This window comes from Enterococcus sp. 7E2_DIV0204, from assembly GCF_002140855.1.
Lineage (GTDB): Bacteria > Bacillota > Bacilli > Lactobacillales > Enterococcaceae > Enterococcus_L > Enterococcus_L lemimoniae.
Window position 1 is genome coordinate 2754307 of record NZ_NGKY01000001.1, and the last position, 57671, is coordinate 2811977.

Below are 57671 nucleotides of genomic sequence, written 5' to 3' on the forward strand. Positions count from 1 at the left end.
AAGAGAATTTTGAAATAGTTGATAATGGCGGAATTGAATGATACAACAAATGAGCTTGTGATGTTTGACAATTGATTTGGTGGTAAAAGCTAGTCTTTCAGAAAAAACGAAGTAATAACGTTGGAAAACCTTGTTTAGATCTTGTTGTGATAAAGCAATTCTCCTGAATTTTTAGTTTAAAATAGAGTGAAACCGATAAGTCTATGTTATATTGAAAAGGAAAAACCAACCAAACAATGTAATCCATATGAGGAGGTAATACCATCAATAACAAAAAGATGATTGTCAGTGCAATACTAGTTTTACTAACGATTTTGGGTATTAGTTTAGCGATAATTTTATTTGTTAATCAAGATAAAAATACAGAGACTGCTAAAAGTAATGATAATGAAGCGATATCAACTAGCAAAGAGACAAAGGATTCAACGAAAGAAACAAGGGGGAATAACATAAAAGATCCAGAGAAAATAATCAATGAAATGATCGCTAATATGAGTGTGGAAGAAAAAGTTGGACAATTATTCTTGGCACGAGTACCAATTGATCAGCAGTTAGAAAGTATCAAAAATTATCATTTAGGCGGCTATCTTCTTTTTGGGCGTGATGTTGAATCTGAGACACCAGATTCACTGAAGGATAAAATAAAATCCTATCAATCTGCAAGTAAAGTACCATTGTTTATTGCCTCAGATGAAGAAGGTGGTGATGTTTCTCGTTTAAGCAGAGGAACAGGCTTGGTTTCGGAAGTTTTTAAATCACCACAAGAAGTCTATCAGGAATCAGGGTGGCCGGGGATTCGTTCGGATATTCAAAAAAAAGCAGCAATACTCCATTCGTATGGGATCCAAGGGGGCTTATTTCCTGATGCAGATGTTGCGACTGATCCACAAGCCTTTATTTATGATCGAACCTTAGGTCTTGATGCACAAAAAACAAGTGAGTTTATTAAAATCAGTGTTGAAGAATTAAAAAAACAAAAGATAACGTCTACGTTAAAACATTTTCCCGGCTACGGCAATAATCGTGACTCTCATGTGGAAATCGTTTATGACACGCGCAGTATCGATGAACTAAGAAGCAACGACTTTTTACCTTTTAAAGCAGGGATCGATGCTGGTGCAGATAGTGTTTTAGTTTCTCACAATATTATTACAAGTATTGATGGAACGATGCCAGCTTCAATTTCTCGCCCCGTCCATGATGTTTTAAGGAATGAATTAGGTTTTGAAAAAGTTATTATGACAGATGATATGGATATGGCGGGTCTTGCCGATTTCATTTCTCAAGAAGAAGCAGGGCTAGCCGCATTAAAAGCAGGGAATGATTTGATTTTATCTTCCTCTTTTCAAGAACAGATTCCTTATGTTCTACAGGGGATCGAAGCAGGAACATATACAGAGGAAGCTTTGAATCAATCAGTTTATCGAGTATTAAAAATGAAAAATGATGTAGGGTTAATAAATTGGTAGAGGTGTAAAAATGAAGTATTGTATTCAATGTGGTAAAGAACTGAAGACTGGGGCAAAATTTTGCTCTGCTTGTGGTAAAAGGCAAAATCAAGAGCAAACAGAAGCGACCACAGTAGAGACTGTTTTAGAAAAAGAAGCACAAATCCAATCCATAATAAATGAGCAACTGAAAAGCAATCAAACGGTTCAGCAGCTAACGAAAGAAAGCAAAAATTATTTTAGTTGGCTTAATAGTCAAATTAAAGGAAACAATACTAATACAGAACAAGCGAGTTCCATTTTTGGTGTTATCAACTTTTTAATTTTAATCGTTGTGAACAGCCTAGCAATTAGTCGGAGTATGTTAAGGATGGATGGTTACGGGGCTGAAACGGCACTATCATTATTTATTGAAAATTTATTAGTGATCGGCATTTACTTTGCACTTTTTGGCTCGGTCTATTTTGAGGCAATTACCAAAATATCAAAGAAAAAGAGCTCATTCATGGTTGATTTTTCAGCATTGTTTCGTTCAACAAGCTTAGCGGTTTATATTAGTCTAGGTGCTTTCGTCTGTTCTTTTTTGACAAGAGATTTTTATATGATCGTGATGGGCTTGCTGTGTCTAGTAGCTTTGATGGTTAGTTTCTCATTTACGGATCATTTGTGGAAAAGAGAAGACATCTTAAGTCGTTTTGGGCTAACCTTACTGGTATTGTTAGTATCATTTGTAGTTATATTCTTACTATTTAATCTTGTAGGCGGTTCGAAATTACTTGAACTCTTTTTGGAAAACCTTAAGTAATGCAGATAAAAACAGCTCATACTTTATTGGATGAGCTGTTTTTTTTAATTAACTAAATCAAATTTGGATTCATCTTTTGATAGTTTTCTAGTTTATAAGCTAGATTTTTTTCATAATCTTGATTAAAGAAACTAAGATATAAACGATCGAAGAGATACATCAAGGACATCCGTGTTGAGAAAGATGAAATCTTGTTATAGTGGTTTTCCATTGAGGAAAATAGTAAAATACCAGCGACTTTTTCTTTTAGAAGTGGGCTGTTTTGTGAGGTAATCAATAGAATCTGACTGTTATTTTTCTGTAAAATGTCTAAGATTTTTTTTACGCTGGAGCCGCGTCCTTCGTAAGAGACAACAATCGCAAGATGATCAGGCGTGCTATTGGCAGCGGATAAATTTTGTGTGTAGTCATCAATCGGAACGTTGATTCTTTTTCCGATTTCTAGCATTTGAAATTGAAAGTTTTGGGCAAAATAAATGTTCGCAGATGAAGCGTAAACATCGATAAACTTTGCCTTTTTAAGGAGTAAGTTAGTAGAAGCAATCATTTCAACATTATTGATATCAATCGTTGACTGGAGCGTTTGTTCATAGACTGTCTTTAGTTTCTTAGTCATGGCATAATGATTATCTTCTGCTGAAATGGGGTAATCAATATCAATAATTTGATCTGTCATGTGCTCATTTAGATCATTGACTAAAGCTAGTTTAAGATCGTTCAGTCCATCAAGATCAAGTTTATTGATCAGGCGGTATATCGTTGAAATAGAGACAAAAGAATGTTCTGCCAATTCCTTTGGTGAAAAATGAATCACTTTGCCTGGATAATTGAGAATGTAGTCAACAAGTGCTTGTTCACTTGTGGTAAGTCGCTCTAGTTTTTTCAATTTTACGATTAAATTCATTAGATAAACACCTTTCAGTTAGGTTTGTATATATGCATTATAACTGATTATTGTTCAGGTGTGGGAAATAAAAAAGATCAGGATGATTGTCTCCTGATCTTTTTTATTTATAATAAGTCAGCTAAGGCTTTCGCGATGCCATCTTCATTATTAGATAATGTGATTTTATCTGCAGCATTCTTCAACTCATCAACCGCATTCCCCATGGCTATCCCCATTCCAGCATATTGGATCAAGGACAAATCATTATGTCCGTCACCAAATGAAATGATATGTTCTTTATGGATGCCTAAAGGTTTTAATGTTTGCTCTAAAGCATTGGCCTTATCAATACCCTGATCCGTAAATTCAAAATACATTGGTGCTGAAAACATCCCGCTAACGGTTTGATTAAACGGTGCAAGAATTTTTTGCCAGTGTTCTTGTAAATACTCAGGTTGAGCAGCAACCAAAATTTTGTGTAAAGGAAAATCAACAAAAGCTGCTAAATCATCTTTTTCACATAATTGAAAATTACCGCCACGCGATTCGTATTCGATAATGTTAAACAGCCCATCCGCCGAGCCTAGATCCAACATCCCATCAAAGACATTATTGACATACATATAGTCATCTTTAGCGATCATTGGTTTTACATCAAATTGTTTAAGATGCTCTAATATATTTTTACTACTTTCAATCGAAAGGGGTTGGCTGAATAGTTCTTTTTGAGTGCTCACATCCAGGACATGGGCCCCATTATAAGAAACAAGCAGGCCATTATAGCGATCCATCTCTAATTCTTCAACATATTTCAGCATACCAGGAGTTGGTCTGCCAGAGGCAAGAATGACTTTAATGCCATTTTTTTGCGCATCGATCAACGCCGTTCTAGTTTGGCTAGTTAGTTTTTTTTCATCATTCAAAAGTGTTCCATCAATATCTAAAACAATCGCTTTTACATCCATAGTATTTCCTCCGTCTATCCTTGATTTTAAACAGTTAATTCTAAGCGATTTCCTTCTAGATCCGCAATAACAGACTCGTAATAACCATCTCCAGTAGTCCGAACTGGACTTAATAGCTTATAGCCTTCCATCACTAATATGTTCGTGAGATTATCAACGTTATCTTTGGTGCCTAAAGAAATCGCTAAATGAGCAAAACCAAGCATTTCGTTCTCTAAATTACGATCTATAACATCATCTCGTTGCATGATTTCAAGTCTTGCGCCATCCGCAAACGTTAAAAAATAAGAATGGAAACTTGTTTTTGTGTTGTGATAAAGCTCAGAAGCTGTTGCATTAAAATAGGTTTCATAAAACGTACGCATATTTTCTAAGTCTTTGACCCATAAACCAATGTGTTCAATTTTCATAGTAAAATCTCCTTTTCTATCAAATACAGTAACTATTTTATTGTTCCGATTCACTATAGTATAAAGCATAATGAAGCAAGAAAGAGTGATGCCAGAGAGATTGACAGATTTTTTTCAAAAATAGTAACGATCAATAGATAAAAGTGAAAATTTTTATTCAATAACGACTAATTATAGTTAAACATTTTTGAGCTTCGTTTCTAAAGCATGTAGGCTCATAAATACGAAAGGAACAAGAATAATTAGCTGTTATTTTGAGAGGAGCGACATGAAACAGTGGGTTAAGTAATATCACTTGGGTCCGTTACTTTTTTCTTTTTACTAGTCTCCTGATGCAGTGCGCTAAATGGTTGTTGACAAGACTAAAATCAGCATGATATAGTGGATGCAATAAAAGACGAAGTGAGGGATCCGTGCGTTGAAAAATTAAGTCCATTTGTTGAAGCTGCATTCAGACTGTAACTTGAAGAATCATCAAGGGAGCAGTGTGCAGATTTTCAGGATTGGCTTTGATTTTTCAGCGTATGGTTCTTTTTGTGTACGCCTAAATAGATAGCCAGTTCTGAGAAAAACTGAAGGAAGTAGTCCTTCTGCTTTTCTTAACGAGGTGATAGTATGTCAAAAATTGAAATAAAAAATCTTACCTTTGGGTATGACACTCAAGGTACATTATTATTTGAACAAGCTAATTTAAACTTTGATACACAATGGAAATTAGGCTTGATTGGTAGAAATGGTCGCGGTAAAACAACCTTACTTAATATCTTACAGAATCGGTTAGCTTACAGTGGTCAAATCTTGCATCAATTAGAGTTTTTGTATTTCCCGCAACCAATCAAAGAAAAAAAGCAATTAACCTATTATGTATTACAGGAAATCAGTGATTTTGAGCAATGGAAAATCGAAAGAGAGCTAAATCTTCTGCAAGTCGATCCAGAGATTTTGTGGCGTGATTTTGAGACTCTTTCTGGCGGCGAACAAACAAAAGTTTTATTGGCGCTATTGTTTATTGATGATCATCATTTTCCACTGATTGACGAGCCGACTAACCATTTGGATATTGTTGGGCGCAAACAAGTAGCAGACTATTTAAAAAAGAAACGTCAAGGCTTTATCGTAGTCAGTCATGATCGTTCATTTGTGGATGAGGTTGTTGATCATGTCTTATCGATTGAAAAAAGTCAGTTAGAGCTTTATCAAGGCAATTTTTCAGTTTATGAAGAACAAAAGAAAATAAAAGATGAATTTGAACTAGCACAAAATGAAAAATTAAAAAAAGAAGTCAGTCGTCTGAAAAAAACAGCTGCTGAAAAAGCTGAATGGTCTCGTTCTAAGGAGCAAGATAAATATGGTAAAGCATCTGAAAAAGGCAGTGGTGCGATTTATGATACAGGCTTTATCGGCGCAAGAGCAGCTCGAACGATGAAGCGAGCTAAAACAATCGAACATCGGATGGATGCACAATTGTTAGAAAAAGAAAATCTCTTAAAAGATATTGAATATGTAGATCCGTTAACCATGAATTATCAACCAGCTCATCATAAACGTATACTGACAGTTGAAGATTTAGTATTAAGTTATCAAGATCAACCATTGTTTCAAAAGCTCTCTTTTGAGCTAAATCAAGGTCAAAGAATCGCCTTAGCAGGACAAAATGGTTCTGGAAAATCATCGATCATTCGTTTTTTACTCAATCAGTTTGAGGGAGAAAGCCAAGGCGAAATTCTTCGACCAACAAACTTAAAAATCAGTTATGTTCGTCAGAATTATGAAGATAACCAAGGAACGTTACTAGAGTTTTCTGAAGAACAGGGTCTAAATCATCAAGAATTTCTTAATAATCTGCACAAATTAGGAATGGAAAGAACCGTCTTTCAAAATCGTATCGAGCAAATGAGTATGGGACAACGCAAAAAAATTGAACTAGCAAAATCATTAGCTCAACCAGCCGAGCTTTATATTTGGGATGAACCATTAAATTATCTGGATGTGTTTAATCAAGAACAATTAGAAAAGCTGATTATAGCAATAAAACCAACCATGTTAGTAGTAGAACATGACCAAGCTTTTTTGGGAAATATCGCGACACAAGTGATTAGTTTGGATAAGAATTGATAAATAAAACGATCAACTAATTCAGAAATTCTGAATTGTTTGATCGTTTTTTTTTCATAGATTTTAGTCACAGTGAATAAACAGTAAATGTCGATAAAGGAGAAGTAGTCGAATTATCTGGAGCACATTATCTCCACCCTCATTACTCTCTAAGTGTCAATGTCATTAAGAATTGTAGGACTGACTTTTTGAATCTAAACGCATACTTCTCAGTCTCTCTCTTTCTTGTATTGTTATTCTTAGTTACTTTTGTCATAATAGATTAAGAATGAAGCATCAAAAAAAGTATCAGAATAAACGAGTTGGGGAAATAAGAAAGTGAGTTGGGGTTATGAATTGTTGGGAGATTTTGGAGTTGGAACCAACTTCAGATAAAAAGAGAATCAAGAAGGCCTATGACGAAAAGGTAAAACTGATTGATGTGGAAGCCGCACCAATAGCTTTCCATACATTAGAAGAAGCCTTTGACTCAGCGCTATTTCTTTCAGGAACAATTATCGAGAGTAATCGACCAATTGTGAGCGTTGAGAGTGAACAAGCCAAGGAAGACCAAGCTAAAGCAGATAGAACTGAAGTAGATAAAGACATACAAGAACAAGATATAGAAGAAGTTGAACTACAGCCATTTAATGAGAATGAAACATCAGAATCTATCTATGAAAAAAAGCCAACAAATCATGTTGAGCTTTTCGACCAGGAACTAACAGAGATTTTTGAGCAGAAAGACTTTTTTGCAACTATTGAAAAATGGACGCCGTTATTTTCTAATCAATTGGCATGGTCGAGCGATGAACATAATCAAATCAAAGATCGAATGCAAGAGTTTTTATTGGCAAACTATCGTGTATTATCGCGACAAGTGATTACCGATATAGGTGTTTTTTTTGATTTTGATTCCTTGGTTAAAGAGTATAAATCTGGTGACTACTTCTGTTATTCGTGGATAGAAATCAAGCAAGTACCGCTGTTTGCTTTTGCTATTTACCGTGATATTTCAAAAGAACAACGTATTCAGTATTTTACGAATCGTTATGAACTATTTCAAATAGTGGATAATGGAGTTGCAAATCAGAGTTCATGGCAAGAACGTTTAGAATGGTGTAGAAGTGTGACAACTAAAGATTATGATGTTGTTACCTTAGAAATCTCCTATCTATTACTCAATGATTTTAGAATGGAGCAGGAGCGAACCGTTACAACGTTTAAAAAACTGTTAAATGAAGCCAAAGCTTTAAAAGAAGGTCAAGAACTTGATTTTTTTAGAACGTACTATGAATGGGTGAAAAATGATGGGGCAACAAATGACGTACTGACTTTTGACAAAAGTGAGCTTACGTTACCCACAACAATCATTGACTTATTGATGGGCCATGTTTATTTTAGTTTGCGACGCCATTCTCGTGTGAAGGAATGTTGGGCAGATTTAGCAAAAAGGAATCCTTCTTTATTTAGAGAAAATGAATTAGCTTTGTTGCAACCAGTAGAACCAATCCAGATTCTAACAAAGAAACAAAAAGGAGCGGGCAGTTATTTATGGGCTATTTTCTTATTGATCGTGGCTTTAGTTAAAATAGGTGGCGTTATTTCAAGAAATAATGAACATAAATCGTACACCACGCCCTCTGAGATCAAAAGTCTATTTAGCGGAGAGCAAAATGTGAATAAAAGTTTTGTTACAAGTAGCGCTTCAGCGCTAAAAGAAAGCGAAAATCTGTATGACCAATTTGTTTATTATTTCTATGTTGATCGTGAAGATCCAGATCAAGCTGATTTTATTGAGACAAATTTAACGGGACATGCAAAAGAAATGGCTCAAAAATTAACTATTTCTGATCTGCCTGAGCTTGCGATTGATTCCAAATATGCTTTTCATTCTTCACCAGATAATGTGGCTGAGTATGGACCTGTAACAGCACTAACACTTTTAGAGGAAGAAGAACCGTTTATTATTTTACAAGAAGACCATGATGAAAAAATTTCAACTATTTTTGGAACGGGCTGGGAAATTTTACCTAAGGATAAATTTGATGCATTGTGGATAGATATCCAAGTGCGTCCAATGATGTCGCAAAAATTCTTTGTTGTTTATTATTTATTATCAGATGAACGGAAAGAAAATCTAAAAGACAATCCAGAGTATACAACAGAAAGTGTTAAAAAGATGTTGGAAAAGAATAGCTCAATGCCAACAGCCGTTGAATTTGAATCAGGTACTTGGCAAATCAGCCAAGATGAAGAGGACAAATTGTATACGATCATCAATGATGAAAATGACGAACATCGTTTTATCTTGTCGTATGATGATTATGGTCGCTTAGAGCACATTTATGGTGATAAATGGGAAAAAATGGAGGAAGCAAAGCAAAAATTAATTTATGCTAATGCAGAAGAGACGATAGGTGTTTATTGATTGTCAGAGTTAAGGTGAATGGACAGAAGAGAGTATTTTCAAAGGGCTGTTTCTGCATCTACGGTTCTCGCTTCACTCCGATCTGAAGCATCGAGGACCGTTTGCTCCACCGTCTATTCGGATATGAAGAGCCTGAAACATAACTCTTTAAGTTATGTTTCAGGCTAGTATTTTTTATTTTCTTCAAACGGTACCATTTTTTTGTGAATTTTATCGTAAAAATTAAAAGTAAAACAAATTTTGTGTATAATAAAGAAGTCATTATTTTTAAGATGATTAATTAAATAAACTAAAAAGAAAGAAGTGAACGCAATGGAAAATATTCTTAGCTTATTAGGTGTGTTGATCGTGATTGTCGGATTTGCTATGAAATTAGACTCGATCTTGATTGTTATGATTGCCTTAGTAGTTACTGCTTTAGTGGGCGGTATCGGTTTAGAAGGCATGCTGGATATTTTAGGGACCAGTTTTGTAAGTAATCGCGGTATGGCTATTTTTATTATTATTATGCTGGCAACAGGAACATTAGAAAGAAACGGTTTAAAAGAGTCAGCTGCATCTCTAATTCGTCGTTTTAAAAAGGTTTCAGCGGGCTTGATCATTGACATCTATGGTGTTTTTAGAATGATTTTTGCAGCATTCAATGTTAGTTTTGGTGGCGTAGCAGGCTTTGTACGTCCAATTATTTTGCCAATGTCGATTGGCGCTGTTGAATCACAAAACTTAGAATTAAATGAAGAATATGAGGAAGAACTTAAAGGAATGGCCTCAGCGATGGAAAATATTTGCTGGTTTTTCGGTCAAGTATTGTTTATCGGCGGTGCAGGTGGTCTATTAGTACAATCTACCTTAAAAGAGCTAGGCTATGAAGTAAGTTTAGTAGAGTTAGCAGCGGTTGAAATTCCTGTGGCACTTGTTGCGTTGATCACAGCAAGTATTTATTTTTATACTAAAGATCGTCGATTGATGAAAAAATACTATGGTACTATCGAGAAGAAAGGAGACCGCTCATGAGTTATTTTATGAACCCAGATGTCTTGCTTGGTGAAAAATTATTAGAAGTTTTATATATCTTGATGGGCTTGATATTGATTTATACTGGAATTAAGAATTTTCTAGATAAAAGTAATCCTCATCGCTATGGAACTGGCTATTTTTGGTGTACATTAGGAGTAGTGATCTCAGGTGGACGCTTTATTCCCTCATTGATCAGTGGAATCTTGATTTTTTCAATGACGGTTCCTGCTGTTTTGAAAAAGGTGAGTAAAGGGAAAACTAAATTGCCATCAAAAGAGTACATGCAACAAATGTCAGATAAATTGGGTATGAAAATTTTTATCCCCGCCCTAAGTATTGGCGTATTTGCGATCATTTTTGCGTTATTTACTAAACTTGGTGCCTTAGTTGGTGTAGGAGTGGGTGTTTTCGTCGCAATTTTGATCTTGATGTTCTATTCTAAAAACAATAAGCCGACGACATTTTTGGATGATGCAGCAGATATGCTTGGGACGGTTGGTCCTTTGAGTATGTTGCCGATGCTCTTAGCTTCATTAGGAGCGGTGTTCACGAGTGCAGGTGTTGGCACGGTGATTTCTTCTGCTGTCGGAAAAGTTGTACCGCAAGGAAATGTAGTAGTTGGAATTATTATTTATGCTTTCGGGATGATGCTATTTACGATCATCATGGGGAACGCTTTTGCAGCGATTACCGTGATGACAGTTGGGATCGGTGCACCATTTGTCTTTTCACAAGGAGCAAATCCTGCTTTGATCGGTATGCTGGCATTAACTTGTGGCTACTGTGGAACATTATTGACACCAATGGCAGCAAACTTTAACGTGGTTCCTGTCGCAATGTTGGAAATGAAAGACAAATATGGAGTAATCAAAAATCAATGGTTTATTGCGATTTTTATGTTTGTATTCCAAGTTGTTTATATGATTTTGTTTAGATAAGTGAATAACGCACGGTACTTGTAATACTATCTAGCTTCAAGAGCTAGCCACTACGCTTTGCTTCGATCTCATTAATTCCTAAGAGCTAAAGCTCTAAGTATTGAAGGTCTCGAGAAAAAGATAAAAACTGAATGAGGCAAAAAGCACCTCAGTCATTTTTTCCTATTTTCTTGTCGAAGCTGAACGAGCTCTTTCAGCTTTTAATGTTATCTAGCTCCGTGGGTTAACACTACGCTCTGCTACGATCTCATCAATTCCTAAGAGCTAAAGCTCCAAGGATTGAAGGTCTTCGGAAAAAAGATAAATTCTAAATGAGGTAAAAAGCACCTCAGTTAGAATTTCCTATTTTTCAGTCAGAGCTGAACGAGCCCGCTGTGCTTTTAAAATAAGGAGGTAATTTGTAATGAAAGTTTTAATCACAGGTTTTGATCCATTTGGTGGAGACAAAGTTAATCCAGCTTATGAAGCGGTAAAATTGATCCCAAATGAGGTAGCAGGAGCACAAATTATCAAAATAGAAATACCAACTGTTTTTGAAGAGAGTGCTAAAGTGTTAGAGGCTTCAATGAAAGAACATCAGCCTGATATTGTTATTTGTGTTGGCCAGGCTGGCGGGCGCAGCGCTGTTTCGTTGGAACGAGTAGCAATCAACTTAGCCGAAGCGAGAATTCCAGATAATAAAGGCAATCAACCAATCGGAGTCAAACTGGAAGAGGAGGGTGAGACTGCCTATTTTACATCGCTACCAATCAAAGCGATGATGAAAAATATTCAGGATCATGGCTTACCAGCGTACATTTCATATACTGCCGGCACATTTGTCTGTAATGATATCATGTACCGTTTATTGTACATGATCAATAAAGAATTCTCAGGTGTTAAAGGTGGTTTTATCCATGTTCCGTTTGAACCAACACAGGTGATTGATCGCCCTGTAGGAACACCTTCTATGCCAATCCAAACAATTGCGGATTCATTAATTTATGCAGTTGAGGCGGCAATAACAACAGAAGTAGATATTGAAGAAAATACAGGAACGACCCATTAAAATAGTGATTATCAAAAATAGAAGGACAAAGTAGTAGGTTTATTTTGTCCTTCTATTTTTCGTTATTAAATTGAAACATTACATTTTACTGATAATGATTCTCATTATCAGTTTGTTATGCTATACTAACTCAATAAGGAAAGGAGTGGTTCAATGAATGAAATAAAAATCAATGATTTTTTTATAAAGTATGAAACAGTACAAACTGAACAATGCCCGTTAAAACTTGCTGATCAAGTATATATTGAAAACATACCATTACCACGTTATCTTATTGGTGAAGCAACCATGTCTTTTTATGATTTTTATCACGCAGATTGTCCAGAGCTTCAAGAATCTGATTATCGATTATCTGAAAAATTCCAACAGATCATCGGCCGATTCCCTCATACGAATCAGCAAAAAATCATGTTAAATGAATACGGCAGTTACAGCATCATGCATGTACCTGTTTATGTTAATACGAAAGATTTTATTCTTGCTAAAAGCAACCCTGCAATTTATCCAGACTTCAGTGCGAAACAGGCAGCAATTCAATCGTTAACTCCTATAGATGAAGTCGAGCAAACAGCAATTATTGGTTACAAACGAAAACGTCTATATCTAGATGGTACATATGGCCCTAGAATCTTACTTGAAGATGGTCTGGAAACGAATGTTCAATCGATTCAAGTGAAGTTAGAATATGTAAATGAGATGTATTATTTTGCCCATTATAGTTACGCTGCTATGGTTCAGTTTTTACCAGAATATGAAATCACTACTTATGATCAGTTTCACGAAGCTTATGGGAAGTATGTTTATAGTTTTACTATGACAAAAAATGGACAAACGATTCCACTTTTATGGCCAGATTACTTGTACCATAAACCTGAAAATCATTTAGAGTTTGGCCTATTGGCAAATACTGACGAAGCAAGATATCGCTTGTTTGACCGATGGGAAGCGAATGAATCCATAAAGATCGAGATCTTGGCCGAAGGTTTTGAAGATGTCAGATTTGAAACGCACTTAAAGCAACCAATGAGTTTTCCACCAAAACTTTCAAAATCAGAATATAGTTTGGGAGACGAGATTTGTCTATCGATTGATCAAGGACTAATCAAAGAATTAGCAGAAGGAAACGCACTATTTGAATTATTCAAAACGAAAAAAACTTCTGTAAATGGCTATTCACTAGAGTATAAATTGACAGAAAATCAATTGGTGCTATCAGGTGAACAATTTGAAAAGCCTGGCCGCTATCAGTTGAAAATTAAAAGTGACACTTATGGACAGCTATTATTTTTAGTGACAATTAAACAAGAAGGGTTAGTACAAGAATGAAAAAGTTAAAAATTCAAGATTTTATTTCAATTGGTATTTATACCGCTATTTATTTTTTAGTCGTGACTATTGCGATGCTGATCTTACGTTTTACAATCCCAGCTTTTAATTCCATTTTGATTCCTAGTGCAACAGCACTCTTTGCGGGGATTGTCTATTTATTGGTGATCCATCGTATTCCTCGTTTTGGAGCAATTACAATCATGGGCAGTGTGATGGGCTTATTCTTTCTAGTTTCAGGGCATTTTCCGTTGTCATTTTTACCAAATATTCTGTGTGCGATTCTAGCAGATTGGATTCAATATCATACCAAGCTATCCCAAAAAATCCGAACGATGCTTAGTTATACTGTCTTTAGTTTTGGCTTGATGGGTCCCGTTTTGCCATTGTGGTTTATGAAAAACGCCTATGTCGATTCATTGGTGGCTCGTGGTAAAGATGCCATATACATTGATAAAGTCTTTGCACCGATCACAACTACAACTTTTTATGTGTGTGTGTTGGCTGTAATCATTTGTAGTATTTTAGGAATAATGATTGGACAAAAGATTTATGAGAAACACTTTGATAAAGCTAAAGGAAAAAATTATGGAAAAAACATACGTAACGTTTGATCCCAGAAGTAAATTATGTACGATTTTATTTGCTAGTTTCTTATTGATGTTTCCTCTACCATTTAAAGCAGAAGTGCTGTTTGTAACGTTGCTGTATTTTTTGTTTATTTTAAATGGTAGTTTAAAAAAAGGAACAATTTTCTATGGTCTTTTTTGGTTGCTTGTTCTGGGCGATTATCTATTATTTCCTCATATTGAGAATGGTTTTGCCGCTTTTTTTGATTTTTTATTTGTCGGAAATCGTCGAATGCTACCAACGATCATGGCGGCGGCGTTTGCGATGAATCGAACCAAAATCAGTGAATGGATCGCAGCGCTAAAGAAATGTCATGTGCCTTTTGGGCTGATTATTCCACTAACGGTCTTGTTTCGTTTCTTTCCTACACTATTTCAAGATTTTAAAAGTATTCGTAATGCGATGAAATACCGTGGAATCGCAGTTTCGACTGTTGAGTTATGTCTACATCCATTTCAAACGATGGAATATATTATTGTACCAATCTTGATGTCAGCAGAGAATACATCTTTGGATCTATCAGCTGCAGCTCTGGTTCGAGGCTTAGGCAATCCTAAAGCACATACAAGTGTTTATGAGATTCGTTTGAAGAGTCAAGATTATGTATTGATTGGTATATTAATTCTGTGTGGAATCGTAGGGAGGCTGATTTAATGATCGATTTACATGATGTGACATTTGCTTATGAAGATCAGGAAAAGGTTATCCAAAATGTTGAGTTGGAAGTTAAAGCTGGCGAATTCATTGTATTGTGCGGCAAAAGTGGGTGTGGTAAATCAACAGTACTAAGAATTTTAAATGGGTTGATTCCTGAATTATATTTGGGTGAACTAACGGGTTCTGGTTCTGTTTTAGAACAAGAGCTACTAACGAAAGAATTTAATGAATATGTTCGAGAAATCGGCGTGGTATTTCAAAATCCTAAAACCCAATTTTTTACGAGTGATGTCTATTCTGAATTAGCATTTGCAATGGAAAATTATGGTGTATCCAGAAAAGAAATGATTGATCGAATCGATGAGATAACAAGTTTGTTTTCTCTAGAAGAATTTTTAGAGCGAAGCATGTTCCATTTATCTGGTGGACAAAAACAATTGATCGCATTTGCTTCTGCTAGTATGTTGCAGCATCGATTATTCCTATTAGATGAACCTTCAAGTAATTTGGACGAAGCAACGATCGAGCAGTTAAAAGCCTATTTACAGGTCTTGAAAAGCCAAGGTATGACAATTATTGTTTCTGAACATCGCTTATACTATTTGACGGATTTGGCAGATCGCTATTTAGTGATGGAAAAAGGTCAAATCGTTGAAAACTATACAAGTCAAGAAATGCGAGAAAAATCTGTTGCCGAAATTCAGGCGTTGGGATTAAGATCACTTAACCAAACGCATCTTACAAAAAAAGTTAAACAAGCTGAAGGGTCAGAAAAACTAGTATTAACCTGTGATGGACTGGATTTTCACTATCGCAAGCAGCCTTCCGTACTCAAAATCCCTTCGTTAACATTGACTAGTGCTGATATTATCGGAATCGTGGGACATAATGGTGCAGGGAAATCAACATTTTCTAAACTTTTGTCAGGATTGATCAAGCCAAAAGCAGGTGTCATAAAACTAAATCAAGAAGTGATGCGACCAAAAGAGTTGATCAAAGAAAGTTTTGTTGTGATGCAAGATGTCAATTTGCAATTGTTTTTTGAAACGGTAGAGAAAGAAATTAGTTTAAATGCACAGAACACAGCTGAGTTTGACAAAGTTGTCGCCATGCTGAATTTAGGACCGCTTTTAATGCGTCATCCCCAAACCTTATCCGGTGGAGAAAAACAACGCGTGGCAATTGCTAGTGCTTTGCTATCAGGAAAAAAAATGATTATCTTTGATGAGCCAACCAGCGGATTAGATTTAGTGCATATGGAAGAAGTTAGTAATACCATTCGTTGGTTACACGAAGAAAATATTTTAGTTTTAGTGATTACCCACGATAAAGAATTTCTCAGCAAAACTTGTCAGCGAGTGCTTCAGTTCGACCAAGGCCAAATCATTGCAGATTATCATATCGAAACAAGAAAAATAGAATAGTGGAGGAAAAAATATGTATATTGTAACGAATACGATTCAAACAGAAACGGCTCACTCGCAAAAAATTATTCAACAATTTACAGCAGGGCATACGAAAGAAAGTATGGAAGCTGTAGATGGATTCTTGAACTTTCAATTAATGCAGCGGACATTACCAGATAATCTGGAAGTAACGGAATTGGTTGTTTTAAGTCGCTGGACTTCAAAAGAACATCAAAAAAATTGGGTGCAGAGCCAATCATTTAAAAAGATGCATCAAAGAAAAGAATCAACGGATGAAACGGTGGAAAAGAAAAAACGCCCTGGTATTATTTCAAGTACGATTGCTGAATATGAAGTGCTAACTTAATTGATTGGTGAGAACGATTATTGAAAATAGTTTCTTCATTTTTTGATTGCATATAGAAAGTAAATTAGCTGAGTGTGAGGTGTAAAGCATTTTATACTCAGCTTTTTTGTGCATTACATTGGTAATATTTTCATTATTGTTAGATGTAAAAGAAAATACTTGAAAATATTACCGGATGCATTTTCTTTTTATAAAATCAGAGTTATATTAAATAAGAACAGTGATGGAAGGAGAATAGACAATGAAGAAGATACATGTCGTAGCACATACTCATTGGGATCGTGAGTGGTATTTTAGTGATAATGAAGCATTTATCCAATTTTCTTACCATATGGATGAGGTAATTTATGCCTTAGAAAATAACGAACTGGATTATTATTATTTGGATGGTCAACTTAGCATTCTAGATGATTATTTAAAAGTTTATCCAGAAAAAGAAACTAAAATCAAAGAATTAGTGGAAGCCAATAAATTATTTATTGGACCTTGGTATACTCAAATGGACGAATTCGTGGTGGCTGGTGAATCGGTCGTGAAGAATTTGCAAATCGGGATCCATATGTCAAAACGTTTGGGCGGTCATACGCCCTTAGGATATTTACCTGATTCATTTGGACAGGGGAAAGATATGCCGAAAATCTATAATGGCTTTGGAATCACAGATGCCGTCTTTTGGCGAGGAATGCCAAATGAAGTTACGAAAAGTCGAGAATTTTACTGGACAGCTGAAGATGGTTCAAAAGTATTAACAATCAATATTCGCAATGGTTATTATGCCGGGGTAACACTTGTTGAAGGTGAACTATATCAGAAAAAAGCGATGCTGGATCTTGTAGCAGAAGACAGCGCTACTGAAGTTGTAACATTGCCGGTTGGTGGAGACCAACGAGCAGTCGATCGAGATTTAAAAGCTATCATTCAAGAGGTCAACGAACAATTTGGTACCGAATACAAAATCGAAGAAAGCAATTATCCGCATATATTTAATTTATTAAAAGAAAAAGCAACTGAGCTTCCAACAGTACAAGGTGAGTTTATGAGTGGCAGTGTTTCAAAAATTCATCGCTCTATTTATTCATCAAGATATGATTTGAAAAAGTTAAATGATACTATCGAAAATCGTTTGATTTTCCAACTAGAACCATTAATGTTGATGGCAGATGATTTAGGGATTCCTTTTAAACGGGAGCTTTTGGATTATATTTGGACGTTATTATTGAAAAATCATGCTCATGACAGTATTGGTGGCTGCAATACGGATAAAACAAATGAAATGATCTTAGCGAGATATAAAGAAGCGGACCAATTATCCTATTCAACAATTGACTATTTAGTAAGAAAAATTTCAGAATCCATTAAAGGTATCCAAGAAAATGATTTGATTCTATTTAATACCGTACCTTATACCAGAACGGATCCGTATATAGTAGAGGTAAGCACAAAGCATGCAAGTATCAAACTACTTGATAAAAATAACCATGAATTAGCTAGTCAAATTCTATCAACTGAAAAAGTTTATGCTGGTGAAGTTAGACGTTCAGAAAGCGATTATGATGAAGCGAAGTATTACTATATTCACAAAGTAAGTTTTATCAAAGAAACCCCGCCACTTGCATATACGATCATAACGGTGAAAGAGTTATCAGAATCAAATGATAGCGCTAAACCATCAGTGTTAGCAAGTACGCTAATTGAAAACGAAACGTACAAGATCACTTTCTCAGATGGACAATTTACTATTTTGGCGAAAGAACAAGGCGAAACCTATGAGAACTGTCTATACGTGGAAGAATCAGGTGATGAAGGCGACACCTACGATTATTCACCTGCCTATCATGATAAAGTTCATCAATTGGTTTTCGATACAACCGATGTATCTGTTCAAACAGGACCGTTTTTATCTACCATGACATTGAATGGCAATTGGACATTACCAAAAGATCTACAAGCTAGGAAATCTGAGGAATTAAATATAACAGTTAACTACACCTTGAGCTTATCATTAAGCAAAGAGTCTAAGCGAATTGATATGAAAATCAAGATCAATAACCAAGCAATGGATCATCGGATGCGTCTGGTTGTTAAAACACCAGTCAAAAACAAAGTCAGTTATGCAGATACCTTATTTGGAATCGTTGAACGACAAAATCAAGATCCTCATATTCAGGATTGGAGAAAGCTAGGCTGGAAAGAAGAACCAACGGAGATTTATCCAATGATCCACTATGCCAACATTCATGATTCTGCCGCGAGTTGGACGATTATGAGTAAAGGAATCAAAGAATATCAAGTGATTGATGACCAAATCTATATGACTTTATTTAGAGGAGTAGGCTTTTTAGGCAGACCAGAGTTATTAAGAAGACCTGGAGATGCTTCAGGGAATCAATTCCGTTATATTCCGACTCCAGATAGTCAATTATTAGGTGAATTAGAGATGGAGTTATCTTTAATCATTTCAGCTGACTTTAATCCAGTGAGGATCCAAAAGGAATATCAAACCTATTCTGTCACAAGCCCATATTATCAAGTTCAAACCTTAAATCGATTTACGAATCCAATCCAATATTTCCAAAGTAATAAAGTCGATCATTTGAATGAATTGAAAGAGTATGTTGATTTAAATAACGCCAATTTGGTGTTTAGTGCATTGGAATTAAGTCGTGACGGTCAATGGGTCAATCTGCGTCTGTATAACCCATCACTTGAAAAGAGCGTCACCAATGAGAAAATCATATTAGCAAGGGAATGCAATGTTCGTTTTGTTGATTTAAATGGTGACTTAGTTGAATCAGTTGGTAAGTTGAAGGAAGTTTCGTTGGGTACAGTGAAGCCAGGAGAAATTAAAACAGTTTCAATAGAAAGATAACACGGGAAAGGTCGAGTTAAGATGAAAATAAATATCGAGAAAATTCAAGATCCATTATTAAAAATCGCCAATAAAGTAGATAACAACAGCGTTTTACAAGCTATAAAAAATGCGTTTATCAGCAGTATTCCATTTACTGTGGTAGGATCGTTTTCCAACCTGATCAAAATGCAGATCGATGCTTTTTTTGGAGAAACAGCAATCGGTCAAACTGCATCAGCAATTTTCGGCAATGTTTATCTAGGAACATTGGGAATAGTCGCTTTATTAATTGTCTTTTCTACTGCCTATAATTATGCAAAAGAATTGATGAAAAAACATCCTGAAGCAAATATCAATCCACTACTGGCAACGTTATTAGCCTTTGCAGCCTATTTTGTAATGGTACCAAACAATGTTAATTTTGCTGATGATTCAGCGGAAGTTATTCAAGGTTATGCGAATAATTTCTTTAGCTATGAAGGAATGTTTACCGCTTTGATCGTAGGCTTACTTGCTGTTTTCCTTTATTCAGTTTTAGCAAAACATAAGATTGCTATCAAGCTACCAGGGAATGTTCCACCAAATGTTTTTGATTCCTTCTTTGCCTTGATTCCAATTTCGATCGTATTATTGATCTGTTCCGTAATGAAAGTCGTGATTGAAGCGTTTGATTTCAATTCCTTTATGGATCTGGTCAGTCAATTATTCGTTCAACCACTAACATCTGTTGGAACGGGGTTACCTGCTATTATTGTAGTGATCTTATTAGAACAAATATTATGGTTCTTAGGATTACATGGTTTTAACATCGTTTGGGGCGTTGTATCTGCTTTATGGTTGCCAATTTTCTTAGAAAATGTTGCGAAATTTGCTGAAACAAAAAGCTTTGCGGACATCTCTATTGCACCGAATACAATGACAAATGTGTACGCTATGATCGGTGGATCTGGTGCCACTTTTGGGTTGATTCTAGCAATTTTGATTTTTACACCAAAAACGTATAGTGGTCGTGAAGTAGCAAAACTATCATTTATTCCAGGACTATTCGGGATCAACGAACCAATTATCTTTGGCTTCCCGATTGTCTTAAATCCATTGATGTTTATCCCATTTGTTTTTGTACCAGTTTTCAATGCAGTAGTCGCTTATATTGTGACTAAAATTGGTTGGGTCGTTCCATTGGTCGTCTTAAATTCAGGAAATGAACCAATTTTCATCAGCACCTGGATCTTAGGCGCATTCCATCTTAGCCCAGTGATCTTAACAGCCGTTTTAGTTGTTTTGGATGTCTTCATTTATGCACCGTTTGTACGAATGAATATGAAATTTGACGAAAGCCAATTACTGAACGCACAAGACTAGTCGTGGAAACCGTAACAAGAGGCAAGAGGTTGGGACAGAACGCTTCAAGTCTTAGTGCTTTAGCACAGATAAAATAAAGGGAGCAGTGTTTGAGACATAACTCTGCGAGTTATATCCCAGACACCTGGAATCCGGACAAACGGTGGGAGCAGAAGCAATCCCATCGGAAATAAGCCAGAATTTACAAAAATTTGAAGAGCAATTTTCGTGAATTCTTTCTTATTTCTCGGGATTAAACACTTCTGTCCCAACCTCCTTGTTTTCTTTACTATAGTGAAAGGAGTGCTAATCATGGAAAGTTACATCGAACTAATCATTCAAGCAAATCAAAAAAAGTTTACGGATGTTGAACGAGTGATCGCTCAATACTTTCTTGATGGGAATAAGGAATTAGGAATTCAAGAATTGGCTAAGAAGCTTAGTGTATCCAATTCTTCAATCACGCGCTTTTGTAAAAAAATTGGTTTAGCTAATTATAAAGAACTGATTTACTTATATAAATATTCTAGTAAAAGCACTAAAAAGCAAACAGATTCTAGTATTAGCTACGTCAATCTAAATTACTCTTTGTTGCTCAATGACATTATCGAAAAATTAGATAAAGATGAAGTTAAAAAAGCAGCTTTAATGATCGATAGCGGGCGGATCATTCATTACTGGGGAACAGGTTACAACGCTTTTTGCGGTGAAGATTTTCAATTTAAATTTTCACGGCTTGGAAAAATTGTCAACGTGATCAAGGACGAACATTCAATTGTGATGATGGCTCATGGTGTGCAACAAGGTGATCTTGTTGTTGTCTCATCGATTTCCGGCAATAATGAAGCAATCCAAGAAGCGGTAAAAATAGTTTCTGAAAAAAATGCAAAGGTAATCGTAATTACTGCCAACGAAAAAAGTCCATATAAAGAGTTCTCTGAAGCGTTTTGTTTAACAAGCTCAATGGGAAAGAAGGATATGGGGGGGATTTCACCACAAATTCCCGTATTAACAGTGATTGATATCTTATATACAGAAATTTTAGCCATGTATCATGAAGATACGATCAAGTCTTGGATTAAATCAGAAGTAATTTTAAAAGGAAAGTAAAAAGGGGAATCATCATGAGTGTAAACTATTCAAAATCAGTCATCGAAAAAATGAAAACATTGGTATCAGAACAGTCCAGTAATCCTAGATGGAGTGAAGTATTTTCAAATTGTTTTGACAATACTTTGGAAACCACAGTCAAAAGCTCAGAGGATGATGTGTTTGTAATCACTGGTGATATTCCGGCAATGTGGCTGCGAGATTCATCCGCTCAAATCAAACCCTACTTAGCAATTGCAAATGAAGATGAAAACATCAAACAATTGATACGGGGATTAGTTGACCGCCAAATAAAATGTATTTTGATCGATCCTTATGCAAATGCCTTTAACCAAACTGAGAATGGTCATTGCTACCACCAAGATCTTACAGAGATGAATGGTTGGATCTGGGAACGGAAATATGAAATAGATTCGTTATGTTATCCAATCGAATTAGCTTATTTGTTATGGAAACAAACAGGTGAGACCAAACAATTTTCAAAAGAGTTTAAACGTGCTGCAGAATCTATTATCAAGGTTTTTAAAATAGAGCAACGACATGAAAATTCTTCTTATCGTTTTGAGCGTTTTGATGAAAGACCAGAAGATACACTTTCAAATCACGGCTTAGGAGAACCTTGTGGGTACACAGGGATGACTTGGTCTGGTTTTCGTCCAAGTGATGACAGCTGTACATATAATTATTTAGTTCCTGCCAATATGTTTGCTGTTGTTATTTTAGGCTATCTTAAGGAAATTTTTACAGAGATTTTCTACGATAAATTACTGGCTGAACAAGCAAATCAATTAAAAGATGAAATCAATCAAGGCATAGAAAAATGGGGTATCGTTGAACATCAGGGACAAAAAGTTTATGCTTATGAGGTAGACGGATTAGGAAATTATCTTTTAATGGATGATGCCAACGTACCTAGTCTATTAGCAGCTCCTTATCTAGGGTATTGTTCGATCGATGATGAAATTTATCAAAATACACGTGCCTTAATTCTATCTGATGTTAATCCATATTATTATGAAGGAATAAAGTTAAAAGGAATCGGAAGTGAGCATACGCCAAAAGAGTACGTTTGGCCGATCGCATTATCTATCCAAGGTTTAACGACGACTAGCCAAGTTGAAAAGGCTGAGTTGTTAGACATTTTAGTTAAAACCGATGCTGGCACTAATCATATGCATGAAGGTGTTAATGTGAACGACCCCAATCAATATACCCGTGAATGGTTTTCCTGGGCGAATATGATGTTTTGTACGTTACTGTTAGATTATTTAAAAATAGGAAAATAGGTGTAAAGCAAATGAAAAAATTTCCAGAATATTTTCTATGGGGCGCAGCGACATCTGCTCCCCAATCTGAAGGGCATGGTTCGCTAAATGGAAAATCTCCTTCAACTTGGGATAAATGGTATGAACTGAATCCAGAAAAATTCCAATTAAACCAAGGACCTGAAGATACGACTAAGATGTATGAGTATTTCAAGGATGATGCTAAAAGAATGAAAGAGATCAATATGAATTCCTTTAGAACATCGATTGCTTGGACTCGTTTGTTACCGGATGGAAAAACAGTTAATCCAGAAGCTGTTACGTTTTATCGTCATTATTTCGCTGAGTTAATTGCTAATGGTGTCAAACCAATTATTAATTTATTTCATTTTGATATGCCTTGGTGGTTAATGGAAAAAGGCGGCTGGGAAACTAGAGAATCGGTGGAGGCATTTGCTTTTTATGCCGATACTTGTTTTGAACTATTTGGTGATTTAGTTGAGCAATGGACAACATTTAACGAGCCGATGGTCCATGTGGAGTGCGGCTATCTATATGGGTATCATTATCCCGCAATTCATGATCTGAAAAAAGCAGTTCAAGTTGGATTTAACACGTTGATGGCTCATACAATGGCTGTTAAAAGCTTTAAAGAGAGAAAGTATCAAGGCACAATCGGAATCATTTTAAACGTTTCGCCGTGTTATCCCAAAAGTCAGGCGCAAGAAGACTTGGAAGCAGCTGAGTTTGCTGATTTATTAAATACCAAAAGCTTTTTAGACCCTACAGTTTTAGGAACGATTCCAGCAAAATTAATTGATCGTTTAGCTGAAAATGAATTATTGCCTGATGTTGCAGAGAATGATTTAGAGCTGATTAAAAAGAATACAGTTGATTTTATTGGCATGAATTATTATCAGCCACGCCGTGTTCAAGCGCCTGCCAAAGTCAATAAACCTGCAGTTTCTCCTGCTGATTTTTACGATCATTATGATTGGCCGGATAAAAAAATAAATCCGTATCGTGGTTGGGAAATTTATCCAGAGGCGTTATATGATGTTGCGCTGATGATCAAAAATGACTACAACAATATTCCCTGGTACGTTTCAGAAAATGGTATGGGTGTGGCAGATGAAGAACGGTTCTTAGATCAAACAGGTATGATTCAAGATGATTATCGGATTGAATTTATGGAAGAACATCTTAATCAGTTACATAAAGGAATTCAAGCAGGCAGTAATTGTTTTGGGTACCATTCATGGACGTTTATCGATTGTTGGTCTTGGCTGAACGGATATAAGAATCGCTATGGATTTTATCGCTTGGATTTAGAAAATGATCAACGCTCTTTAAAGAAAAGTGGTATTTGGTTTAAAGAGTTGATCGATCGAAATGGCTTGGTATAAATAGTGAAGGAAAGAATAAAGACAGAAATAGGTCTGGCTTTATTCTTTTTTGTGATGCTATAATAGTCTAAAGACTAACCGGATTAAAGAGAAAAGAAGTGATAAAAGTGAATCAGCGAGAACAACAAAGAAAATTTGCCGAAAGAAGTAATATCAACAATAGTACGTTTGATGCAATGAATACAAATCAAACGCGTTATTCCAATGGCCAAGGAAAAAATGTTTTACCTACTGAGCGAGATCAATCTAGAGGCCTTGGGGGCTATGTTTCAACTGGGGTGCTTTATTTTACGGGTGTAGTAGTTGCCATTGTGTTATTCATTTATGTGATTCCTTATGTTGAGCTGATTGTTTCGCCAACATTTTATAAAGGCTCCCTATTTCTATTATGTGCTTTGTTGTTTTGCATGTTGATGGGGTATTTATGGGTATATATTGGCTCAAAAGTAATGAAAAAAAGTAGGAGATGACTGACATGATTTTCAAGGTGATGCAACGAAGTAACAACTCGATACAGTTATAATGCTCTGATAGGGTTGTATTGAGTAAATTTAGAACTATCAGATCGACCATAACTGTATCTAACTTATAATCAGACAACAATTAAGTATAAGGGAGAGTTCGTTATGGAAAAAATAGAATTAAAAAAATATTGGCAGACTATTGAAGCATTGGAGTTTAAAGGTTGGGATTTTTCATATTTGGAAGGACGTTGGCGACAAGAAGCCTTACCGTGGCGTTATGATGAGCTTGTTCGTACCCATTTGTCTAGTGAGATGCATTTATTGGATATGGGGACTGGTGGCGGAGAGTTATTATTGACATTTGCTCATCCGTTTGGTCAGACATCCGTTACCGAAGGCTGGAAACCTAATTATGAACTGCTAAAAAAGAAGCTAAAACCACAAGGTGTAACAGTTACGTTTGTCGATCAGACGAATTATTTAAATTTTTCAAATGACTCATTTGATATAATATTGAATAGCCATGAGTCATATGATCCAAAAGAAGTTTCTAGAGTATTGAAGCTAGGCGGCCTATTCATTACACAGCAAGTTGGTGATCAAAACGGAATGCTCCTCTCAGAAAAATTAGATACAAAGCGTCGAAGAAATTCTTTTGAATGGTCAAAAGAGGTAGCACAAGAAGCTTTAGTCAAAGAAAATATGGATATTTTATTTGCTGATGAGTATTTTCCGTATCAAGACTTTTTAGATATGGAAGGGTTGATTTATTACGTTAAAAGAATTCCGTGGGAGTATCCTGATGTTTCAGTAGAAACGCATTTTACTCAATTACTTGAGATTCAAAAGGAATTGTCAAAAAAAGGTTACCTTCGGAATCAACAACATCGATTTGTGCTAATTGGAAAGTTAAGAGAGTAATTAAAAAAGAGCGGATAAACGGCGAGAAAAAAAGCAGCCCCTTCGGGAATAAGAAGGGGCTGCTTTTTTTAGTATATATCAACTAATTATTTTACGACAAGCACGTTACAAGGAGCATATTGTACGACATAACTGGTTGTGGTACCTAATTGGTTTGATTGGATCATCCCTTTACCCGTTGCACCCACGATAATCAAATCGATTGCTTGATTTGTTGGAACAATTGTAGAAATCATTTCTTTTGGATTGCTAATTTCAACAAGCGGTATAATGTCATCCAATCCTTGCTCAGTAGCATAATAAATATTTTTTAATAATTCTTTTTCGATAGCTTCCTTTTCCTCAGCAAGGACTTTTGAATAGGCATAAGAACTATGACTGATTGCATTTTCATCAACGACAGACAATAAGTACAAGGTAGCATTTTTTTCTTTTGCAATCGCAACGCCATGTTGTAAAGCCAACTCAGCATTTTTTGAACCATCGACAGCAACGAGGATATTTGAGTAGTTATTGATCATCTTAATCAACACCTTTCTTTATCTATGCTTATTATAACATGTTTGCCAGTAGAGGGTAAACGAATTGACAGGCGCAAAAAAGATAGCAAGTCAGTAATTTTTGACTTGCTATCTTTACTAGATTTTCTATAATCCGATGAACGGTGCAGGGTTAACAAAACCGCTCCACAGACCTGTTGAAATACTAAAATGTAAATGAACCCCAGTTGAATTACCTGTAGTCCCCATACCACCTAACATCTGTCCGGCACTAACACTTTGTCCAGCTGCAACGCTTAAGCTGCTCATGTGTAAATAATAGGAGTAATAACCATTGTCGTGCTTGATCACAACGTGATTTCCAGCCATACCACTATAATTTGCGCTGACAACTTCGCCAGAGCGGGCAGCCATGATTGGTGTGCCGCTGGCTCCACCAAAGTCAATACCATCATGAAAAGATCCTGAGATACCCGTTGGATCTTCACGGACACCGAAACCACTAGTGATCGTCATACTTGCTACAGGAGCAGACCAACCTCCAGATGATGCTGGTGGAGTAGGTGTTGAGGCATTTGCAGGAACCTCGTTATTATTAGTACCTGTATTTGTATCAGGGACAGGTGTGGCTTGTTCTTTTTCTATTGTTTTTGTTGGAGCGGCAGTAGCTTGTGCTTGCTTTGTTTTCGCCACTTCTTTCGCCTGTTTTTCAGCAGCAGCTTTTGCTTCAGCTTCTTTTTTCTTTTCTTCAGCAATTGCTTTTAATTGTGCTTCTTTTCTTTTAGCTGCTTCTTCTTTTTGTTTTACAAATTTATCTTTTTCAGCTTTTTCAGTTGCAAGACTTGCAGCAATTTCGTTGATTTTTACATTCTGCTCAAGTTTAGCTTCTGCCAAAGCAGCTTCCTTTTCTTCAAGTTCCTCAGTTTTCTTCTCAAGTGCTTTTAGAGTTGCGGTTAAGTTGACTTTTAACGTATCAAGTTCTTTTTTATCCTCTTTTTGAGCGGTTAAAATATCATTATTTGCAGTAACTAATGTATTAACTGCTAAAGCTTTTGAAATAGCGTCAGAGATCGAATCTGCACTTAACAAAACAGCTAGCATGGATTCTTGTTCATGATTCGTTTGTGTAACTCGTGCTTGCGCTTGTAATTGCTCATTTCTTTTTTCAATTTTTTCTTCTAAATTAGCAATGTCAGTATTTAGCTTGTTCATTTCTTTTTCATGTTTCTGTTTCTCAGAAAGGACTGTCTGATACTCCGTTTCGATTGTCGCAATTTCTGTTTCTAGAGTTGCTAAGTAATCTTTCGCATCATTTTCATTTTTGACGATATCTTCAATTTTTTTTGTTTGAGTTTCTATTTTTTGATCGATATCATCGGCTAATACGCTCAAGGGCGCAGCATTTACTAATAAAACAAATGAAAGTGTAATGAGTAGTTTTTTCTTCAAGTGACGTTCCTCGCTTTATATTTATCATTTTAAACGGATGGCTTTTGGTTAAAAAGGCACCGTTACTATTCTTAAATAACACAAGACAAAGTATACCATAGTCTAAGAAGAATAATCATGTTTAAAGAGCAAGATTAATGGAAAATGGCGAAATTTAAAATCTGGCAATAAAGGTATCATCTAATTGTAATATATGAAACTTACTTTTAATAAGAAAATACGTTTGTAACAGGAAATAAAGAGCGGATAGACAGGGAACTATTGAAGATTATTAAACTCCGAATAAAACTCATCTAAAATATCGAGCAACTCTTTTTTTGTTTGTGAATATTTTTTTAGTACTGTTTTCTCAGATAAAGGCTTTCCTTTATTAGCCGTATATTTTTTTGTGAGATCATCATAATTCACTATTTTCGCTATTGGTTTATTGCGATAAGTAATATCATTTGTGACGATATCACTGATCATTTTAAAGAGGGGTAGAATGCTTAAATAATGTTTGTTTGATTCAGTTCGTTTCAATAAGTCGAATACTAAAAACAAGACAGAAGCATTGACTTCTTTTTGGTCAGAGTCATGCAACAAAGCTTCGATCATTGGCAAAAAGCTAGTTCTGTATCGATCATTTTGCTCAATGCTATACGTCGTTGAGTCTTCTGAAATAAGTAAAGCATGAGGTTTAGAAAGATCGAACTGATAGTTTTTTTCAAAATAAACTGGAAACAGTTTGCTTGCAGTAGTCAATATTTTTAAATCTTGAGTATAGCTGATTTTTTGTTTTTTTAAGGTGAGCATCAATTGTTGCAGTTGTTCTATGTTAAGTTCATGCTGTAAATTAGCTTCGTTTAATAATTGAGTTACATAGTCTTCAAAATCGCCATAGCGTATCCAATCAGCTGTTGTACTTCCTAGGATCGCTATTTTTTCTAACCGATCTTGTTTTGGTAAATTATTGCCTTTTTCCCAATTATTGACAGTGCTAGCACTCGAATTTCCAACTAATTTGGCAAAACGAGCCATTGAATAGTTATGCTGTTTTCTGATTTGTTTGACTCTCAGTCCAACAGCTTTTAAATTGATTTCCAAAAAATTTACCTCCTAATTTTTCAATAGATGAGCTTACGATGTTTGAGTGCTAATGGATCTCTTTATCCTTAATAGTCTAACTATCTTTCTTCTACTATATCATTTTTATTATTATTATTGTATTGTTATTTATTCTTTTTGTTATTGTATTTTCTTGATCCAAATGATATTATAGGTTTACCGAAATACATTCATTATAATATGTTCGATTTGACGTTCGTATTGTTTTGTTTAATTTTTAAATGCCGAAATTCATTCATTATTTAAGGAGGAGAAATAGTAATGAAAAGGATAATTAGAATTGAAGAGCAAAAAAATGATTTTTTATATCAATTTTTAGCAAGGTTGAACAACGAGATCCCTTATCAGGAAAATAAGCAAAAAATGGCAGAAAGCTGTGTTCATCAGTATAAGTTACTAGTAAATATGTCTTTTAGCGCAAATGTTTTACACAGAGGGGTGGATTATGCAAGCAAAGTGTACAATCATGTTGCTAAAATCGAATATACAAGACTTTGTAAAATGATTATCAAACAAAATTTCGATAAAAAGGTTACAGAAGAATTACTGAAGCGATTAAAGAAAACACAAAATGAATTATTTCTTCAGTCACCTATTACTAAGGAGTCAGGAGGTATTGATATTTTCTATGAATTTACTGGAGGCAAACGAAAAAAATACCAATCGAATCGTAAAGCAATTCAGCAGATGTATCTGGAAATAAAACGTGAGTCAAAAAAGAGCCTACACAGATATTTTAAAGATTCTTGTATAAGAAAAATGAATAGAATCAAAGAGAAAAAGAATCACGCATTATGGTTGTTAAAGAGCTATACTTGGCATTGAGTCAGCCTGCTTAGTGTTAAATACGCAAAATTTCCTTATTTCCATGAATTAAGAGACTTTATTTTTACCGAAAGATTTGTTGTGCTATGCTTGAATGAGGATAGCACTTTCTTCTGTACTTCGTTGTTTGAAAGTCAGCATATTTTTAAACATTCTATAATTCGAGAAAGAAGGAATTCAAATGAATCATAATGAAGAAAAGCATATGAATCATCAAGCTCATCAAATGGAAGGGATGGATCATAGCACAATGCACGGTGACGATCAGATGAGTGGGATGGATCATGGTATGCACATGGGAAACTTTAAACAAAAATTCTGGTTTTCACTAGTTCTCGCCATTCCAATCATTTTTCTGTCTCCGATGATGGGGGTTGATCTTCCATTTCAGTTCACATTTCCAGGTTCAGATTGGTTAGTATTGATCTTGGCTTCGATTCTCTTTTTTTATGGCGGAGAGCCTTTTTTAAATGGGGCTAAAATGGAGCTTAAGCAGAAAAGTCCAGCGATGATGACATTGATTGCGATGGGGATTTCTGTTTCATATTTCTATAGTATTTATGCTTTTATTATGAATAAACTGATGCCGCAAAATCATGTGATGGACTTTTTCTGGGAGCTTGCAACCTTGATCGTTATTATGCTGTTAGGACATTGGATCGAAATGAATGCTGTATCCAATGCTAGTGATGCGTTACAAAAAATGGCGGAATTACTACCTGATAAAGTGAAACGCTTAAATAAAGATGGAACGGAAGAAGAAGTATCCTTAAAGCAAGTCCAAGAAAATGACCATCTAGTTGTACGAGCTGGTGATAAAATTCCGGCTGATGGTGTGATTATTAAAGGAAGCACTTCTGTAGATGAATCGATGGTTACGGGAGAATCAAAAACAGTCACAAAAAACGAAAAAGATAAGGTGATCGGTGGGGCCGTCAACGGTAGTGGAACAATTGAGATACTGGTGACAGGTACAGGAGAAACTGGGTATCTTTCCAAAGTGATGGAGATGGTTAAAAAGGCGCAGACTGAAAAATCAAATCTTGAATCACTTTCTGATCGAGTGGCCAAATGGTTATTTTATATTGCACTTGGTGCTGGGCTTTTAGCCTTTATTATTTGGTGGATGGTCGATAAAAATATCAGTATTGCATTTGAGCGTATGGTAACAGTCTTCATTATTGCGTGTCCTCATGCATTGGGGTTAGCAATCCCGCTAGTTATAGCTCGTTCTACGTCTATTGCAGCAAAACACGGTTTATTGTTAAAAAACCGAAATGCACTAGAACAAGCCAACGATATTCGCTATATAATGTTAGATAAAACTGGAACCTTAACAGAAGGGAAATTTACAGTTACTGGAGTTGAAATGATCGATCCAGATACAACTCAAGAAGAGGCCTTAAAAGTGATCGGCGCTTTAGAAAGTAATGCAAATCATCCCTTGGCAATCGGAATCATGAACTATTTGACGGAGAAAAAAATTTCACCTTATAAAGCTGAAAATCTTCAAAGTCTTGCTGGAATAGGTTTGACAGGTGTGGTCAACGGAAAAAACGTCAAAATTGTAAATGAGAAAGAAGTAGAACATCTTGCGTTTTCGTTCGATGAATCAATGAAACGACAATACCAAGAACAGGGAAATACATTAAGCTACTTAATTATTGATAAGAAGTTAGTAGCAATGATAGCCCTAGGCGATATAGTGAAACCAGAAGCAAAACAATTCATAACCGATTTAAAAGCGCAGGGAATCGTGCCGGTAATGTTGACTGGTGATAATAAAGTTGCTGCAGAATCGGTCGCTCATTATTTAGGAATAGATGATTATCATGGCGAGCTATTACCAGAAGATAAAGAAAAAATCATTCAAACGTACACAGCAAAAGGTGAGAAAGTAATGATGGTCGGTGATGGAATCAATGATGCACCAAGCTTAGTCAGAGCCACAATTGGTGTTGCCATTGGAGCTGGAACCGATGTGGCCATTGATTCAGCTGATGTTGTTTTAACGGATAGTGATCCCAAAGATATTCTTCGATTCCTTGATTTAGCAAAGCAAACACGACGTAAAATGATTCAAAATCTTTGGTGGGGAGCGGGCTACAATATTATTGCGATTCCACTTGCTGCAGGTATTTTAGCTCCATGGGGAATTTTGTTGAACCCAGCAGTAGGGGCGATTTTGATGTCTCTAAGCACAGTGATTGTGGCAGCTAATGCAATGACACTAAGAATTCATAATTAAAAAAATGAAAAGTAATGAATTATGCGTATATTTTCTATGCATAACTCATTACTTTTTTTGTACAGCTAATGAATAAAATACTATTTTAATCTTTATGGTGGAGGTTTGGAATGGATTATAATGAAATTTTTGATGTTGAATCAAAGAAATTACTTGGCTTGTTTAATGCGTTAAGATATACGGATAATAGCAAGTCACTAGATACACTGTCAAAAGAATTAGGAATAAATTCAAAAACAATAATAAGGGCAATAAAAAAATTGAAAAAGCTATTCAAACGCTATCAATTAGAACAGCAATTAGCCATTGGCTGTCGTGATAGAAACCAATTCTATTTGAAAAGGCAGGATGACCAATATTTGGAGTTTTTTTTAGTTCAATATTTAAATGATCTTCCCGAAATCATTTTTCTAAAAACAATTATTGAAGAGAAAAATGTTACTACAAAACAACTAATAGGTAGTATGTTAGTGAGTGAGTCTAGCCTTAGAAGGCGAGCAAAGAAAATAAATGGCTGGTTGAAAAAATTTAACTTACATTTAAAGCGAGGAACCTGGGAGCTTATAGGAGAAGAAGAACAAATTAGAGCATTGGTTTTGCCATTTTATTGGTTTGCTTACCAAGAAACGAAACCACAATCTTTGTTATGTACAATAGAAAATAGTCGCGAACTTGCTATTAAATTTATTTCTTTTTTTAATATGAAAATCAATGATCTGCAAAAAGAAACGATAACTCGAATCACTCAAATAGCTTTTTGGCGTTATCAAGGTGGCAATAAAGTTTGGATCAAAAAGAGTTGGAAGCAGTATATCGAAAATAGCGCTACTTTTTCTAAATTTATGGCTGTTATGGATTCAGAAGGCAGTGCTACTAATTTAGATTTTGAAGAGTTGGTCTATTTGTATTTAATGATCCAAGCCTATTTTTTACCATATTTTGGATCAAACAACCAGATATTTCTTATTGGGGAACATTATTTAAAGAAAACAACTTGTTATTTACGGACGCTGACAGCAAATAGTAAATTGAGACACATCTCTTTCGGAGGAAAATTAAGTCACTCAAAAGAGAGCTTGGTAGCATTTTTAAGCTTTCATTTATATTATGAATTACTTTCAGGTTTTCCTTTTGAAAAAAAATATTTAAAAATGCTTTTTACAGAGAATTATCCTAATTTTACTCGTAAACTTAGTTTAGCTGTAAATGAATTGATGCAAGAAAACGACTATTATCAGCGGATTCCCAAAGATACAATATGGTATCGTTATTTTATGATTGTAAGCTCGCTCATTTCTCCAGTCTCTTTTGAAAAAAGAATTTTTATCTGTTTAATGACTGATTTACCACTTGAGATGGAAACAAAACTAGGGAAAAGAATCACTCACTTTTTTATGCATAAATTCAATTTAACTATAATCTACGCAAGAACTTCGAAATCTATTTCATATGCGGATATTATTTTAACCACAGTTGTATATCAATCTTTACATCGGAAATATCCTCAGCCTACGTTATTAATTGAAGCAGGTTTTTCAGAAAAAACACTTTACCAGGTCGAAAAACTAATAAAAAAAGTGATGAAATGAAGCCCTTTCAAGAAAATGTGTTAAACTAAATAAGTGAATACAATTTTAGGAGGGTTTCCTGTGAAAAAAATTCAATTTGGGACAAGTGATTTACAAGCGGCATCAGTGATTCTTGGTTGTATGAGAATGAATGGAGTTGAAAAACCAGCAGAAATTATTGAGACAGCGTATGAGCACGGTATCGATTTTTTTGATCATGCAGATATTTATGGCGGTGGCGAGTGCGAAACGATTTTTGGTAAAGCATTAAAAGAAACATCGATCAAAAGAGAAGAAATTATTATTCAAACAAAATGCGGGATTCGTAAAGGTATGTTTGACTTTTCAAAAGAACATATCATTTCTTCCGTTGAAGGCAGTTTAAAACGTTTAGGTGTGGATTATATCGATGCATTATTACTTCATCGACCAGATACACTTGTTGAACCAGAAGAAGTTGCGGCTGCTTTTGATCAGCTCGAAGCACAAGGCAAAGTGAAATATTTTGGTGTCAGCAATCAAAAACCAATGCAAATCGATTTATTGAAAAAAACAGTAAAACAACCATTATTAGCAAATCAGTTGCAATTTGGAATTAAACATACTGGAATGATCGATCAAGGTATCCATGTAAATATGACAGATGAAGCAAGTGTAGATCATGATGGCAGTATTTTAGATTATTCTCGTTTAAATCAAATGACCATCCAAGCTTGGTCACCTTATCAGTACGGTTTCTTCGAAGGTGTTTTTATTGGAAATGAAACATTTTCAGAGCTGAATGCCACGTTAGATAAAATCGCTGAAAAACATAATTGTACAGCTACAGGTCTTGCAACTGCGTGGATTTTACGGCATCCAGCCCAAATGCAGGTGATCGCAGGAACAATGAATAAAGGACGAATCGCAGAAATTGCTAAAGCATCAGAGATTGTTTTAAGTAGAGAAGAATGGTATGAAATTTACCGTGCGGCTGGAAATATCTTGCCTTAGAGTTAAAGATTTCGGTATAAATAGAAATATAGGCCGATTTTTCCTAAAAAAAGTTACATTTTAGAAATTTTTCGTTCATACAATGTTCACAAATTACTTGTACTATAAGGACATAGAAGAAAGACAATTGCTACAAAAACAATTTCATTTGTGTGAACTCCTAATTTGACCCGCTCTGAGTGTGCAGAGCGGGTTTTCTTTTGTATTCAATGCAGCTTTGCGAACTTTAGTTCCTTCCTACTGCAAAGTTGACAGTTTTTTGTTAGAATAGATAGGAAACCAGTTTGCTGAAGATGAGGAGAAAAAAGATGACAAAAAATAAGTTATTATTAGTTGATGGAAACAGTGTTGCCTTTCGAGCATTTTTTGCTTTGCACAATTCCCTAGAACGATTTAAAAATAAAAATGGGTTACATACCAATGCCGTTTATGCGTTTAATAATATGTTTGAAAACGTCATGGCTAAAGAAAATCCGACGCATGTTTTAGTCGCATTTGATGCTGGGAAGACAACCTTTAGAACCGAATTTTATTCAGAATACAAAGCAGGTCGTTCAAAAACGCCAGGAGAATTTAAAGAGCAAATGCCTTATATTCGCGAATTGCTGACTGGTTTAGGCGTGAAGTATTATGAGCTAGAAAATTATGAAGCTGATGATATTATCGGAACATTGGCTACTAAAGTGCCAAAAGACCAATTTGATGTTGTTGTGTTGTCTGGAGATCGAGATTTAACGCAATTGGCGACAGATTCAGTCAAAGTTGACATTACGATCAAAGGTGTTAGTGATCTCGAAACTTATACACCAGCACATGTAGCTGAAAAATATGATGGCCTAACACCTAATCAGATCATCGATATGAAAGGTCTTGCTGGAGATACATCAGATAATATTCCAGGGGTTACAAAAATTGGTGAGAAAACAGCAATCAAATTATTGAAAGAATTTGGTTCAGTTGAAGGTGTTTATGAAAACATCGACAGCATGAAACCAAGTAAAATGAAAGAAAACTTAATCAATGATAAAGAGCAAGCCTTCATGTCTAAGCGTTTAGCGACAATCAATGTTGATTCTCCAGTCAAAGTCGATATTGATGAATTGAAATATGAAGGAAAAGATCTAGAAAAACTGATTCCCTTCTATAAGGAAATGGAATTCAAGCAAATGTTAAGCAAATTAAATGTTGAAGAAGAAGCTGTTGAACTTGAAAATGTTCATTTCGATGTAGTGGATACGTTCACTGAAGAAATGTTTACAGCTGATATGGCCTTATATGTTGAAATGATGGAAGAAAATTACCATACCTCTCCTATCGTAGGAGTTGCTTGGGGCAATAAAGAAAAAGTATACGTGACAAATAGTTTAGAGCTATTTGAAAGTAAACCATTTGTTGATTGGGTATTATCAGATAACTATAAGAAAACTGTATATGATGCAAAACGGACCTATGTATCACTAAATCGCTATGTCGGAAAACCACAAGGGATTAAGTTTGATGTTTTATTGGCTGCTTATTTACTAGATACAAATGATAATAGTGCTGATATTGAAGGCGTGGCTCAACATTACGGCTACACAGATATTCATTCCGATGAATCAGTCTATGGAAAAGGTGCCAAAAAAGGGCTGCCAGAAGACGATGAAGCATTTTTCAGTCACTTGGCTCGAAAAGTTAAGGCTATTCAATTTCTTTCCGCAAAATTGGATACAGAATTGGTTGAAAAAAATCAAGCTGATTTATTCTATAAAATGGAGCTACCACTGTCAAAAATTTTAGGTGACATGGAGATTACGGGAATTCGTGTAGATGCAAATCGATTAAAAGAAATGCGTATTGAGTTTTCAGATCGACTACGTGAAATCGAACAAAAAATCTATGCTGAAGCGGGCGAAGAATTTAACTTGAATTCACCGAAACAATTAGGCGTAATTCTGTTTGAAAAAATGGGCTTGCCTGTTATTAAAAAAACAAAAACTGGCTACTCAACAGCCGTTGACGTTTTAGAACAGTTAAAAGAACAAGCACCGATCGTAGAAGATATTTTAGTTTACCGTCAGATTGCTAAAATTCAATCGACTTATGTTGAAGGTCTCTTAAAAGTAATTCAGCCAGATGATAAAATCCATACAAGGTATGTGCAAACGTTAACTCAAACGGGTCGTTTAAGCTCTGTTGATCCTAATTTACAAAATATTCCAATCCGTCTAGAAGAAGGGCGTAAAATTCGTGAAGCTTTTGTGCCAAGAGAAAAAGACTGGTTGATTTTTTCATCTGATTATTCTCAAATCGAACTACGTGTATTAGCTCATATTTCTGATGATCAGCATTTGAAAGAAGCTTTTATTGAAGGGCAAGATATTCACTCAAGTACAGCGATGCGTGTGTTTGGTATCGAAAAACCAGAAGATGTTACGCCAAATATGCGTCGCCAAGCCAAAGCGGTCAATTTTGGGATCGTTTATGGAATCAGCGATTATGGCTTATCCCAAAATTTAGGTATTACTAGGAAACAAGCACAAGAGTATATTGATACTTATTTTGAGAAATACCCAGGTGTTAAAAAATACATGGAAGATATCGTTCGCGACGCTAAAGATAAAGGATTTGTAGAAACCTTGTATAACCGTCGTCGTTATTTGCCAGATATCAATTCACGTAATTTCAATCTTCGTTCGTTTGCAGAACGAACTGCAATCAATACACCGATTCAAGGTAGTGCCGCTGATATTTTGAAAATTGCGATGATCAATATGGATCAACGATTAAAAGAAGAAAAAATGCAGGCAACGATGTTACTGCAAGTTCACGATGAGCTTGTTTTTGAAGCGCCAGAAGCTGAATTAGATCAGCTAAATGCTTTGGTTAAAGAAGTGATGGAAAATGCTGTTTCATTACATGTACCATTGCTGACAGATAGCAGCTGGGGTAAAACATGGTATGAAGCAAAATAAGCAACTAAAATAAGCTGAAAAAGACTGACCTAACGAACAAGGTTGTAAAACCTTGATGTGTTTGTTTCGGTCTTTTTCTTCAAAGGAGAGGTGAGTTATGCCTGAATTACCAGAAGTTGAAACCGTCAGAAAAGGGTTGGAAAAGTTAGTTGTCGGCAAAATAATCGAAGAAGTCACGATATTATGGCCGAGAATCATTGAATCACCTGAAACAGATATTTTTGAGCAACAGTTGATTGGTCAAACAATCGAAAAAATGGAACGACGTGGCAAATTTTTGATTTTCAAATTAACGAATTACGATATGATTTCTCATCTGCGGATGGAAGGAAAATATGAAACCCATAAGCCAGAAGAAGAGCGAACAAAACATACTCACGTGATTTTCACGTTTACCGATGGAACTGAACTCCGTTATCTTGATGTTCGGAAATTTGGTCGTATGGTTTTAGTGCCTAAAAATCAAGGTGAACATTATAAAGGTATCTTGGCTTTAGGTCCTGAACCAATTCCTACTCAATTCAAATTAAAGGAATTTCGAGTTGGGTTAAAAAAACATCATAAAGCCATCAAACCGTTATTATTAGATCAACGACTAGTTACCGGTTTAGGGAATATTTATGTAGATGAAGCTTTGTGGGAAGCGAGTATTCATCCAGAACAACCCGCTGATTCATTAAAACCTAAAGAGGTTGAAGGGCTGTATTATGCAATCATCGATGTCCTAGGCCGAGCGGTCGAAGCTGGCGGAACAACAATCCGTAGCTACTTAAATGCGCTAGGAGAAGCAGGAACCTTCCAAATTTCACTAAATGTTTATGGCCAAACGGAGAAACCATGTCCACGATGTGCTACACCAATCAAAAAAATCAAAGTTGCGCAACGAGGAACTCATTTTTGTCCGAAGTGTCAAACCTTAAAAGTGAGGAACTAAACGATGACAATGATATTAGGACTAACTGGTGGGATTGCTACAGGGAAAAGTACCGTTGTAAAGGTTTTTAAAGAACTGGGGTTTCCAGTTGTTGATGCTGATGTGATTGCTCGAGAGGTTGTTGAAGTGGGGAGGCCAGCGTTAGCTAAAATTGTGTCTACGTTTGGAACAGAAATGTTGCAGCCAGATGGTTCATTGGACCGTAAAAAATTAGGAGCGCTCGTTTTTTCAGACGAAGAAAAAAGACAAAAACTAAATGCATTACTCTCTCCTTTTTTAAGAGAAGCAATCTTATCGCAAATTGAAAAGAAAAAAGACCAAGCGTCATTAGTCGTTGTTGATATTCCTTTGCTTTATGAGGGCGGATATGAAAATGACATGGACCAAGTAGCGGTTGTCTATGTTCCAGAAACGATTCAACTGGATCGTCTGATGGAAAGAGATCATCTGACGGAACAAGAAGCGTGGCAACGAATAAATAGTCAATTATCGATCGAACAGAAAAAGCAAAAAGCAGATATCGTATTTGATAATCAAAAAACGATCCAAGAAACTAAGAAATTGGTGGAAAATTGGGTGTTAAACAATCATTTTTAATTACTCGATCTGTGATGAGAACTATTTTTCAGAAAAATGAAGACAAGAGAGGCAGCGAATGTTAAAGCCGATTTTGTTTTCATTTTTTTGTTACAACTTGTTTAGATAAATTGACAAGAGGAATAACCAGCTCAGTGAGAGTCTGATTCATTTTATTTAAAAAACTGTTATTAAATAAACGTTAAACAAATGAAAAAAAATGGTTAAGAAGTAATCGTTAATGTCTGGTTTCTTAAGCATTTCATGTTATAATATAGGAAGTAAACTTAAAATTAACTGTTAAAATAGATATTATTAGATAAAATGAGGTGAATACTATGCGTTGTCCAAGATGTCATCATAATAATTCTCGTGTAATTGATAGTCGTCAAGCTGACGATGGTCGTGCAATCCGTCGTCGTAGAGAGTGTGAAAATTGTAATTACCGTTTTACAACATTTGAACGGATTGAAGCGGCACCACTATTAGTCATTAAGAAAAACGGTGACCGAGAAGAATTTAATAGAGAGAAGATTTTACGCGGGTTGATTCGCTCAGCAGAAAAACGTCCAGTTGCCATGGAACAAATGGAACAAATCGTTGACAATGTTGAAAATCGTGTTCGTAGCTTAGGCGAGAATGAAGTTTCAACGACACTAGTCGGAGAATATGTAATGGAAGATTTAGTCAATCTAGATGAAATTGCCTATATTCGTTTTGCCAGCGTGTACCGTCAATTTAAAGACATGAGTGTATTCTTAAAAGAATTGCAAGGAATCGTTGATAAAGCAAAGTCTTCAAACGCTGATACAACCAATGAATAAGGAGGTCTTTCCTTGAAAGAGAAGTGGAAAGAAGTCCAGCCAAAAAGCATATTTCAAGCAACTATTGCTTATCCTTTGTCTGACCAAGAACAAACTGTTTTAACACTTTTATATCAACCGCTAATAGGGGCGAAAGCGTTTAGTTTATATTTGACTCTGTTATCAGAAGTTACAGAAACAGGTGTTAGTGAATCACTTTTTCATGCAGAGCTGATTACGATGTTGGACATGAGTATCAAAGAAATTCAAACTGCCAGAAAAAAATTAGAAGGTATTGGCTTATTAGGTACCTTTGTTAAAGAAGATAATGAACTAGGGACTTACTTTTTATATCGTTTAAATCATCCTGAAACGGCTGAACGTTTCTTTAAAGACGAAGTGTTGTCACTGACTCTTTTAAACAGTGTTGGACAAAGAAAGATGGATAAATTATTTGAACGATTCAAACCAAAATTTATTAGTTTGACGGGTTTTGAAGATATTTCAGCTAGTTTTAAAGATATCTATCTGTTCAAAGAGGAGCAAATCATTGCACAAAGTGGTCAGCTAGGTAAGATGGAGCAAGCGTTCACTGATCCAAGACCTGTGAAAAAACCAAGTGCAGTCAATGAAACCTTTGATTGGGTCTATTTTGTTCAAGGAATTGAAAATTTAGGAATCAAACTTCCTGATAATAGTGCTGGTTTTAAGGAAGAGGTATTTATCTTCCACAATTTATTTGGAATCACAGAATTAGATATGATCGAGTTTTGTTCTAAATCATTTGATTATTATACGAGTAAGATCGACGTCAAAGACTTTGAACGAGCGGTGTATCGTACTTATGATCCGGATAAAAAACAAAAGACCAGCCAATTCCAAACCAATGATTCAGTGGAACTATCTGCCGACGATCAGCAAACATATCGTTACAACTCATTAAAAATGAATGGTTTTTCAACACAAGATATTCAAATGATCATGGATAGTGAGAAGAATTTTCCGCTGAATTATTTAGAAGCCTTAAAAAACGAACGAGGTGGTTACACTACGCCACAAGAGCGTTCTTTAGTTAAATACTTAGTGAGTAAATCCGGACTGCCAAACAGTGTGATCAATGTCTTGATCAATTATGTTTATAATATTCAAAAACAACCAACACTAAAAGCGGACTATGTTAATCGAATCGCCAATGAATGGGCACAAAGTGGTATTTTTTCCCCTGAAAAGGCGATTGATCATGTGCGTGAGTTAGCCAAAAAAGGCAAAGAACAAAAACAAACGAGACAGCGCTACGGACAAAACAACCGTCCAATTCGTCAGGAAACACTACCAGATTGGGTAGAAAATCCGGTTGAAGAGCAAAAGCTATCGAAGGAAGAACAAGCACGATTAGATAAAGAAATTCAAGATTTTCTGAGTAAAGGAGGCGGCAACTAATGGAAGACGTAGGAAAAGAAATGTCAAAAATCATTCAAAACAGAGATATGAACGAACGCTATAATGAACTGGTCGATGTTGTATTAAAAGATACGGATGTCCAAGAATTTATTCAAGAACATCGCGAGCGATTGACGGATGATGACATCCGTAAAAGCTATTCGAAACTGTATGAGTTTGTACAAGAAAAACGTAAATATCAATTGAATGATCCATCAATGATCGCTCCTGGCTATGAGCCGAAATTAACCTTGAATTTTCACTATATCGATGTTACTTATGTACCAACTGAAGCGTTGATTGCCAAGCAAAAAGAAGATGAGATTCGTAAAAGAGTTCGCGCGATGGATATGCCTAAAGATGTACGAGAAGCTAGTTTAAGCCGTTTTGATACAGCCTCTCAAGGTCGAGCGCAGGCGATGGCTGAAACAATGAAATTTTTGAACGAATATACTTCTGAACCAAAAGAATTTCACAAAGGACTATATCTTCAAGGAACATTCGGCGTAGGAAAATCATTTCTATTAGGTGCCATTGCAAATAGTTTAGCGGAACGAGGATTTGTGACGACTATTGTGCATTTCCCAACCTTTACAGTTGAAATGAAACAAGCAATCGGTAAGGATATGGTTGGACCCAAGCTAGATGCTGTTAAAAAATCACCAGTGTTGATGATTGATGATCTAGGCGCAGAATCAATGACATCCTGGATTCGTGACGATGTTTTAAGTGTTATTTTACAATATCGCATGCAAGAGCAATTAGTGACTTTTTTCTCTTCTAATCTTGATTTAAAAGAGTTAGAAAAACATCTATCTGTCACGCAACGTGGGGAACAAGAACCTTTGAAGGCCCGCCGAATCATGGAACGAATTCGTTATTTAGCACAAGAAATCACGATGTCAGGAAATGATCGAAGAAATGGTTAGAATCTATCTGCTTAGGTATTGATCCTAAAAAGTTTGACCAAAAACCTAATGATTGTAGGTTGGTATTCTTGCGGTTAAATATAGTTTCGAATTCCAACTGGAAATTGTATAAGAGTATCATGAGGGGAAAGGTGGAATTTTAATGAAAAAAATGAGTATTGCTGTAGGAACAATTTGCGCATTGTTCATTTTAGGTGCTTGTACAGCTAATAATAACGGTGAAACGAAAGGAAGTACTGAAACTTCTATGATGAGTAAGAAAGAAGAATCAACTGAACAAACTTCTAATAGTTCGGACAAGGTGCAAAAACAATCCGTTTTCACTGCTATCCTAGTTGAAGATGGAAAGAAAAACGAGACAGTTGACCAATCGATTCGTTTGGTTTTAAATGAGGTGGAAGCAGTAATTGACCCTGAAGAAATCCTCAATATGATGAAAAATGATGGTGTGATCCTAAATGTATCGACCGAGCAATTAGCAGCTGGACTGACAGAAGCGGATTTAAGAGCGGGAGATAAAATTCAGTTTACCTTAGTCGGGTTACCAGCCATGACAATGTCGATTCCACCTCAAGTTGCTGGGAATTCAGTAATAAAAGTTGAAAAAATTTAATAATCTAAAGATGATCTAAAAGCGTTCGGTTGAGCGTTTGGATCATCTTTTTTTGCTAATGAAACTCATATTATTTGCTAAAATAATTAGTTGGAGTATCATAAAAATAGGTAGGGGGAATTGGTCAAAAAAAAGAAGTTTTTATTTGACCTTTACTGACCAATCAAGTATAATTAATTTATAAGGTCAAAGTTAATCAGACTTCAGACCTTGGTAAAAATAGTCCAAAAGACGTAATGTTTTTTTAGGGAATAAAGGATACTATTTATATAGAAGGCAATTTTAGGTATAAGGCTGAAGAAAAGCTAAGATTAGAGTGTGGCCAGAAGTGTCACAGCTAGGTCCTTCAGCTTTTAACAGTATCTAGCTTTATGAGCCAGTCTCTCGGGAAAAAGATAAAAATAGAGTGAAACAAAGAGCGTCTCAATCGATTTTTTCTATTTTCTAGTCGAGCCTAAACGGGCTTATTATGCTTTTATCTATCTAGCTCCATAAGCCAGTCTCTCGGGAAAAAGATAAAAATAGAGTGAGAAAAAAAGCGTCTCAATCGATTTTTTCTATTTTCCAGTCGAGCCTAAACGGGCTTATTACGCTTTTAAATTTAGGAGGTAATGTTATGAATATCGAAAAAATGACTACAACTTTACAAGAGGCCATTGCTGAAGCACAACAGGTCGCAGTAACTCGCCACCATCAGGAAATCGATATTGCTCATCTATGGAAGATTTTTATACAGCCGAATCATTTTGGTCGTAATTTTTATACAGATGCTGGTGTTGACGTCGAGGCTTTTGAACGAGAAATCGATCAGGCAATCGATGAGTACCCTAGTATTCAAGGGAGCAATATCCAATATGGACAAAGTATGAGTCAAAATCTGTTTAACTTATTAGGTGAAGCAGATAAGTTGAGAGAATCATTTCAAGATGAATTTCTAGCGACTGAAATCGTGATTTTAGCGTTGATGAAATTGAAAAATTATCGCTTGACCAAGTATTTGACTAGTCAAGGAATCACAGAAAAAGAATTACGTAAAAATATCGAAGACATGAGAGGAGGAGATCGTGTGACTTCTCAAAATCAAGAAGAACAATACAAAGCATTAGAAAAATATGGTGTAGATTTGGTACAGCAGGTAAAAAGCGGCAATCAAGATCCGATCATTGGTCGTGATGAAGAAATCCGTGATGTTGTTCGAATTCTTTCACGAAAAACAAAAAATAACCCTGTTTTGATCGGCGAACCTGGTGTTGGTAAAACAGCTATCGTTGAAGGATTAGCCCAAAGAATCGTGCGAAAAGATGTACCGGAAAACTTAAAGGATAAGACGATCTTTTCGTTAGATATGGGAGCGTTGATCGCTGGCGCCAAATTCCGTGGCGAATTTGAAGAACGTTTAAAAGCTGTTTTAAAAGAGGTCAAAAAGAGTGAAGGGCGTATCATTTTATTCATTGATGAAATCCATAATATCGTTGGAGCAGGAAAAACAGAAGGTAGTATGGATGCGGGTAACTTATTGAAACCTATGTTGGCTCGTGGTGAATTACATTTGATCGGCGCAACAACATTAGATGAATATCGTCAATATATGGAAAAAGATAAAGCGTTAGAACGCCGTTTCCAAAAAGTTTTGGTAAAAGAGCCGACTGTTGAAGATACGATCAGTATTTTGCGTGGGTTAAAAGAACGTTTTGAAATCCATCATAGTGTCAACATCCATGACAATGCTTTAGTTGCTGCAGCAACGTTATCTGACCGTTATATCACGGATCGTTTTTTACCAGATAAAGCCATTGACTTAGTTGATGAAGCAAGTGCTACGATTCGTGTGGAAATGAATTCAATGCCAACAGAACTTGATCAAGTAACGCGTCGTTTAATGCAATTAGAAATCGAAGAAGCTGCCTTGAAAAAAGAATCTGATGATGCTAGTAAAAAACGTCTAAACGCATTGCAAGAAGAACTGGCTGATCTTCGTGAAGAAGCAAATGCCATGAAGATGCAATGGGAGACTGAAAAAGAAGAGGTCAATGCCGTTAGCAATAAACGAGGTGAAATCGATAAAGCAAAACATGAGTTAGAAGACGCTGAAAACAATTATGATTTAGAACGAGCAGCTGTCCTTCGTCATGGTACAATTCCTCAATTAGAAGAGGAATTAAAACAACTTGAAGCAAAAAATGACAAAGCAAATGTCCGTATGGTGCAAGAAGCCGTGACTGAAAATGAAATTGCTCAAGTAGTTGGTCGTTTAACCGGAATCCCTGTAACGAAACTGGTTGAAGGGGAACGAGAAAAACTAATAAAGTTGAACGAGACTTTACACAAACGTGTGATTGGTCAAGATGAAGCGGTCGATGCTGTTAGTGATGCTGTGATTCGTTCTCGTGCTGGGTTACAAGATCCAGATCGTCCTTTGGGATCCTTCCTATTCTTAGGACCAACTGGTGTTGGTAAGACAGAACTTGCTAAAGCGTTAGCAGAAGATCTATTTGATTCAGAAGAGCATATGGTGCGGATCGATATGAGTGAGTATATGGAAAAACATAGTGTCTCTCGTTTAGTCGGCGCACCTCCAGGCTACATCGGTTATGAAGAAGGTGGGCAATTGACAGAGGCCGTTCGTCGTAATCCTTATACCATCGTGTTGCTAGATGAAATTGAAAAAGCGCATCCTGACGTATTTAACATTTTACTCCAAGTGTTAGATGATGGTCGTTTGACAGATTCTAAAGGGCGTGTGGTTGATTTCAAAAATACTGTATTGATCATGACTAGTAATATTGGTTCTCAACTGTTGCTTGAAGGGGTTACACCAGAAGGCACGATTCCAGAAGCAGTTGAAGAGCAAGTAATGACTATTTTACGCGGTCATTTCAAACCAGAGTTCTTAAATAGAATTGATGACACGATATTGTTCACGCCACTAAGCTTGGATAATGTCAAAGGAATCATTGGCAAGATGACGGCTCAACTAGCTCGACGCTTAGAACGGCAAGAAATCGAATTAGTGGTTTCTGATGAAGCGAAAACTTGGATTGCAGAAAGTGGCTATGATCCAGCTTATGGTGCTCGTCCGCTGAAACGTTTTATTACTAAAGAAGTAGAGACTCCCTTAGCGAAAGAAATCGTGTCAGGACGTGTATTACCGAAAACAAAAGTAACAATCACGTTATTAAATGGACAATTAGTATTTAAAAATGAGACGATAACAGAGTAAGTTAAAGCAATTGAGGCTGAGACCGAAGCGTTTATTCGGATTCCGTGTGAAGGGGTTATAACTCGCAAAGTTATAACCCCTTCACACTTTTTTTATAAGTGAAAAAAATTGATTTTAAAAACGATATTGTGTAGAATCTAACTAATATAACAATAGCAAAAAGAGGGATCTAGTGGATAAAAAAAGTAGAAGACTAGAAGAACAACTATGTTTTTCTTTACAAAGTGTCTCCAAACAATTTAATAGAATGTATGCCAAAGCATTAAAACCATTTAATTTAACGTATCCCCAATATTTAGTGTTGCTTGTTCTTTGGGAATATTCAGATCAACGGATCTCGGATATCGGTGAAAAACTTGAATTAGATACAGGAACATTGACACCTATGCTGAAAAGAATGGAGAAAAATGGTTACCTCAATCGTGACAGATTACCAGATGATGAACGAATTGTGATTATTTCCCTTACAGAAAAGGCAATTCAGCTGGAAACAGAGATTTATGACCAAGTGGAAGGCTGTTTGACTCAGTTAGATTTTAGTGAAACAAACTATTTTTCCTTAATCAAACAAATCAATACTTTAAGTAAACAGGTAAGTGATATTACTCAGTTAAAATAAGATAGAACACGACTTCAAAAAGGAGGATGTACATTACTAGCTCCTGCTTTTTGAAGTTTTTTCTTTGGAAAGAACAAAAAGCTTAAGCAAACTAATGTACTTCCGAATAAATGTTGTGTACAATTTAATTGTACGATAGATTCCCATAAAAAAGAAGCGGAGGAATGAATCATGAAAAAAATCTATTCAACAACCATTATCAATACTGGCGGAAGAGAAGGGGAAGTATTTTCACCTGATAAATCATTTAGTTATCAAGTAACCTCTCCTGGACCTCATCAAGAAAATAAAACAAATCCAGAACAATTATTTGCCGCAGCATACAGTTCTTGTTTCAATAGTGCGTTGGAACTTGTTATGGCACAAAAAAAGATTACGTCTAAAAGTACTGTAAAAGCAACTGTTTCTCTATTTAGCGATGAACAATCTGGTTTCCAAGTAGGGGTTGTCTTATCTGTGAAAATCGATGATGTCGATCGTGAAACAGCAGAAGAATTAGTCAAAGCAGCTCATGAAGTATGCCCTTATTCAAAAGCGACAAGAGGCAATATTTCAGTAGAGTTAGAAATAGAATAGCAAAAAAACCACTTTAGGCTTTCTAAAGTGGTTTTTTTTTATTTTTTAACTTTTCTAAACGCATAAGCTTTAAAATAATCAGGTTTATGTCGTTGGGTAAAGCTATAAAAGGTTAATATCAAGGCACCAATCGTATTTGTAAATAGATCGCCCATCGTATCCATCAATGCAGCCCGACCAACTAAAGGTTTACCTGCTTCCGTCATATAACGCTGCAAATTCATGTTACCAAGCGAGTCACAGAGAAACTCCCAGAACTCCCAGAAAACACCAGCTAATCCAGCAAATGCAAAGCCCATAATAATAAACAACCAAGGACTAACTTTAGTAAAATCAGCGTCACGTAAACAATAGCCAATGATGGCATAGCCTACTGCGACCAATAAAATCGGGCTAACTGCGTGTAAAATTTTATCCCAAAATGGTACGATAATAATCAAACGTAGCCCAGTTCCAAGAAAAACTGCGATCCAAATGAAAAACCAATAATAAAGTCGAACCATTTTTGGAAAAACTAATCCGGTAAATTTTGTAAAAACAAATGGTAGAAAGATTACTGCAATCCCAGCAACCATTTCAAATGTTAACAGTACATATTGTTCAGTTGGCTGAACCACAAAAGTTTTAACGATATTGACGAGTAATGTAATAAAACCAAATACGAGTAAAAAGTAAAAGGCATTTTTTTCTTGTTTATCTTCAAATTCTAACTTCATATAAAAGCCTCCAATTTTCGTATTTTATAAAGTACAACTGAATTATTTAGTGAATTGTTCTTTGATCAATTCTAAGAAATCTTGTTCATTCGTAGCAACAGTTCCATTTAATTTTAGTAAGCCGATTGTATACAAATTAAGATAATGGAATTGATTCTCAGCAGTCTCACTCAAAGCCGCTAATTTCTTTTGATTATCGGCTCCTTGTTGGCGTGTATCAGTATACAAACCAATCATCGGGATGTTTTTTGCATAAGCGACCCCAATTTCAGAAGCCACACCAGCATCGATCGTAATACCATCTAAAACAGCAACTAATAGATCACTTTCAAGGACTCGTTCAGTATCAGCTACTGCGATCATCGTGCTGTCTGCATAGGCTGTTTTATCATTGATCGCACCGTTTTCTTGCGGTAAGTAAACCTCCAGTGAATCATCCAAAGCGCGAATTTGTTTGACCAAAAATTCGTTGTAAAGCAAGTCAGCTTTCGCAAACATCGGGCCTGCAAAGTAAATTTTCATATTTTGTTTCCTCCAGTGAACGTTATCTGTTGTAATGTTAAAGTGTTAATACTGATCAAAAATAATCGCTAAAATAAGCTTCTTGATCAGGGAAAATCCGTTCTAATGAATTTAAGGTTTCTTTATCTGTTTCTAATCGTTCGATCCGATGTAGATAGGTTGGGCGACGATAGTTCATTAGTAGACAAGTCAACGTTTGAATATCGATCTGCACAGGTTGTCCCAATGGTTCATCGGAAACAGAAACCTGATCATCTTCATCCCATAAGAGACTGAATACACCATTATTCCATTCAGCCACAGGATCACTTACGATAAAATGAAACGGTTTTGCAGTACTTGCATAGGGATAAGCTAGCAACATTTCTTTTACATCCACGATTCTGGCCATGTAATAAGGTTCGATGGTTTCTTTGATTTGACTGTCATCTAGTAAAAAGGCTAACGGTTCATTTTTATAAATATCGCCTTCAGCCCAATCAATCATAGAGAAATGAGCTGAAATGAAATTCCATAAGCCATTACGAGCTTCCTGATTGATATAAAACATTTCTTTAATATGAAAGACATCTTCCGCTACCCAGTAAAAGAGCACACCTAACGGTTCTTGATTCGCACCATAATAGACAGCTGCGGTTCGTTCATCTTCATTTTCAAAGCGCCAATATTCTTCCCAGTTAAATTCACTACGGATCAAGGCACCATGATTTTGTCGGGCAAATTTGGCATAGACAGTAAAGACATCTTCATGATCAACACTGACACGCTCCACCATACCAGGTACTTCAACTTGTTTCGGTAGTTGGGTATCACGAATTTTGAACGATAGTTTATCGGACATGATCTCCCAACCTTTCCTACGGTAATAAGGAATACTGTAAGGGTAAAGGTAAGAAATCCATTGTTGATCCTCTCGCATATTTTTAAGGGCAAGATGAATCAAATCCTGCATCAAACCGTGATTCGCATATTCTGGATAGGTCCCCACGCCCGTGATCCCACCCATTTTGAAAAGGGTTCCGTGAATATTGACCTCACAAGGATAAATGGCAATTTGAGAAATCAATTGATCTTCGTGGAACCAACCAAAAACTTTTGATTGTTCTAAAATTGGTTGTTTTGATTTGATCAATTCTTTTTTACTTTCATAGCCGCTTTCTTCTAAATCAGCTTCTGTAAACTGAAAGACATAACTCAATAACTCATTAAATTGATCTACATATTTTTCATCTACGGCTTTTAATTCTAAACTATCTCTGAACTCTTTTTGGTCCATTTTTCCATCTCCAATTATTTTTTCTACCTTCAGTATATCAAAAAAATAGGAATAAATAGAGTATTACTTCCTAAGAAATAGTAAAGAGGGGTTTTTAGACCTAGTAGAGTGCGTGCGACTATTAGTTGAAGGTGGAAAATGAAGCGTAAAATTTATTGATCAAGACACAGTGAAATCAACTATAACCAGCAAGGAATTTATTAAGGAAGATGAAATTTGCCTTTAATAGTCAAAGGAGAGTACTAGATTCTGGTAAACATAGGAAAGTTCTTTAATTCTAGGCGAAATCTTGTTATAATGAAAAGTGCTGATTGAAAATGATCTGAGCGATGAGCGACTGAGCTAGAATTAAAAATCACCTGCTCATTCAGCTGTTCATAAAAGAAATGAGGACTATTAATGAATATAAATGAAATGAAGCAAAGACAAGAGAAAATTCGTAACTTTTCCATTATTGCTCATATTGACCATGGGAAATCCACTCTAGCTGACCGGATTTTACAAAAAACAGAAACGGTTTCTGATCGTGAAATGCAAGATCAATTATTGGATGCGATGGATCTAGAACGTGAACGTGGTATTACGATTAAATTGAATGCTGTTGAACTGACTTATACAGCGAAAGATGGGGAAGATTATATCTTCCATCTAATCGACACCCCAGGGCACGTGGATTTTACCTATGAGGTATCAAGAAGTTTAGCGGCCTGCGAAGGAGCTATTTTAGTCGTTGATGCAGCACAAGGGATCGAAGCACAAACGTTAGCCAACGTTTATTTAGCCTTAGATAATGATTTAGAAATTATTCCAGTCATCAATAAAATCGATTTACCAGCAGCTGATCCAGAACGAGTTCGTACAGAAATCGAAGATGTGATTGGGATCGATGCTAGTGAGGCTGTTCTAGCAAGTGCCAAAGCTGGAATTGGGATCGAAGAGATCTTAGAACAAATCGTAGATCTAGTGCCAGCTCCAACTGGGGATCTTGAAGCACCTTTGAAAGCATTGATTTTTGATTCAGTTTATGACAGTTATCGTGGGGTTATTTTAAATGTCCGAATCATGGATGGCGTCGTAAAACCTGGTGATAAAATCATGATGATGAATAACAATAAAACCTTTGAAGTAACCGATGTCGGTATTTTCTCACCAAAACCGATCAGCCGTGATTTCTTAATGGTTGGGGATGTAGGTTACATTACAGCCGCAATCAAAACGGTTCGCGATACCCAAGTAGGGGATACTGTGACATTAGCAAATAATCCTGCCAAAGAGGCATTAGCAGGCTATCGCAAAATGAATCCGATGGTTTATTGCGGATTGTACCCAATCGATAACTCTCGCTATGTTGAATTACGTGAAGCCCTAGAAAAATTACAATTAAATGATGCGGCTTTGCAGTTTGAAGCGGAATCTTCTCAAGCTTTAGGATTTGGTTATCGTTGTGGATTTTTAGGTTTATTGCATATGGACGTGATTCAAGAACGTTTAGAACGAGAGTTTAATCTTGATTTGATTACAACAGCTCCATCAGTAATTTATCATGTAACTAAGACTGATGGAACGAAAATCGTGGTCGATAATCCAGCGGAATTTCCCGATCAAAGTACTGTTGATTTTGTAGAAGAACCTTATGTAAAAGCAACGATCATGGTACCAAATGAATACGTTGGGGCTGTAATGGAAATTTCGCAACGAAAACGTGGCGAATTCGTTACCATGGATTATTTGGATGAATACCGTGTGAATGTTGTTTACGATATGCCGTTATCAGAGATTGTGTATGACTTCTTTGACCGGTTGAAATCTGGAACGAAAGGTTATGCATCTTTAGATTATGAAATGATTGGTTACCGTAAGAGTAATTTATCTAAGATGGATATTTTATTAAATTCAGAAAAAGTCGATGCATTGAGTTTTATTGTGCATAAAGATTTTGCTTTTGAACGTGGTAAAGTAATTGTTGAGAAGTTGAAAAAATTAATTCCTCGCCAACAATTTGAAGTGCCAATCCAAGCAGCGATCGGTCAAAAAATCACCGCACGTTCAACGATCAAAGCATTGCGTAAAAATGTTTTGGCTAAGTGTTATGGTGGAGATATTTCACGTAAACGTAAGCTATTGGAGAAACAAAAAGATGGTAAGAAACGAATGAAACAAGTTGGCTCTGTTGAAGTACCGCAAGAGGCGTTCATGGCAGTTCTGAAAATGGACGAGGACGAACCGAAGAAGTAGTAAAAATTCGATCTAAAAATAAGATTTTCCCACGAGTGATTAAACTCGTGGTTTTTTTTGTCTAAAAAATCAAGCAATTCAATCTTCAACACACTAAAATTACCAAGCCAATTCACATTCATTGCTAGAACACATTTCAATAAATTTGTTTTCCGGCTTTTGATCAAGAACAATAGTATCAATGGCTGCGTACGTAGAAAAAGTAAAAAAGTTTTTCTTATATAATTTCGACATATCACTCAATAAGATGGCCGTTTTCGCATGTGCAATCATATTGTTTTTCAAATAACCCTGTTGAAAATCCTCTTCATAGACTCCTGACAAATCAAAACTTTTACATGAAAAAAAGGCTAAATCTGCATTAAATTCTTGAATGAAGGAAGACGTTTTTTCTCCTAATAATGAAACAGAAAATGGCTTTAACGTTCCACCAGGCACAATCACTCGATTAGCAGTATTACTTGAGAGGTCGAGAGCATTTTTCAAACTATTGGTAATAATTGTAAGATTACTAAATTCATTGATATACGGACATAATGCATTTGTTGTGGTGCTTGAGTCTAAAAAGAGTGTTTTACCGTTTTCTAAATAGTTGGAAGCAATTTTAGCAATGTAGTTTTTTTCTTGATTATGATTTTTTTCTCTTAATTCATGTGCAGGTTCATTATTTTCAAAAAGTGATACTTGCCCATGATGCTTATGAATCAAACCTAATTTTTCAAGGTGGATAAGGTCTCTTCTAATCGTTGAGAGACTAACAAATAAGGCTTCACTTAGTTCTTTTGGTTTTATGTATTTCTTCTGTTTTATAACCGCTAAAATTTCTTCTTGTCGTTCATTTTCAAGCATATAAAATTCCTCCGTATGAACTATTTTGAATAAAAAAGAACAAACTATTTTATAATCATGGATAAAATTCAAGTTTTTTCAAAGTATAGAAATCGGTATAAAACTATTGTAACATGTGTGTAAGCGATTTACTTATAAAAGTTATCATGATAAATGAAGAGGAGTGATGGATTTGTGAAGAAATATGAACATATTGTGAATGATATTAAAAAACAAATTCAAGAGAAGTCTGTTTTTCCAGGGAATCGGCTACCAACAGAAAAAACACTGATGGAAACATATAATGTTAGTAAAACAACGATTACTAAAGCTTTGTCTACATTAGAAAATCTGAATTTAATTTACAGAAAGCAAGGCTCCGGAACCTTTGTGACAAAATCGATGGTGGATAAGAAAGTTTATTTTACAGAAAATAATCGTTTCTCTACGATGGATACACAGAAAACAGAATTAGTTAATATTTATGAAAGCGATGACAAAATCAATAATCATCTTTTGACAGTGGAACGAGCTGAGAAGGTTTACGTCGTTGAACGAGTAAAGTATGTTAATGGTCACCCCTTTACCTTACAACGAAATTTCATTCCAGAACGATACTTTTCAAAATTCGATTTTATTACAGCCAAAGATGGACTTTCAGTTTCAAAAAATTTTTACAACTATTTTCAGATCAATACATTTACAACAGAATTTGAAGAAACAATTCAAATAATCGATGATGTTTCAAAAGAGGACTTGGCAAAAATGAATCTAAGTGTTGGAACACCCGTCATTAAATTCTATAAAAAAAGCTTTATTGATGGGGAAGTTTATGAAATCATCGAAACATTTTTAGATTATAAGCATTATCAGCTAACGCTGAAATCTTTTTGATAATTGGAGGAAATAACATGGTAAGAGAAATTGATTGGCCGAACAATTACGGTGATCCTGAATGGTTTGTCCATGATCGGTTTGGTTTGTTTATTCATTTTGGTTTATATTCAGTGGCCGCGCGTCATGAATGGGGGATGACTTTAGAAGAACAAAGTTTAGCTGAGTATCAAAAATACTTTGAAGTGTTTGAGCCAGATCTATTAAAGCCAGAAGAATGGGCCAAAAAGGCAAAAGATATTGGGTTTAAGTATGTTGTGATCACAGTCAAACACCACGATGGGTTTGCACTATGGGATACAGCGTTTTCCGAGTATAACATCACGAATACACCTTATGGGAAGGATCTTCTCAGCGAATTAGTTTCAGCTTTTAAAAATGAAGGCATTCGTATTGGTTTTTACTATTCGTTGCTTGATTGGCAAAGGGCAGATTTCCTAGTTGATGGGTACCATCCAGAGCGGAATAATTTGGAATATATTGAGGCTCATCCAGGCAATATGCTGACCTATCAGCAATTTATGAAAGACCAGATCACGGAATTGCTGACAAATTATGGAGAAATTGATTATCTCTGGTTTGATTTTTCCTATCCTAGCAGAGATTGGGGAAATTCAGTAGGAAAAGGAAGAGATGATTGGGATTCTGAAAACTTAGAAAAATTGATTTTAACGCTTCAGCCTCAAATTATTATCAATGACCGTTTGGATCTTCATAGAGGTGTTGGGACGCCAGAGCAATATCAAAGATCAGGGGGGATGGAAAAAAATGGCAAAGAATTAATTTGGGAATCCTGTCAAACGTTAAATGGAAGTTGGGGATATGATAGAAACAACTTAGATTGGAAAAGTAGTGAAACAATCATCAAATTATTAGTGGATAATGTGTCAAAGAATGGCAATATGTTGCTGAATGTCGGACCAAACGGCAGAGGTGAGTGGGATAAAACAAGTTTAGATATTTTAAACGGTGTCCAAACATGGATGAACTATCATTCTCAAGCTATTTACGGATGTGGAAGCAGTCCCTACAAGGCGCCTTTAGATTGTCGTTTTACGCAAAAAGGCAATCGCTTATATCTTCATCTTTTTTCATGGCCCTATCGTACCGTTTTACTGGATGGGTTGGGCGGTAAAATTCAATTTGCCCGTTTGCTGAGTGATGGATCTGAAATTCAATTTAAAGACTCTAAAACGATTACGGGTATTCGTCCATCCTATAAAGATTTACGTAAGGAAATCACAGAGGTCAATATTAAAGAATCGCTTGATCCAGCATCTGTTGTATTAAATTTACCGATTCAAAAGCCATTCGAAAATGTTCCTGTAATTGAATTGATTCTAAAGGAGGAGTTGTAATGAACTATCTTATCGTTGCACATGGACAATATGCTGAAGCTTGCTTGTCTAGTTGTGAAATGATTACTGGAAAGCACCATACTATTTTTGCTGTCTCTTTCACAGAAGAATTGTCGCGTGATGACTTGATTGAAAAAATCACTTTCATTTTGGAGAGTCATAATGAAGAGTTTATTATTCTTACGGATATTTTTGGAGGAACGCCTTATAATGCGGCAAAAATACTTTACGAAAGCCGAGAAAAAATCGTAGGAATCTTAACGGGTATTTCATTACAATTGTTAATTCCGATTGCTTTAGGTGAACGAGTTGCCGATGTGATTACAAATACGGATCAAATCGTCAGCTTTGAAGGAAAAAAAGAGGAAAATGTAAAAACAACTCAACCGCTAGACTCAGTAAATGTCGACAAAAATGGCATCGTTCAAATTAGAATTGATGAACGACTGATTCATGGTCAAGTGGCAACATCATGGATCGGTAACTTATCTGCAACCAGAGTCATGATTATTGATGATACGATTGTTAAAAGCGATATGGAAAAATCAGCACTTCGAGCAGCTTGTCCTAAAAATAGTAAATTGAGTATTTTAACGGTTGAGAATGCTGCGAATAGAATAAATGAAGGCCTTTACAAAAATGAACGACTGTTAATAATAGTGAAAACCCCTTTTATTGTGAAACAACTATTTGAACTTGGTACGAAGATCCCCTCTGTTACGCTTGGAAATATGTCTAAGAAGGAAAATCGAGAACTGTTGAAAAAATCGGTTTATATTTCTAAGGAAGAGTTAAATGATTTGCTGTACCTTGATCAGAAAAATGTCAATGTCGTTGTTCAAATGGTACCAAATGAGGAAAAGAAGAAAATAACAGATTATCTTTAAAGGATTTTAATAAGTGCGTTACTGTTTTATCTATCTAGCTTTAGTTGTTGGCTAGGTTCTTGAGTAAATCATTAATAGGAGGAACAAGGATGAATATCGAAATATGGCAAATAATATTATTGACCCTTTTAGCCTTTATCGGGGTAGTTGAAATGCTTGGTACAAATATTTTAGCTGGACAGGCAGTCATTATTGGGATGATTGCAGGAATCATTATGGGGGATATCAAAACAGGTCTAGCTGTGGGGGCAACATTACAATTGATGGGGTTAGGAATTCAAGCGTATGGGGGAGCCTCTGTCCCTGACTATATGACAGCATCGATTATTGGAACGACATTTGCTGTACTGTCAAACAAAGGAGTTGAGTTTGGTTTAAGTTTGGCGATACCAGTTGGTTTGCTAATGGTTCAACTAGATATATTAGCTCGATTTTGTAATGTATTTTTCCAAAAAAGAATAGATAAAGCCATTGATAAAGTAGATGTTAAACAGGTCAAGTTAAATAATCGCTTAGGGATTCTATCTTGGGGGCTTTCACGATCTTTACCCGTTTTTGTCATGTTGGTTTTTGGTGAAGGGTTAGTGAATCTGATGTTGAATTATATTCCTGCGTGGTTGACAAATGGACTGGCCACGGCTGGCGGGCTTTTGCCAGCTGTAGGGATTGCTATTTTACTACGCTATCTTCCTGTCAAAAATTATATTACTTACTTAATCGTGGGATTCGTAGCAGTAGCTTATTTAAGTGTTCCAATGTTTGGTGTAGCATTGATTGGTTTAGGTTTAGCTTTGAAAGCATTTAAAGATACGATTAAGGAACAAAATCAAAACCAACAGCAAACGGTTGTCTATTCAGCAAATATGAGTGGAGGTCTTCAAGATGGAGAATACGAAGATTAATAAACAGGACTTAAAAAAAGTCAGTATCAATTGGTTATATGGAAGTCAAATGGCCTGGAATTATGAAAAAATGATGGCGCCGGGTTATTTATATGCAATGTTACCAGCTTTACAGAAACTTTATCCGGATAAAGTTGACTTGCAAGAAATGATGTTAGTGCATAATCAATTTTTTAATACAACACCTCATATGGGCGGTTTTATTTTAGGGATCGATATTGCAGCAGAAGAAATCGAAGGAATTGAATCAAAAGAAGCCGTATCAAGTATTAAAACAGGCTTGATGGGTTCCTTTGCTGGAGTTGGGGATACGATTTTTGGCGTGCTATTTCCCACAGTTTTTGGATCGGTCGCTTCCTATATGGCGTTGAACGGAAATGCTATAGGTGTTTTGATTTGGATTTTAGTGAATATTGGGATTTTGATTTTCCGTTACCACACCGTCTTTATCGGCTACAAACAAGGGGCTAAGTTAGTAGGTGCAATGTCAGGACGATTATCAGCGATAACAGATGCGGCAACTTTGTTAGGAATTACAGTTATAGGAGCTCTGATTCCTTCAGTTGTTAAAGCACCAATCACTTGGGAATTTAAATCAGGTGAAGTGTCCTTAAAATTACAAGAAACATTAGATCAAATCATGCCGATGTTAGTACCCGTTTTAGTTGTAGCGCTTGTTTATTATTTACTAGGTACCAAGTATTTTAACTCGACCAGAGCTATTTTATTTATCGTTGTGTTAGCGATTTTATTGCGAGCACTGAATATTTTAGGGTAGCAAAATGAAAAAGAACGTTGTTGCAGTTGATTTAGGTGGTTCATCTGGACGGGTCATCTTAGGTGAATTAGCAGATAAAAAACTTACTCTTAAAGAAATTCATCGTTTTAAAGAATACATGATCAATAAAAACCA

51 protein-coding genes (2 of these 51 only partly in view) are annotated in these 57671 nt (G+C 35.8%); 41 read left to right on the forward strand and 10 right to left on the reverse strand.

Features of this window, described 5'->3' with window-relative positions:
• The 3 genes from A5819_RS12800 to A5819_RS12810 all read left to right on the forward strand — a co-directional run.
• Window positions 1-41, forward strand: partial view of a zinc ribbon domain-containing protein gene (locus tag A5819_RS12800; protein WP_086279149.1) — the final stretch only. Its footprint begins 1498 nt before the window's first position; only the last 41 of its 1539 coding nucleotides appear in the window; its start codon lies beyond the left edge, outside the window; it ends in the stop codon at window positions 39-41.
• A gap of 237 nt (window positions 42-278) precedes the next feature.
• The gene (locus A5819_RS12805) at window positions 279-1469 is read left to right on the forward strand and encodes a glycoside hydrolase family 3 N-terminal domain-containing protein (RefSeq protein WP_086279150.1); all 1191 of its coding nucleotides are present in this window, start codon (window positions 279-281) and stop codon (window positions 1467-1469) included.
• A gap of 10 nt (window positions 1470-1479) precedes the next feature.
• On the forward strand, window positions 1480-2253 hold the full coding sequence (locus A5819_RS12810; protein ID WP_086279151.1) for a zinc ribbon domain-containing protein: 774 nt from the start codon (window positions 1480-1482) through the stop codon (window positions 2251-2253).
• 52 nt (window positions 2254-2305) lie between these two features.
• Here A5819_RS12810 and A5819_RS12815 read toward each other — a convergent pair whose 3' ends face one another.
• The 3 genes from A5819_RS12815 to A5819_RS12825 form a co-directional block, all read right to left on the reverse strand.
• Window positions 2306-3157: a MurR/RpiR family transcriptional regulator gene (locus tag A5819_RS12815; RefSeq protein ID WP_086279152.1), complete on the reverse strand. Its 852-nt coding sequence runs from the start codon at window positions 3155-3157 to the stop codon at window positions 2306-2308.
• Window positions 3158-3264: 107 nt separating this feature from the next.
• Window positions 3265-4104, reverse strand: a complete 840-nt coding sequence (locus A5819_RS12820; protein ID WP_086279153.1) for a Cof-type HAD-IIB family hydrolase — start codon at window positions 4102-4104, stop codon at window positions 3265-3267.
• A gap of 26 nt (window positions 4105-4130) precedes the next feature.
• Complete coding sequence (locus A5819_RS12825; protein WP_086279154.1) at window positions 4131-4514, reverse strand: VOC family protein; 384 nt, start codon at window positions 4512-4514, stop codon at window positions 4131-4133.
• A 615-nt stretch (window positions 4515-5129) separates the two neighbouring features.
• On the opposite strand from A5819_RS12825, the gene A5819_RS12830 reads away from it, so the two are divergent.
• The 17 genes from A5819_RS12830 (at window position 5130) to A5819_RS12915 (ending at window position 25786) form a co-directional block, all read left to right on the forward strand.
• On the forward strand, window positions 5130-6629 hold the full coding sequence (locus A5819_RS12830; RefSeq protein ID WP_086279155.1) for an Lsa family ABC-F type ribosomal protection protein: 1500 nt from the start codon (window positions 5130-5132) through the stop codon (window positions 6627-6629).
• Window positions 6630-6984: 355 nt separating this feature from the next.
• Window positions 6985-9039: a hypothetical protein gene (locus A5819_RS12835; RefSeq protein WP_254907272.1), complete on the forward strand. Its 2055-nt coding sequence runs from the start codon at window positions 6985-6987 to the stop codon at window positions 9037-9039.
• Between the two features lie 312 nt (window positions 9040-9351).
• On the forward strand, window positions 9352-10053 hold the full coding sequence (locus tag A5819_RS12840; protein ID WP_086279157.1) for a 5-oxoproline transporter, DUF969 family subunit: 702 nt from the start codon (window positions 9352-9354) through the stop codon (window positions 10051-10053).
• Window positions 10050-10994 (forward strand): DUF979 domain-containing protein, encoded by a 945-nt coding sequence (locus A5819_RS12845; protein ID WP_086279158.1) that lies wholly within the window; start codon window positions 10050-10052, stop codon window positions 10992-10994. Before A5819_RS12840 ends, A5819_RS12845 begins: the two co-directional genes overlap by 4 nt.
• A gap of 403 nt (window positions 10995-11397) precedes the next feature.
• A complete protein-coding gene (gene pcp / locus A5819_RS12850) occupies window positions 11398-12042 on the forward strand; it encodes a pyroglutamyl-peptidase I (RefSeq protein ID WP_086279159.1) in 645 nt (214 codons plus the stop codon).
• Between the two features lie 153 nt (window positions 12043-12195).
• Window positions 12196-13368 (forward strand): hypothetical protein, encoded by a 1173-nt coding sequence (locus tag A5819_RS12855; protein ID WP_086279160.1) that lies wholly within the window; start codon window positions 12196-12198, stop codon window positions 13366-13368.
• The gene (locus tag A5819_RS12860) at window positions 13365-13982 is read left to right on the forward strand and encodes an MptD family putative ECF transporter S component (protein ID WP_086279161.1); all 618 of its coding nucleotides are present in this window, start codon (window positions 13365-13367) and stop codon (window positions 13980-13982) included. Before A5819_RS12855 ends, A5819_RS12860 begins: the two co-directional genes overlap by 4 nt.
• Window positions 13957-14652, forward strand: coding sequence for an energy-coupling factor transporter transmembrane component T (locus tag A5819_RS12865; RefSeq protein WP_086279162.1), 696 nt, complete (start codon window positions 13957-13959; stop codon window positions 14650-14652). Before A5819_RS12860 ends, A5819_RS12865 begins: the two co-directional genes overlap by 26 nt.
• On the forward strand, window positions 14652-16079 hold the full coding sequence (locus tag A5819_RS12870; RefSeq protein ID WP_086279163.1) for an ABC transporter ATP-binding protein: 1428 nt from the start codon (window positions 14652-14654) through the stop codon (window positions 16077-16079). Before A5819_RS12865 ends, A5819_RS12870 begins: the two co-directional genes overlap by 1 nt.
• Before the next feature lie 13 nt (window positions 16080-16092).
• Window positions 16093-16428, forward strand: coding sequence for an antibiotic biosynthesis monooxygenase (locus A5819_RS12875; protein ID WP_086279164.1), 336 nt, complete (start codon window positions 16093-16095; stop codon window positions 16426-16428).
• 241 nt (window positions 16429-16669) lie between these two features.
• Entirely contained in the window at window positions 16670-19297 is a 2628-nt protein-coding gene (locus A5819_RS12880; RefSeq protein ID WP_086279165.1) for a glycoside hydrolase family 38 C-terminal domain-containing protein, read from the forward strand.
• A gap of 21 nt (window positions 19298-19318) precedes the next feature.
• Window positions 19319-20641: a PTS sugar transporter subunit IIC gene (locus tag A5819_RS12885; RefSeq protein WP_086279166.1), complete on the forward strand. Its 1323-nt coding sequence runs from the start codon at window positions 19319-19321 to the stop codon at window positions 20639-20641.
• Window positions 20642-20932: 291 nt separating this feature from the next.
• Complete coding sequence (locus tag A5819_RS12895; protein ID WP_086279168.1) at window positions 20933-21730, forward strand: MurR/RpiR family transcriptional regulator; 798 nt, start codon at window positions 20933-20935, stop codon at window positions 21728-21730.
• 14 nt (window positions 21731-21744) lie between these two features.
• Entirely contained in the window at window positions 21745-23016 is a 1272-nt protein-coding gene (locus A5819_RS12900) for a glycoside hydrolase family 125 protein (protein ID WP_086279169.1), read from the forward strand.
• A gap of 11 nt (window positions 23017-23027) precedes the next feature.
• Entirely contained in the window at window positions 23028-24401 is a 1374-nt protein-coding gene (locus tag A5819_RS12905; RefSeq protein ID WP_086279170.1) for a glycoside hydrolase family 1 protein, read from the forward strand.
• 107 nt (window positions 24402-24508) lie between these two features.
• A complete protein-coding gene (locus A5819_RS12910) occupies window positions 24509-24871 on the forward strand; it encodes a hypothetical protein (protein ID WP_086279171.1) in 363 nt (120 codons plus the stop codon).
• Window positions 24872-25027: 156 nt separating this feature from the next.
• The gene (locus A5819_RS12915; RefSeq protein ID WP_086279172.1) at window positions 25028-25786 is read left to right on the forward strand and encodes a class I SAM-dependent methyltransferase; all 759 of its coding nucleotides are present in this window, start codon (window positions 25028-25030) and stop codon (window positions 25784-25786) included.
• A gap of 86 nt (window positions 25787-25872) precedes the next feature.
• On the opposite strand, the gene A5819_RS12920 is transcribed toward A5819_RS12915, so the two are convergent.
• From A5819_RS12920 to A5819_RS12930, 3 genes are all read right to left on the reverse strand, one after another.
• Window positions 25873-26307, reverse strand: coding sequence for a universal stress protein (locus A5819_RS12920; protein ID WP_086279173.1), 435 nt, complete (start codon window positions 26305-26307; stop codon window positions 25873-25875).
• Window positions 26308-26433: 126 nt separating this feature from the next.
• A complete protein-coding gene (locus A5819_RS12925) occupies window positions 26434-27735 on the reverse strand; it encodes a murein hydrolase activator EnvC (RefSeq protein WP_086279174.1) in 1302 nt (433 codons plus the stop codon).
• A gap of 258 nt (window positions 27736-27993) precedes the next feature.
• Window positions 27994-28821, reverse strand: coding sequence for a helix-turn-helix domain-containing protein (locus A5819_RS12930; protein ID WP_086279175.1), 828 nt, complete (start codon window positions 28819-28821; stop codon window positions 27994-27996).
• A 282-nt stretch (window positions 28822-29103) separates the two neighbouring features.
• Between A5819_RS12930 and A5819_RS12935 the strand changes: the two genes are divergently transcribed.
• The 14 genes from A5819_RS12935 to A5819_RS13000 all read left to right on the forward strand — a co-directional run bounded on the left by A5819_RS12935 (window position 29104) and on the right by A5819_RS13000 (window position 47140).
• The gene (locus A5819_RS12935) at window positions 29104-29667 is read left to right on the forward strand and encodes a hypothetical protein (RefSeq protein ID WP_086279176.1); all 564 of its coding nucleotides are present in this window, start codon (window positions 29104-29106) and stop codon (window positions 29665-29667) included.
• Between the two features lie 226 nt (window positions 29668-29893).
• Window positions 29894-31915, forward strand: coding sequence for a heavy metal translocating P-type ATPase (locus A5819_RS12940; protein WP_254907313.1), 2022 nt, complete (start codon window positions 29894-29896; stop codon window positions 31913-31915).
• 110 nt (window positions 31916-32025) lie between these two features.
• A complete protein-coding gene (locus A5819_RS12945; RefSeq protein WP_086279178.1) occupies window positions 32026-33504 on the forward strand; it encodes a helix-turn-helix domain-containing protein in 1479 nt (492 codons plus the stop codon).
• Between the two features lie 60 nt (window positions 33505-33564).
• Window positions 33565-34476, forward strand: coding sequence for an aldo/keto reductase family oxidoreductase (locus tag A5819_RS12950; RefSeq protein WP_086279179.1), 912 nt, complete (start codon window positions 33565-33567; stop codon window positions 34474-34476).
• A gap of 308 nt (window positions 34477-34784) precedes the next feature.
• Complete coding sequence (gene polA / locus A5819_RS12955) at window positions 34785-37430, forward strand: DNA polymerase I (RefSeq protein WP_086279180.1); 2646 nt, start codon at window positions 34785-34787, stop codon at window positions 37428-37430.
• 97 nt (window positions 37431-37527) lie between these two features.
• Window positions 37528-38364: a DNA-formamidopyrimidine glycosylase gene (gene mutM / locus A5819_RS12960; protein WP_086279181.1), complete on the forward strand. Its 837-nt coding sequence runs from the start codon at window positions 37528-37530 to the stop codon at window positions 38362-38364.
• Window positions 38365-38367: 3 nt separating this feature from the next.
• A complete protein-coding gene (gene coaE, locus A5819_RS12965; RefSeq protein WP_086279182.1) occupies window positions 38368-38961 on the forward strand; it encodes a dephospho-CoA kinase in 594 nt (197 codons plus the stop codon).
• Window positions 38962-39278: 317 nt separating this feature from the next.
• Window positions 39279-39764 carry a transcriptional regulator NrdR gene (gene nrdR, locus A5819_RS12970; RefSeq protein WP_086279183.1) on the forward strand — a complete coding sequence of 162 codons (486 nt, stop codon included), beginning with the start codon at window positions 39279-39281 and terminating at the stop codon, window positions 39762-39764.
• A gap of 12 nt (window positions 39765-39776) precedes the next feature.
• Window positions 39777-41183: a replication initiation and membrane attachment family protein gene (locus A5819_RS12975; protein ID WP_086279184.1), complete on the forward strand. Its 1407-nt coding sequence runs from the start codon at window positions 39777-39779 to the stop codon at window positions 41181-41183.
• Window positions 41183-42112 carry a primosomal protein DnaI gene (gene dnaI, locus A5819_RS12980; RefSeq protein WP_086279185.1) on the forward strand — a complete coding sequence of 310 codons (930 nt, stop codon included), beginning with the start codon at window positions 41183-41185 and terminating at the stop codon, window positions 42110-42112. Before A5819_RS12975 ends, dnaI begins: the two co-directional genes overlap by 1 nt.
• 142 nt (window positions 42113-42254) lie before the next feature.
• On the forward strand, window positions 42255-42725 hold the full coding sequence (locus A5819_RS12985; RefSeq protein WP_086279186.1) for a hypothetical protein: 471 nt from the start codon (window positions 42255-42257) through the stop codon (window positions 42723-42725).
• 616 nt (window positions 42726-43341) lie between these two features.
• Window positions 43342-45945, forward strand: coding sequence for an ATP-dependent chaperone ClpB (gene clpB, locus A5819_RS12990; RefSeq protein WP_086279187.1), 2604 nt, complete (start codon window positions 43342-43344; stop codon window positions 45943-45945).
• 172 nt (window positions 45946-46117) lie between these two features.
• A complete protein-coding gene (locus tag A5819_RS12995; RefSeq protein ID WP_086279188.1) occupies window positions 46118-46564 on the forward strand; it encodes a MarR family winged helix-turn-helix transcriptional regulator in 447 nt (148 codons plus the stop codon).
• A gap of 171 nt (window positions 46565-46735) precedes the next feature.
• A complete protein-coding gene (locus A5819_RS13000; RefSeq protein WP_086279189.1) occupies window positions 46736-47140 on the forward strand; it encodes an organic hydroperoxide resistance protein in 405 nt (134 codons plus the stop codon).
• A gap of 38 nt (window positions 47141-47178) precedes the next feature.
• On the opposite strand, the gene A5819_RS13005 is transcribed toward A5819_RS13000, so the two are convergent.
• From A5819_RS13005 to eis, 3 genes are read right to left on the reverse strand one after another with little or no spacing between them, the layout of a single operon-like run.
• A complete protein-coding gene (locus A5819_RS13005) occupies window positions 47179-47856 on the reverse strand; it encodes a hypothetical protein (RefSeq protein ID WP_086279190.1) in 678 nt (225 codons plus the stop codon).
• Window positions 47857-47898: 42 nt separating this feature from the next.
• Entirely contained in the window at window positions 47899-48378 is a 480-nt protein-coding gene (locus tag A5819_RS13010) for a nucleoside 2-deoxyribosyltransferase (protein WP_086279191.1), read from the reverse strand.
• A gap of 55 nt (window positions 48379-48433) precedes the next feature.
• Complete coding sequence (eis, locus tag A5819_RS13015; RefSeq protein ID WP_086279192.1) at window positions 48434-49654, reverse strand: enhanced intracellular survival protein Eis; 1221 nt, start codon at window positions 49652-49654, stop codon at window positions 48434-48436.
• A gap of 399 nt (window positions 49655-50053) precedes the next feature.
• On the opposite strand from eis, the gene lepA reads away from it, so the two are divergent.
• Window positions 50054-51889 carry a translation elongation factor 4 gene (lepA, locus tag A5819_RS13020; RefSeq protein ID WP_086279193.1) on the forward strand — a complete coding sequence of 612 codons (1836 nt, stop codon included), beginning with the start codon at window positions 50054-50056 and terminating at the stop codon, window positions 51887-51889.
• 99 nt (window positions 51890-51988) lie between these two features.
• Here the strand turns inward: lepA and A5819_RS13025 are convergent, their stop codons facing one another.
• Complete coding sequence (locus tag A5819_RS13025) at window positions 51989-52738, reverse strand: DeoR/GlpR family DNA-binding transcription regulator (protein ID WP_086279194.1); 750 nt, start codon at window positions 52736-52738, stop codon at window positions 51989-51991.
• 174 nt (window positions 52739-52912) lie between these two features.
• Here A5819_RS13025 and A5819_RS13030 point away from each other — a divergent pair, with 174 nt between their 5' ends.
• From A5819_RS13030 to A5819_RS13055, 6 genes are all read left to right on the forward strand, one after another.
• Entirely contained in the window at window positions 52913-53611 is a 699-nt protein-coding gene (locus tag A5819_RS13030) for a GntR family transcriptional regulator (protein ID WP_176271424.1), read from the forward strand.
• Window positions 53612-53628: 17 nt separating this feature from the next.
• Complete coding sequence (locus A5819_RS13035) at window positions 53629-54969, forward strand: alpha-L-fucosidase (protein ID WP_086279196.1); 1341 nt, start codon at window positions 53629-53631, stop codon at window positions 54967-54969.
• Window positions 54969-55856, forward strand: a complete 888-nt coding sequence (locus A5819_RS13040; RefSeq protein WP_086279197.1) for a PTS mannose/fructose/sorbose transporter subunit IIAB — start codon at window positions 54969-54971, stop codon at window positions 55854-55856. The genes A5819_RS13035 and A5819_RS13040 overlap by 1 nt, the downstream gene beginning before the upstream one ends.
• 89 nt (window positions 55857-55945) lie before the next feature.
• The gene (locus A5819_RS13045; RefSeq protein WP_086279198.1) at window positions 55946-56758 is read left to right on the forward strand and encodes a PTS sugar transporter subunit IIC; all 813 of its coding nucleotides are present in this window, start codon (window positions 55946-55948) and stop codon (window positions 56756-56758) included.
• Window positions 56739-57536: a PTS system mannose/fructose/sorbose family transporter subunit IID gene (locus A5819_RS13050; protein ID WP_086279199.1), complete on the forward strand. Its 798-nt coding sequence runs from the start codon at window positions 56739-56741 to the stop codon at window positions 57534-57536. Before A5819_RS13045 ends, A5819_RS13050 begins: the two co-directional genes overlap by 20 nt.
• Window positions 57537-57540: 4 nt before the next feature.
• Window positions 57541-57671, forward strand: the 5' portion of a protein-coding gene (locus tag A5819_RS13055; protein ID WP_086279200.1) for a rhamnulokinase family protein. The gene runs 1384 nt beyond the window's last position; 131 of the gene's 1515 nt are visible here — the first part of the coding sequence; its start codon is at window positions 57541-57543; its stop codon lies off the right edge, out of view.

Excerpts from the sequence above, each read along its gene's own strand:
- A5819_RS12805 (WP_086279150.1), top strand. The coding sequence starts at position 279 with ATGATTGTCAGTGCAATACTAGTTTTACTAACGATTTTGGGTATTAGT.
- A5819_RS12810 (WP_086279151.1), top strand. The coding sequence starts at position 1,480 with ATGAAGTATTGTATTCAATGTGGTAAAGAACTGAAGACTGGGGCAAAA.
- A5819_RS12815 (WP_086279152.1), bottom strand. The coding sequence starts at position 3,157 with ATGAATTTAATCGTAAAATTGAAAAAACTAGAGCGACTTACCACAAGT.
- A5819_RS12820 (WP_086279153.1), bottom strand. The coding sequence starts at position 4,104 with ATGGATGTAAAAGCGATTGTTTTAGATATTGATGGAACACTTTTGAAT.
- A5819_RS12825 (WP_086279154.1), bottom strand. The coding sequence starts at position 4,514 with ATGAAAATTGAACACATTGGTTTATGGGTCAAAGACTTAGAAAATATG.
- A5819_RS12830 (WP_086279155.1), top strand. The coding sequence starts at position 5,130 with ATGTCAAAAATTGAAATAAAAAATCTTACCTTTGGGTATGACACTCAA.
- A5819_RS12840 (WP_086279157.1), top strand. The coding sequence starts at position 9,352 with ATGGAAAATATTCTTAGCTTATTAGGTGTGTTGATCGTGATTGTCGGA.
- A5819_RS12845 (WP_086279158.1), top strand. The coding sequence starts at position 10,050 with ATGAGTTATTTTATGAACCCAGATGTCTTGCTTGGTGAAAAATTATTA.
- pcp (WP_086279159.1), top strand. The coding sequence starts at position 11,398 with ATGAAAGTTTTAATCACAGGTTTTGATCCATTTGGTGGAGACAAAGTT.
- A5819_RS12855 (WP_086279160.1), top strand. The coding sequence starts at position 12,196 with ATGAATGAAATAAAAATCAATGATTTTTTTATAAAGTATGAAACAGTA.
- A5819_RS12860 (WP_086279161.1), top strand. The coding sequence starts at position 13,365 with ATGAAAAAGTTAAAAATTCAAGATTTTATTTCAATTGGTATTTATACC.
- A5819_RS12865 (WP_086279162.1), top strand. The coding sequence starts at position 13,957 with ATGGAAAAAACATACGTAACGTTTGATCCCAGAAGTAAATTATGTACG.
- A5819_RS12870 (WP_086279163.1), top strand. The coding sequence starts at position 14,652 with ATGATCGATTTACATGATGTGACATTTGCTTATGAAGATCAGGAAAAG.
- A5819_RS12875 (WP_086279164.1), top strand. The coding sequence starts at position 16,093 with ATGTATATTGTAACGAATACGATTCAAACAGAAACGGCTCACTCGCAA.
- A5819_RS12880 (WP_086279165.1), top strand. The coding sequence starts at position 16,670 with ATGAAGAAGATACATGTCGTAGCACATACTCATTGGGATCGTGAGTGG.
- A5819_RS12885 (WP_086279166.1), top strand. The coding sequence starts at position 19,319 with ATGAAAATAAATATCGAGAAAATTCAAGATCCATTATTAAAAATCGCC.
- A5819_RS12895 (WP_086279168.1), top strand. The coding sequence starts at position 20,933 with ATGGAAAGTTACATCGAACTAATCATTCAAGCAAATCAAAAAAAGTTT.
- A5819_RS12900 (WP_086279169.1), top strand. The coding sequence starts at position 21,745 with ATGAGTGTAAACTATTCAAAATCAGTCATCGAAAAAATGAAAACATTG.
- A5819_RS12905 (WP_086279170.1), top strand. The coding sequence starts at position 23,028 with ATGAAAAAATTTCCAGAATATTTTCTATGGGGCGCAGCGACATCTGCT.
- A5819_RS12915 (WP_086279172.1), top strand. The coding sequence starts at position 25,028 with ATGGAAAAAATAGAATTAAAAAAATATTGGCAGACTATTGAAGCATTG.
- A5819_RS12920 (WP_086279173.1), bottom strand. The coding sequence starts at position 26,307 with ATGATCAATAACTACTCAAATATCCTCGTTGCTGTCGATGGTTCAAAA.
- A5819_RS12935 (WP_086279176.1), top strand. The coding sequence starts at position 29,104 with ATGAAAAGGATAATTAGAATTGAAGAGCAAAAAAATGATTTTTTATAT.
- A5819_RS12940 (WP_254907313.1), top strand. The coding sequence starts at position 29,894 with ATGGAAGGGATGGATCATAGCACAATGCACGGTGACGATCAGATGAGT.
- A5819_RS12945 (WP_086279178.1), top strand. The coding sequence starts at position 32,026 with ATGGATTATAATGAAATTTTTGATGTTGAATCAAAGAAATTACTTGGC.
- polA (WP_086279180.1), top strand. The coding sequence starts at position 34,785 with ATGACAAAAAATAAGTTATTATTAGTTGATGGAAACAGTGTTGCCTTT.
- mutM (WP_086279181.1), top strand. The coding sequence starts at position 37,528 with ATGCCTGAATTACCAGAAGTTGAAACCGTCAGAAAAGGGTTGGAAAAG.
- coaE (WP_086279182.1), top strand. The coding sequence starts at position 38,368 with ATGACAATGATATTAGGACTAACTGGTGGGATTGCTACAGGGAAAAGT.
- nrdR (WP_086279183.1), top strand. The coding sequence starts at position 39,279 with ATGCGTTGTCCAAGATGTCATCATAATAATTCTCGTGTAATTGATAGT.
- dnaI (WP_086279185.1), top strand. The coding sequence starts at position 41,183 with ATGGAAGACGTAGGAAAAGAAATGTCAAAAATCATTCAAAACAGAGAT.
- A5819_RS12985 (WP_086279186.1), top strand. The coding sequence starts at position 42,255 with ATGAAAAAAATGAGTATTGCTGTAGGAACAATTTGCGCATTGTTCATT.
- clpB (WP_086279187.1), top strand. The coding sequence starts at position 43,342 with ATGAATATCGAAAAAATGACTACAACTTTACAAGAGGCCATTGCTGAA.
- A5819_RS13000 (WP_086279189.1), top strand. The coding sequence starts at position 46,736 with ATGAAAAAAATCTATTCAACAACCATTATCAATACTGGCGGAAGAGAA.
- A5819_RS13005 (WP_086279190.1), bottom strand. The coding sequence starts at position 47,856 with ATGAAGTTAGAATTTGAAGATAAACAAGAAAAAAATGCCTTTTACTTT.
- A5819_RS13010 (WP_086279191.1), bottom strand. The coding sequence starts at position 48,378 with ATGAAAATTTACTTTGCAGGCCCGATGTTTGCGAAAGCTGACTTGCTT.
- eis (WP_086279192.1), bottom strand. The coding sequence starts at position 49,654 with ATGGACCAAAAAGAGTTCAGAGATAGTTTAGAATTAAAAGCCGTAGAT.
- lepA (WP_086279193.1), top strand. The coding sequence starts at position 50,054 with ATGAATATAAATGAAATGAAGCAAAGACAAGAGAAAATTCGTAACTTT.
- A5819_RS13025 (WP_086279194.1), bottom strand. The coding sequence starts at position 52,738 with ATGCTTGAAAATGAACGACAAGAAGAAATTTTAGCGGTTATAAAACAG.
- A5819_RS13035 (WP_086279196.1), top strand. The coding sequence starts at position 53,629 with ATGGTAAGAGAAATTGATTGGCCGAACAATTACGGTGATCCTGAATGG.
- A5819_RS13040 (WP_086279197.1), top strand. The coding sequence starts at position 54,969 with ATGAACTATCTTATCGTTGCACATGGACAATATGCTGAAGCTTGCTTG.
- A5819_RS13045 (WP_086279198.1), top strand. The coding sequence starts at position 55,946 with ATGAATATCGAAATATGGCAAATAATATTATTGACCCTTTTAGCCTTT.
- A5819_RS13050 (WP_086279199.1), top strand. The coding sequence starts at position 56,739 with ATGGAGAATACGAAGATTAATAAACAGGACTTAAAAAAAGTCAGTATC.